At 70.9% G+C, this 57,671-nt stretch carries 47 protein-coding genes and 1 tRNA gene (1 of these 48 running past the window's edge); 14 read left to right on the top strand and 34 right to left on the bottom strand.

Features of this window, described 5'->3' with window-relative positions; genetic code table 11:
* From MYF83_RS34390 to MYF83_RS34380, 3 genes are all read left to right on the top strand, one after another.
* Positions 1-221 carry the end of an acyltransferase gene (locus tag MYF83_RS34390; protein WP_308201552.1) on the top strand. It extends 460 nt beyond the left edge of the window, so 221 of the gene's 681 nt are visible here — the last part of the coding sequence; its start codon lies off the left edge, out of view; the stop codon is at positions 219-221.
* A gap of 45 nt (positions 222-266) precedes the next feature.
* Positions 267-1,403 carry a nitronate monooxygenase gene (locus MYF83_RS34385; RefSeq protein ID WP_248964927.1) on the top strand — a complete coding sequence of 379 codons (1,137 nt, stop codon included), beginning with the start codon at positions 267-269 and terminating at the stop codon, positions 1,401-1,403.
* Positions 1,404-1,562: 159 nt separating this feature from the next.
* Positions 1,563-2,174, top strand: coding sequence for a DUF4126 domain-containing protein (locus tag MYF83_RS34380; RefSeq protein WP_248964926.1), 612 nt, complete (start codon positions 1,563-1,565; stop codon positions 2,172-2,174).
* A 30-nt stretch (positions 2,175-2,204) separates the two neighbouring features.
* Here MYF83_RS34380 and uvrB read toward each other — a convergent pair whose 3' ends face one another.
* Positions 2,205-4,313, bottom strand: a complete 2,109-nt coding sequence (gene uvrB, locus MYF83_RS34375) for an excinuclease ABC subunit UvrB (protein ID WP_308201551.1) — start codon at positions 4,311-4,313, stop codon at positions 2,205-2,207.
* A gap of 160 nt (positions 4,314-4,473) precedes the next feature.
* Here uvrB and MYF83_RS34370 point away from each other — a divergent pair, with 160 nt between their 5' ends.
* Genes MYF83_RS34370 through MYF83_RS34360 form a run of 3 tightly spaced genes read left to right on the top strand, consistent with a single transcriptional unit; the run spans position 4,474 to position 6,968 of the window.
* The gene (locus MYF83_RS34370; protein WP_248964925.1) at positions 4,474-5,502 is read left to right on the top strand and encodes a hypothetical protein; all 1,029 of its coding nucleotides are present in this window, start codon (positions 4,474-4,476) and stop codon (positions 5,500-5,502) included.
* Complete coding sequence (locus tag MYF83_RS34365) at positions 5,499-6,149, top strand: hypothetical protein (protein WP_248964924.1); 651 nt, start codon at positions 5,499-5,501, stop codon at positions 6,147-6,149. The genes MYF83_RS34370 and MYF83_RS34365 overlap by 4 nt, the downstream gene beginning before the upstream one ends.
* Positions 6,150-6,158: 9 nt before the next feature.
* Positions 6,159-6,968 carry an inositol monophosphatase family protein gene (locus MYF83_RS34360; protein ID WP_248964923.1) on the top strand — a complete coding sequence of 270 codons (810 nt, stop codon included), beginning with the start codon at positions 6,159-6,161 and terminating at the stop codon, positions 6,966-6,968.
* On the opposite strand, the gene MYF83_RS34355 is transcribed toward MYF83_RS34360, so the two are convergent.
* A complete protein-coding gene (locus MYF83_RS34355) occupies positions 6,958-8,148 on the bottom strand; it encodes an ArsB/NhaD family transporter (protein ID WP_248964922.1) in 1,191 nt (396 codons plus the stop codon). The two genes, MYF83_RS34360 and MYF83_RS34355, sit on opposite strands and share 11 nt — an antisense overlap.
* Positions 8,149-8,329: 181 nt before the next feature.
* On the opposite strand from MYF83_RS34355, the gene MYF83_RS43305 reads away from it, so the two are divergent.
* Positions 8,330-14,146, top strand: a complete 5,817-nt coding sequence (locus MYF83_RS43305; protein ID WP_279340462.1) for a WD40 domain-containing protein — start codon at positions 8,330-8,332, stop codon at positions 14,144-14,146.
* Positions 14,147-14,403: 257 nt separating this feature from the next.
* On the opposite strand, the gene coaE is transcribed toward MYF83_RS43305, so the two are convergent.
* The 4 genes from coaE to MYF83_RS34320 all read right to left on the bottom strand — a co-directional run bounded on the left by coaE (position 14,404) and on the right by MYF83_RS34320 (position 18,510).
* On the bottom strand, positions 14,404-15,012 hold the full coding sequence (coaE, locus tag MYF83_RS34335; RefSeq protein ID WP_248964921.1) for a dephospho-CoA kinase: 609 nt from the start codon (positions 15,010-15,012) through the stop codon (positions 14,404-14,406).
* A 20-nt stretch (positions 15,013-15,032) separates the two neighbouring features.
* Positions 15,033-15,491 (bottom strand): GNAT family N-acetyltransferase, encoded by a 459-nt coding sequence (locus MYF83_RS34330; protein ID WP_248964920.1) that lies wholly within the window; start codon positions 15,489-15,491, stop codon positions 15,033-15,035.
* 241 nt (positions 15,492-15,732) lie between these two features.
* Positions 15,733-17,205 carry a 30S ribosomal protein S1 gene (gene rpsA, locus MYF83_RS34325; protein WP_248964919.1) on the bottom strand — a complete coding sequence of 491 codons (1,473 nt, stop codon included), beginning with the start codon at positions 17,203-17,205 and terminating at the stop codon, positions 15,733-15,735.
* A gap of 222 nt (positions 17,206-17,427) precedes the next feature.
* Positions 17,428-18,510: a polysaccharide deacetylase family protein gene (locus MYF83_RS34320; protein ID WP_248964918.1), complete on the bottom strand. Its 1,083-nt coding sequence runs from the start codon at positions 18,508-18,510 to the stop codon at positions 17,428-17,430.
* 104 nt (positions 18,511-18,614) lie between these two features.
* Between MYF83_RS34320 and MYF83_RS34315 the strand changes: the two genes are divergently transcribed.
* Positions 18,615-19,415 (top strand): DUF2127 domain-containing protein, encoded by an 801-nt coding sequence (locus MYF83_RS34315; protein WP_248964917.1) that lies wholly within the window; start codon positions 18,615-18,617, stop codon positions 19,413-19,415.
* Positions 19,416-19,601: 186 nt separating this feature from the next.
* Here MYF83_RS34315 and polA read toward each other — a convergent pair whose 3' ends face one another.
* Positions 19,602-22,304 carry a DNA polymerase I gene (gene polA / locus MYF83_RS34310; RefSeq protein WP_248964916.1) on the bottom strand — a complete coding sequence of 901 codons (2,703 nt, stop codon included), beginning with the start codon at positions 22,302-22,304 and terminating at the stop codon, positions 19,602-19,604.
* A 68-nt stretch (positions 22,305-22,372) separates the two neighbouring features.
* Here polA and MYF83_RS34305 point away from each other — a divergent pair, with 68 nt between their 5' ends.
* Positions 22,373-22,792 (top strand): PaaI family thioesterase, encoded by a 420-nt coding sequence (locus MYF83_RS34305; RefSeq protein ID WP_248964938.1) that lies wholly within the window; start codon positions 22,373-22,375, stop codon positions 22,790-22,792.
* Between the two features lie 219 nt (positions 22,793-23,011).
* Here the strand turns inward: MYF83_RS34305 and MYF83_RS34300 are convergent, their stop codons facing one another.
* Genes MYF83_RS34300 through MYF83_RS34290 form a run of 3 tightly spaced genes read right to left on the bottom strand, consistent with a single transcriptional unit; the run spans position 23,012 to position 25,512 of the window.
* Positions 23,012-23,815: an amino acid ABC transporter ATP-binding protein gene (locus MYF83_RS34300; protein ID WP_248964915.1), complete on the bottom strand. Its 804-nt coding sequence runs from the start codon at positions 23,813-23,815 to the stop codon at positions 23,012-23,014.
* A gap of 5 nt (positions 23,816-23,820) precedes the next feature.
* Positions 23,821-24,672 carry an amino acid ABC transporter permease gene (locus MYF83_RS34295; RefSeq protein ID WP_248964914.1) on the bottom strand — a complete coding sequence of 284 codons (852 nt, stop codon included), beginning with the start codon at positions 24,670-24,672 and terminating at the stop codon, positions 23,821-23,823.
* A 3-nt stretch (positions 24,673-24,675) separates the two neighbouring features.
* Positions 24,676-25,512, bottom strand: a complete 837-nt coding sequence (locus tag MYF83_RS34290; RefSeq protein ID WP_248964913.1) for an ABC transporter substrate-binding protein — start codon at positions 25,510-25,512, stop codon at positions 24,676-24,678.
* A 188-nt stretch (positions 25,513-25,700) separates the two neighbouring features.
* Between MYF83_RS34290 and MYF83_RS34285 the strand changes: the two genes are divergently transcribed.
* A complete protein-coding gene (locus MYF83_RS34285) occupies positions 25,701-26,249 on the top strand; it encodes a DUF4352 domain-containing protein (protein ID WP_248964912.1) in 549 nt (182 codons plus the stop codon).
* Between the two features lie 76 nt (positions 26,250-26,325).
* On the opposite strand, the gene MYF83_RS34280 is transcribed toward MYF83_RS34285, so the two are convergent.
* From MYF83_RS34280 to MYF83_RS34255, 6 genes are all read right to left on the bottom strand, one after another.
* Positions 26,326-27,042, bottom strand: a complete 717-nt coding sequence (locus MYF83_RS34280; RefSeq protein ID WP_248964911.1) for an ABC transporter ATP-binding protein — start codon at positions 27,040-27,042, stop codon at positions 26,326-26,328.
* On the bottom strand, positions 27,032-27,814 hold the full coding sequence (locus MYF83_RS34275; RefSeq protein ID WP_248964910.1) for an ABC transporter ATP-binding protein: 783 nt from the start codon (positions 27,812-27,814) through the stop codon (positions 27,032-27,034). The genes MYF83_RS34280 and MYF83_RS34275 overlap by 11 nt, the downstream gene beginning before the upstream one ends.
* A complete protein-coding gene (locus MYF83_RS34270; RefSeq protein WP_248964909.1) occupies positions 27,811-28,962 on the bottom strand; it encodes a branched-chain amino acid ABC transporter permease in 1,152 nt (383 codons plus the stop codon). Before MYF83_RS34270 ends, MYF83_RS34275 begins: the two co-directional genes overlap by 4 nt.
* Complete coding sequence (locus MYF83_RS34265) at positions 28,959-29,927, bottom strand: branched-chain amino acid ABC transporter permease (protein WP_248964908.1); 969 nt, start codon at positions 29,925-29,927, stop codon at positions 28,959-28,961. The genes MYF83_RS34270 and MYF83_RS34265 overlap by 4 nt, the downstream gene beginning before the upstream one ends.
* 107 nt (positions 29,928-30,034) lie before the next feature.
* Positions 30,035-31,225, bottom strand: a complete 1,191-nt coding sequence (locus tag MYF83_RS34260; protein WP_248964907.1) for a branched-chain amino acid ABC transporter substrate-binding protein — start codon at positions 31,223-31,225, stop codon at positions 30,035-30,037.
* Positions 31,226-31,553: 328 nt separating this feature from the next.
* Positions 31,554-32,126, bottom strand: a complete 573-nt coding sequence (locus MYF83_RS34255; RefSeq protein WP_248964906.1) for an ANTAR domain-containing response regulator — start codon at positions 32,124-32,126, stop codon at positions 31,554-31,556.
* 68 nt (positions 32,127-32,194) lie between these two features.
* Here MYF83_RS34255 and MYF83_RS34250 point away from each other — a divergent pair.
* Positions 32,195-32,267 (top strand) — tRNA-Leu (locus MYF83_RS34250).
* Between the two features lie 364 nt (positions 32,268-32,631).
* Positions 32,632-34,242, top strand: coding sequence for a hypothetical protein (locus MYF83_RS34240; protein WP_248964905.1), 1,611 nt, complete (start codon positions 32,632-32,634; stop codon positions 34,240-34,242).
* 14 nt (positions 34,243-34,256) lie between these two features.
* On the opposite strand, the gene pyk is transcribed toward MYF83_RS34240, so the two are convergent.
* The 18 genes from pyk to MYF83_RS34150 all read right to left on the bottom strand — a co-directional run bounded on the left by pyk (position 34,257) and on the right by MYF83_RS34150 (position 55,213).
* Complete coding sequence (gene pyk, locus MYF83_RS34235; RefSeq protein WP_248964904.1) at positions 34,257-35,687, bottom strand: pyruvate kinase; 1,431 nt, start codon at positions 35,685-35,687, stop codon at positions 34,257-34,259.
* Between the two features lie 291 nt (positions 35,688-35,978).
* On the bottom strand, positions 35,979-37,733 hold the full coding sequence (locus MYF83_RS34230) for a S8 family peptidase (protein ID WP_248964903.1): 1,755 nt from the start codon (positions 37,731-37,733) through the stop codon (positions 35,979-35,981).
* A gap of 192 nt (positions 37,734-37,925) precedes the next feature.
* Positions 37,926-39,410, bottom strand: a complete 1,485-nt coding sequence (locus MYF83_RS34225; RefSeq protein ID WP_248964902.1) for a glutamate synthase subunit beta — start codon at positions 39,408-39,410, stop codon at positions 37,926-37,928.
* Between the two features lie 14 nt (positions 39,411-39,424).
* Positions 39,425-43,939, bottom strand: coding sequence for a glutamate synthase large subunit (gene gltB / locus MYF83_RS34220; protein ID WP_248964901.1), 4,515 nt, complete (start codon positions 43,937-43,939; stop codon positions 39,425-39,427).
* Between the two features lie 280 nt (positions 43,940-44,219).
* Complete coding sequence (locus MYF83_RS34215; RefSeq protein ID WP_248964900.1) at positions 44,220-44,867, bottom strand: hypothetical protein; 648 nt, start codon at positions 44,865-44,867, stop codon at positions 44,220-44,222.
* Between the two features lie 11 nt (positions 44,868-44,878).
* Positions 44,879-45,694 carry a hypothetical protein gene (locus MYF83_RS34210; RefSeq protein WP_248964899.1) on the bottom strand — a complete coding sequence of 272 codons (816 nt, stop codon included), beginning with the start codon at positions 45,692-45,694 and terminating at the stop codon, positions 44,879-44,881.
* 85 nt (positions 45,695-45,779) lie between these two features.
* Positions 45,780-46,991 (bottom strand): prolipoprotein diacylglyceryl transferase, encoded by a 1,212-nt coding sequence (lgt, locus tag MYF83_RS34205; RefSeq protein ID WP_248964898.1) that lies wholly within the window; start codon positions 46,989-46,991, stop codon positions 45,780-45,782.
* Positions 46,992-47,017: 26 nt separating this feature from the next.
* Positions 47,018-47,770, bottom strand: a complete 753-nt coding sequence (locus tag MYF83_RS34200; protein WP_248964897.1) for a DsbA family protein — start codon at positions 47,768-47,770, stop codon at positions 47,018-47,020.
* Between the two features lie 24 nt (positions 47,771-47,794).
* On the bottom strand, positions 47,795-48,343 hold the full coding sequence (locus MYF83_RS34195) for a MauE/DoxX family redox-associated membrane protein (RefSeq protein WP_248964896.1): 549 nt from the start codon (positions 48,341-48,343) through the stop codon (positions 47,795-47,797).
* A 273-nt stretch (positions 48,344-48,616) separates the two neighbouring features.
* Entirely contained in the window at positions 48,617-49,411 is a 795-nt protein-coding gene (gene trpA, locus MYF83_RS34190) for a tryptophan synthase subunit alpha (protein WP_248964895.1), read from the bottom strand.
* A 31-nt stretch (positions 49,412-49,442) separates the two neighbouring features.
* Complete coding sequence (gene trpB, locus MYF83_RS34185) at positions 49,443-50,645, bottom strand: tryptophan synthase subunit beta (RefSeq protein WP_248964937.1); 1,203 nt, start codon at positions 50,643-50,645, stop codon at positions 49,443-49,445.
* Between the two features lie 38 nt (positions 50,646-50,683).
* A complete protein-coding gene (gene trpC / locus MYF83_RS34180; protein ID WP_248964894.1) occupies positions 50,684-51,508 on the bottom strand; it encodes an indole-3-glycerol phosphate synthase TrpC in 825 nt (274 codons plus the stop codon).
* 202 nt (positions 51,509-51,710) lie between these two features.
* Positions 51,711-52,148 carry a DUF2752 domain-containing protein gene (locus tag MYF83_RS34175; RefSeq protein WP_248964893.1) on the bottom strand — a complete coding sequence of 146 codons (438 nt, stop codon included), beginning with the start codon at positions 52,146-52,148 and terminating at the stop codon, positions 51,711-51,713.
* A 2-nt stretch (positions 52,149-52,150) separates the two neighbouring features.
* The gene (locus MYF83_RS34170) at positions 52,151-52,639 is read right to left on the bottom strand and encodes a CD225/dispanin family protein (protein ID WP_248964892.1); all 489 of its coding nucleotides are present in this window, start codon (positions 52,637-52,639) and stop codon (positions 52,151-52,153) included.
* 124 nt (positions 52,640-52,763) lie between these two features.
* Entirely contained in the window at positions 52,764-53,426 is a 663-nt protein-coding gene (locus tag MYF83_RS34165) for a TIGR02234 family membrane protein (RefSeq protein WP_248964891.1), read from the bottom strand.
* Positions 53,426-53,767 (bottom strand): phosphoribosyl-AMP cyclohydrolase, encoded by a 342-nt coding sequence (hisI, locus tag MYF83_RS34160; RefSeq protein ID WP_248964890.1) that lies wholly within the window; start codon positions 53,765-53,767, stop codon positions 53,426-53,428. Before hisI ends, MYF83_RS34165 begins: the two co-directional genes overlap by 1 nt.
* Positions 53,757-54,482: a cache domain-containing protein gene (locus MYF83_RS34155; protein ID WP_248964889.1), complete on the bottom strand. Its 726-nt coding sequence runs from the start codon at positions 54,480-54,482 to the stop codon at positions 53,757-53,759. The genes hisI and MYF83_RS34155 overlap by 11 nt, the downstream gene beginning before the upstream one ends.
* A gap of 8 nt (positions 54,483-54,490) precedes the next feature.
* Entirely contained in the window at positions 54,491-55,213 is a 723-nt protein-coding gene (locus tag MYF83_RS34150) for a FadR/GntR family transcriptional regulator (RefSeq protein ID WP_248964888.1), read from the bottom strand.
* A 90-nt stretch (positions 55,214-55,303) separates the two neighbouring features.
* Between MYF83_RS34150 and MYF83_RS34145 the strand changes: the two genes are divergently transcribed.
* Both MYF83_RS34145 and MYF83_RS34140 read left to right on the top strand, forming a co-directional pair.
* The gene (locus tag MYF83_RS34145) at positions 55,304-56,341 is read left to right on the top strand and encodes an ABC transporter ATP-binding protein (RefSeq protein ID WP_248964887.1); all 1,038 of its coding nucleotides are present in this window, start codon (positions 55,304-55,306) and stop codon (positions 56,339-56,341) included.
* 75 nt (positions 56,342-56,416) lie between these two features.
* The gene (locus tag MYF83_RS34140; RefSeq protein ID WP_248964886.1) at positions 56,417-57,637 is read left to right on the top strand and encodes an ABC transporter substrate-binding protein; all 1,221 of its coding nucleotides are present in this window, start codon (positions 56,417-56,419) and stop codon (positions 57,635-57,637) included.
* Positions 57,638-57,671: the final 34 nt, after the last annotated feature.

The following is a 57,671-nucleotide window of genomic DNA, read 5'->3' as shown; positions in this document are numbered from 1 at the left end:
GCTGGCTGGGCGCCGGCGCCATCATCCTGCCCGGCACGCGCATCGGCAGGCAGTCGGTCGTCGCCGGCGGCGCCGTGGTGCGCGGAGAGTTCCCCGACCACTGCGTGATCGCCGGCGTACCAGCCAAGATCGTCCGCCGGTACTCCCCGGAGACCGGCTGGCAGCCCCCCTCGGCGCCCGCCGAGCCCGGCACGCTCAGAGCGCTGCTCCCCGGCGCCTGAACGCCGCCCTGGACCAGGCCAGGGGGCACGGGTTACCGTCACGGCATGCGGACGGAGATCTGTGACAGGTTCGGCGTCGAGTTCCCTCTGTTCGCGTTCAGCCACTGCCGTGACGTGGTCGCGGCCGTCACCAACGCCGGCGGGTTCGGCGTCCTGGGCGCGGTCGCCTACTCCCCCGAGCAGCTCGACCGCGAGCTCTCCTGGATCGACAGGCAGGTGAGCGGCCGGCCGTACGGGGTGGACGTGCTGGTGCCCGGGAAGATCGACAGGTCGGCCGACGACCCCGGCGCCCGGCTCCTGGACTTCATCCCCGAGGTCCACCGCGACTTCGTGACGCACCTGTTCACCAAGTACGGCGTGGGCAACGGCAAGCCGTTCACGCCCGGCTCGATCGGGCGGGCCGACGAGATCGGCCGCCGGGTCACGCACTCGGGCGCCACCGGGCTCATCGACGTCGCCCTCCGGCATCCCATCGGCCTGATCGCCAGCGCTCTCGGCACGCCCCCGCCGGAGATGGTCGAGAAGGCGCGGACCGCCGGCGTGCCCGTCGCCGCGCTGGTCGGCACGGTGGAGCACGCCCGCCGCCAGGTCGCCGCCGGCGCCGACCTGATCGTCGCGCAGGGCACCGAGGCCGGCGGCCACACCGGCGAGGTCTCCACGATGGTGCTCGTCCCGCAGGTCGTCGACGCCGTGGCGCCCATCCCCGTGCTAGCGGCCGGCGGCATCGCGAGCGGGCGGCAGATGGCCGCGGCCCTGGCCCTCGGCGCCGAAGGCGTGTGGTGCGGCTCGGTCTGGCTCACCACCGAGGAGGCCGAGACGCCCATGGTCGTCAAGCGCAAGATGCTCGCCGCCACCTCCCTGGACACCGTCCGGTCCCGCTCCCGCACGGGCAAGCCGGCGCGGCAGCTGGTGTCCGCCTGGACCAAGGAGTGGGACGAGGCTCCCGAGAGCCCAGGCCCGCTGCCGATGCCCCTGCAGATCCTGCTCGCCGAGGGCGCGCTGGCCCGCATCTCGCACGCCGCCGAGAACGGCGAGGAGGGTGCGCGGGAGCTGGCGAACTACTTCGTCGGGCAGGTGGTCGGCCAGCTCGACCAGGTCAAGCCGGCCCGCCAGGTCGTCTACGAGATCATCGAGGAGCTCACCTCGGCCATCGAGCGGCTCGACGACATCACCCGCCCCTGAGGACGACGGCGAGGCGTCCACGAAGACCTCGGCGCCATCTGACCCGTGCCCGGGAGTCGAACAGGCACACGAGATCAGCCGGTCCGCGCCTGACATCGGGAACGCTGGGCAGCTCCTCATTCGTCTTCTCCATCGGGAGAACGGGAAGGGTGGGTTGCGATGCTCGCGGCGCTGACCGGCCTCGGGCTGTCCACGGCGGCGGGACTCAACGCCTACATTCCGCTGCTCGTGGTCGGGCTGCTGGCCAACTTCACCGACGCCGTACGGCTGCCGCCTGACTACGCGTGGCTGACCAACGGCTGGGTGCTGGCGATCGTCGGCGTGCTGCTGCTCGCCGAGATGGTGCTCGACAAGGTGCCCGTCGTCGACCACGTCAACGACATGATCCAGACGGCGGTGCGGCCCGCCGCCGGCGGGGTCGTCTTCAGCGCCACCCAGGCGGCCTCGCAGCTCGACCACTCCACCTGGGTGAGCCAGAACCCGTGGGTGAGCTGGGTGCTCGGCATCGGCGTCGCCCTCGCGGTGCACGTCATGAAGGCCTCGGCCCGGCCGGTCGTCAACGTCTCGACGGCCGGGGTCGGCGCCCCGGTCGTGAGCACTGTGGAGGACGCCGGATCGCTCGGCATGAGCCTGATCGCCGTCTTCTTCCCCGTGCTGGTCATCGTGGCACTGGTCGTGCTGGCGGTCCCGGCCTGGTGGGTCTTCCGCCGCCTGCGGAGGCGCCGCGCCCGCAAAGCCGACCGCCTCCGCCAGGCCTCCCAACCCTCCTGACCGCGGCCCCGCTGGGTGGCGGTGGGTCAGTCAGTGGACGCCGGCCTCGCGCATGTCGCGGACTTCGCGTTTGAGCTCCTTGATCTCGTCTCGGAGGCGGGCGGCCACCTCGAACTGCAGGTCGGCCGCGGCCGTGTGCATCTGCTCGGTGAGCGACTGGACCAGCGACTCGATCTGGGCCCGGGGCATCTCCCCCGCGATGGCCTTCGCGTGCTGCCCCGTCTGGCGGCTGCTCAGGCCGGGGACCGGCGCCTTGCCGCGGCTCTGCTGCCGGCCGCCGCCGAGGAGCTTCTCGGTGTCGGCGTCCTCCCTGACCATGGAGTCGAGGATGTCGGCGATCTTCTTGCGGAGCGGCTGCGGGTCGACGCCGTTCGCCTGGTTGTAGGCGACCTGCTTGGCCCGGCGCCGGTTGGTCTCCTCGATCGCGCGCTCCATCGAGGGCGTCACGCGGTCGGCGTACATGTGGACCTGGCCGGAGACGTTACGCGCGGCACGGCCGATCGTCTGGATCAGCGAGGTCTCGCTGCGCAGGAACCCCTCCTTGTCGGCGTCCAGGATGGCCACCAGGGACACCTCGGGCAGGTCGAGGCCCTCGCGGAGCAGGTTGATGCCGACGAGCACGTCGAACTCGCCCATGCGCAGCTCGCGGAGCAGCTCGATGCGGCGCAGCGTGTCGACCTCGCTGTGGAGGTAGCGCACGCGGATGCCGAGCTCCAGCAGGTAGTCGGTGAGATCCTCCGACATCTTCTTGGTCAGCGTGGTGACCAGGACCCGCTCGTCCTTGTCGGTGCGCTCGCGGATCTCGTGGACCAGGTCGTCGATCTGCCCCTTGGTGGGCTTGACGAGCACCTCGGGGTCGACCAGGCCGGTCGGGCGGATGACCTGCTCGACCACCTCGCCCTTGCTGCGGCCGAGCTCGTACGGCCCCGGGGTCGCCGACAGGTAGACGGTCTGCCCGATGCGCTCGAGGAACTCCTCCCACTTCAGCGGCCGGTTGTCCATCGCGGACGGCAGGCGGAAGCCGTGGTCGACCAGGGTGCGCTTGCGCGAGGCGTCGCCTTCGTACATGGCGCCGATCTGCGGCACGGTCTGGTGGGACTCGTCCAGGACCAGCAGGAAGTCCTCGGGGAAGTAGTCGATGAGCGTGTTGGGCGCCGAGCCGGACTCGCGGCCGTCGATGTGGCGGGAGTAGTTCTCGATGCCGGAGCAGGTGCCGACCTGGCGCATCATCTCGATGTCGTAGGTCGTGCGCATGCGCAGCCGCTGGGCCTCCAGCAGCTTGCCCTGCTTCTCCATGGTCGCCAGCGTCGCCGCCAGCTCGGTCTCGATGTCGCGGATCGCCCGCTCCATGCGCTCGGGACCGGCGACGTAGTGGGAGGCGGGGAAGATGTAGAGCTCCTCGTCCTCGGTGATCACCTCACCGGTGAGCGGGTGGAGCGTCGCGAGCTTCTCGATCTCGTCGCCGAACATCTCGATGCGCACGGCGAGCTCTTCGTACTGCGGGATGACCTCGATGGTGTCGCCGCGCACCCGGAAGGTGCCCCGCGTGAACGAGAGGTCGTTGCGGGCGTACTGCATGTCGACGAGGCGGCGCAGGAGCTGGTCGCGCTCGATCTCCTGGCCGACCTTGAGCCGCACCATGCGGTCGACGTACTCCTGCGGGGTGCCGAGGCCGTAGATGCACGACACCGAGGCCACCACGACGGTGTCGCGGCGGGTGAGCAGCGAGTTGGTCGCCGAGTGACGCAGGCGGTCGACCTCGTCGTTGATCGAGGAGTCCTTCTCGATGTAGGTGTCTGTCTGCGGGACGTACGCCTCGGGCTGGTAGTAGTCGTAGTAGGAGACGAAGTATTCGACGGCGTTGCCGGGAAGCATCTCGCGAAGCTCGTTGGCGAACTGCGCGGCGAGCGTCTTGTTGGGCTGCATCACCAGGGTCGGGCGCTGCAACCGCTCGATGAGCCATGCCACGCTCGCGGTCTTGCCGGTGCCCGTGGCGCCCAGCAGGACGTTGTCCTTCTCACCGGCCTTGATGCGCCGCTCCAGCTCGGCGATCGCCGTCGGCTGGTCGCCGGAAGGGGTCATGTCGGTGACGACCTGGAAGGGGGCCACCCTGCGCTGCAAATCTGTTACCGGCCTCACGTCTCCATAACCTACGCGGAGCCACCGACATTTCCGGTGCCGGAGGCCGGCCGGTCGCGATCCGGGCTCCGTGAGCCGCCACTGGCCGGTACTTGACCCTGTCGTTACCATGACCACGGGGCTTACTGATCGTCGAGGCGGGGCGGGCGCCATGGAGCGCATGGGCAAGTTCGTTGCTTGGGTCGGCAAGAACGCCGACGGCGTCATCGCCCTCGTGCTGGCCGTCTTCATCGCCTTCCTCGGCCTGACCGCGAGCGACCAGATCATGGGCCAGCCGAAGAGCGAGCTGATCAGCGGGGTGACCCTCCTGGTGCTCGGCCTCCTGACCGCGGCGATCCTGCGCGACCGGTGGCGGCAGGAGCCCATGGAGGAGACGATCAAGGAGAACTTCCGCACCACCTCCGGAGCGCTGGCCGACCTCCCCCTGCGCCTCGACCGCCTCACCCGTCTGGAGTCGGTCGTCGAGAGCGCCCGGCGCGTGCTCGACGACCTGCAGGTCGTCCAGGTGCTGAACGGGGCGGACGAGATCGCGGAGGCCCTCACCGAGGCGCGGCGGTCCACCGACCGCTGGTACTTCAAGGGCGGCACGGGCACCTACGTGCGCGCGGTGACGCTGCCGGAGCTGGTCGTCGCCGCCCGCCGGGAGCGCAAGGCAATGCTCATGCGGCTGGAGATCATCGACCCGACCCACATCGGCGTCTGCGAGGCGTACGTGCGCTTCCGCCGCTCGGTGTCCGACGCCCCCGACGGCACCGGGGAGTACTGGACGGTCGACCGCACCCGCAAGGAGTCCTACGCCACGATCCTCGCGGCCTGCTGGTACCGCCAGCGGTTCAGCCTGCTCGACATCCACCTCGGGCTGTCGTCGACGATGACGACGTTCCGCTGGGACCTGTCGGCCCAGCACGTGATCATCACGGTCGAGGACCCCAACCGCGCCCTGATGACCCGGCGCGGCAGCTTCTACTACGACCACTGCGCCACCGAGCTGATCTCCAGCCTGGACCAGGCGCGGCGGGTGCCCATCGAGGCGTCCAAGGCGACACAGGTCGGCGACGAGCCCACGGTCGACGAGGTCCGCAAGCTGTTCGAGACGCTCGGGCTCGGCCTGCCGAAGTCCTACGGCGACCGCGACGTGGTCGAGATCATCCGCAAGGCCATCCGCGCCAAGAACCCTTACTCGGCATGAAGTACCAGGAGCTGTACGACGAGCTGACATCGGGCCCGGTCTCGCGCGCGCTCCCCCGCCGGGCGCTGCGGCTGCTCCGGGACATCGCCGCGGGCGCATTCGCGATCACGGCGGTCCGCCACCCGCTCGGCTTCGTCTGCCTGCCGGTGGAACGCAGCGGCGAGCACGGCGTCTGCGTGCACCTGTGGTCGGCCGACCTGCCGAGCGTCGCCACCACCACCTCCGAGATCCACTGCCACAGCTGGGACCTGATCAGCTACGTCCTCTACGGCCAGGTGCGCAACGAGCTCGCCGCCGTGGCCGACAGCGGCGCTCGAGCGACGCACCAGGTGTTCGAGGTGGTCAGCGAGGGCGATGTGGACAGCATCAGGCCCACGGGCCGCATCGTCACCTACACCCCGGGCGCGTCGGCGGTCTACGGCGCCGGCCAGGTGTACACGCTGCGCGCCGGGGTGTTCCACCGCAGCGTGATCCCCGAAGGCACCGACACGGCCACCATCGCGCTGGGCAGCGGGCGGAAGGGCACGGCCGATCTCTCCCTGGGCCCGGTCGGCACGCGCTCCCACCGCGTGGTCCGCAGGCACTGCGACGATGAGGAGACCGCGCGGGCCGCCCGGCTGGCCGCGGAGCACCTGGCGCGAATCTAGGAGGATCCCATGGATCTCGATCACGCCCGCCGGGTGGCCGTGGAGGCCGCGGAGGCGGCGGGGACGCTGCTCAGGGAGCGCGCCTCGGGCGTGTTCGGGATCCGGGCCAAGGAGGGCGGCGACCTGGTCACCGACCTCGATCTCGCGGCCGAGAAGCTCCTGCTGGACCGCATCCAGGCGGCCTTCCCCCGCCATCGCGTGGTGGCCGAGGAGTCCGGCGTGTCCGGCGGCTCCGATGGCGAGTGGACGTGGTTCGTCGACCCGCTGGATGGGACCAACAACCTCGCCATCGGCCTGCCGCTGTACGTGGTCGGGCTCGCGCTGTGCCACGACGGGCTGCCGCAGCTCGGAGTCGTCCACGACCCCGTCGGCGGGCAGACCTGGTCGGCTGTGCGGGGCCGGGGCGCGCTCGGGCCCCGCGGGCCGGTGCCGTGCCCGCCGCGCCGGTTCAGCACGCACGGGCCGGTGCTCGCCTGGACGCAGGGGCACGCGGTCGCCCGGGACGACCGGGCCGTACGGGCGCTGAAGGCCGCACTCGACGTCCGGGCGCGAAGGGTGCTGCAGCTCTGGGCGCCCCTGCTGGGCTGGGTGATGCTCGCGCGGGGCGACATCGACGCCGTGGTGGGCTACCGGGCCGAGGCCGTCGACCTTCCCGGCGGGCTGCTGATCGCCCAGGAGACCGGCCTGTGCGTGCGGGGGTTCGACGGGAGGCCCTACGACGGGCACACCGGCCTGCCGGCGCACCGCCGGAGCTTCGTCGCCGCGCGCCCGGAGGTGGTCGAGGACCTGCTCGGCCTGGTGGCCGCCGCTACCTGGTGAGCAGCAGCGCGGTGACCGTGGCGGCGATGCCGACGACGCACAGGCAGACCCCGGTGAGCACGAACTTCACCATCGGCACCTTCACGGCGCGGCGGCGGCACCACTCGAACCACAGCAGGGTGGCCAGCGAGCCCCACGGCGTGATCACCGGGCCGACGTTCGTGCCGATGAGCAGCGAGAGCAGCTGGTCGTGGCCGGCCGGGGGGATCACCCGCTCCCCGGCGTAGTAGGCGGGCAGGTTGTTGACGATGTTGGACAGCCCGGCCCCGGCCGCGGCGGCACGGTAGTCGCCGGCGGTGTCGCCCGCGACGCCGACGAGCGCGCGCATCAGGTCGTCGAGCCCGTACCGGCTGAGGGTCGGCACCACGAGGAACAGCCCGGTGACGAAGACCAGGAGCTGCCAGGGGAACAGCCCCCAGGTGAGCTTCGACCGGTCGCGCCAGGCGAAGGCCGCGATCACCAGGACGGCGGCGACGGCGGCCGCGACGCCGATCTGGGCGCCCGCGAGGATGGCGGCGATGAACAGCAGGCAGGCGCTCCCCGCGACGGTGAACAGCACGCGGTCGCCCACGGGCACCGGCGGTGGCGGCTGGTATCTGTCCTCTCCCCGCTCTCCACGCCGCCAGTAGAAGATCCACAGGAACAGCATGGTCACGGCGATCGAGGCGACCTGGGGGGCCCACATGCGGGCGGCGAAGTCGTGCGTGGACAGCCCGACCCGGTCCATGGCCAGCAGGTTGGTCAGGTTGGAGACCGGCAGCAGGAGGCTCGCGGTGTTGGCGAGCCAGATCGTGGTCATCGCGAGGGGCAGGGACGCGATGCGCGCGCGGGGCGCCAGGGCCAGCATGACCGGCGTCAGCAGCACCGCGGTGGTATCCAGGTTCAGAAATATCGTGACAAATGACGCGAAAGCCGTACAGAGCACGAAAAGTGCGGCGTAGTTGCCGCGCCCGATGATCGCCAACCGGCCGGCGAGGACGTCGAAGACGTCCGCCTCCTTGGTCAGCTCGGCCAGCACGATCACCGCCGCGAGGAAGAGCAGCAGCGGCCCGATGCGGCGGACGTTGGCGACGGCCTCCGCGGCCGGGAGCAACCCGGTCGCCACACACGCCAGCCCCACGGCGAGCACCCCGAGCCGGACCCAGTCCAGCACCGCCAGCCGCCGTATCACGTACGTCATGATCGCACACCCGCGCGAGATCGAAATCCCTCGAAAGCCCCGGCGCCACGGGTGATAATGGCCCTCCGGCCGGGCGGCACGGCGCGGCGTCGCGCTCGCGGAGGAGCACGGGCAGAGGGCGAAGGAGGGGCCGGGCAGGACGGTCACGCCGGGTTGGGGCAGGCGAGGGATGGGAGTCCGCATGGACGGTGGCAACGGCGCGCGCGTGGACATCTTCGTCAGCTACTCCCCCGCGGACGAGCGCTGGGCCGGCTGGATCGCCTGGCAGCTCGAGGCCGCCGGATACCGCACCATGCTCCAGGCCTGGGACTTCGTGCCGGGCACCAACTTCATCGACTTCATGGACCGAGGGGTCAGCGAGGCCAAGCTGATCGTCGCGATCCTGTCCAGGAACTACCTCGGGTCCCGCTTCGGGCGGCAGGAGTGGCTGACCGCTTTCCGCGCCGACCCCGACAATCCCGGCAACCGGCTGGTGACGATCCGCATCGAGGAGTGCCCGCTCGAAGGGCTGCTCTCGACGATCACGTGGGTGGACCTGGTCGGCGTGAGCGACCCGAAGGAGGCCAGGTCCCTGCTGCTCGGCCGCATCCAGCACACGCTGTCGGGCCGGGCCAAGCCCGCCGAGCAGCCGGGCTTCCCGACCGCCCCCGCCAAGACCATCCCCGGCACCCTGGTCCGGGAGGCGGGCGGCACGCGTCCGGGCCACCCCGGCGGCCCGCACGAGATCACCTCGTTCCCGGGGCAGGGCACTCCGGAGCGCTTCTCTTACCCGGACGCGGACGCGCGAGTCCCGTCTCTGGGCGCCGAGTCGCCGCGCGTCGCGCCCCGGCGCAGGACGCCCGTGGCGCCGCCCGCGTTCCCCGCGACCGGCTCCCTGCAGGGGGAACGCTCCTCGGTCACCGTGCTGCACGTCTCCGGGCCCCGCTTCGGGCGCGGGCTCGCCGAGGCGGACGAGCCGCTCGGCGCCGGCGAGCTCCAGTCGAGCGTGTGGGCCGACCTGACCCGCCTGGCCGACGCCGGGGCGCCCCGCCCCGACCTGCTGCTGGTCACCGGCGACATCACCGAGTCCGGCAGCATCCGCGAGTACGGCGAGGCGCTCGCGTTCCTGACCGGGCTCCGCGTGCTCCTCGGCCTCGAGCAGCGCAGGCTCGTGATCGTGCCCGGCCCCCGCGACGTCACCAAGGCCGCCAGCCGCGCCTACTTCGCCACCTGCGAGGCCGACGACGTGGCCCCGGAGCCGCCCTACTGGCCGAAATGGCGGCACTTCTCGGGCCTGTTCAAGGACGTCTACCAGGGGCTGAGCGACCCGGAGTTCGACAGCGCGCAGCCCTGGAGCCTGTTCGCCGAGCCCGAGCTGAAGGTCGTCATGGCCGGGCTCAACTCGACCATGGCCATCAGCCACCGCGAGGAGGACGCCTACGGCCAGATCGGGCAGGCCCAGGCCGCCTGGTTCGCCGAGCGCCTGCGGCCCTTCGAGGAGACGGGGTGGCTGCGCGTCGGGGCCGTCGGCCATCCCCCCTCGGCCCTGCGCGACCGGGGCGCGCTCGAAAGGCTGCTCGGCACGCGGCTCAACCTGCTGCTGCACGGCGGCGGCCCCGACGAGATCGGCTGGATCGGCGACCTGCCCTGCGTGCCGTCCCTCGCGCCCGGGCGCCACCAGATCATCGAGATCACCCCCGCCGGCATCCGCCGCTGGGCGCGCGACCGCGAGGAGATCCTCCCGCCCGAGGAGATCCCGTACGACCGGCGCTCCGTGCACGGCACGTTCCCCCCGGCGAGCGCCGTCGAGCAGGCCGAGCGCAACCCCCTGGAGGCCCCGCCGGACACCGGCGGCGAGCCCGAACGGCAGGCGAGCCCGTCGAGCCTGCTGCTCGACCGCGTCGCCGAGGTGTGCGAGACCCGCAGCGACCGGGCCAAGATCCGCAAGGTGCCGGGCGATCCGCCGCACCTGCTGGTGACCCTCGCCGAAGACGGGTTCGTCCGCCAGCAGCTCATCGGCGCGCACTCGGGCCCGCTCACCACCGACGACGTGTCGGCCTTCCTGCGGCAGGTCCACGCGGCCGGTCTGGAACACGGCTCGGAGCTGGTGTACCAGGGGCCCACCCCGTCACGGCTCGTCCGCGACGACGCCCTGCGGCGCGGCGTGCGGCTGCGCAGCTTCACCGAGTTCCAGGGGCTGCTCGACCTGTCCGACCACGTCGCCGACCAGACGGCGCGGCTCCTGAGCGACCGGCGCTACCCGCCCGACCTGTACGTCCCGCAGCGCTACCGCGAGGTGGACCGCGCCGGCCAGGGCGTGCGCGACGACCTCACCGGCGAGCTGATGCGGCTGCTGGCCGCGGACCACGGCCGGTTCGTGCTGCTGCTCGGCGACTTCGGCCGCGGCAAGACGTTCGCCCTGCGGGAGATCGCGCGCAGGATCCCGGCCGAGCTACCCCATCTGACCCCGATCCTCATCGAGCTGCGGGCCCTGGACAAGGCGCATTCGGTCGACGGGCTGGTGGCGGCGCATCTGGCCAACCACGGTGAGGAGCTGATCGACCTCAAGGCCTTCCACTACATGCTCCGGCAGGGCCGCATCGTCCTGCTGTTCGACGGGTTCGACGAGCTGGTCACCCGGGTCACCTACGAGCGCGCGGCCGACCACCTCGACACGCTCCTGCAGGCCGCCGAGGACAAGGCCAAGGTCGTGGTGGCCAGCCGCACCCAGCACTTCAAGTCGCACGCCCAGGTGCTGACCGCGCTCGGCGAGCGGGTCGGCACGCTGCCGCACCGGCGGGTGCTGAGCGTGGAGGAGTTCACCCCCGCCCAGGTGCGCGCGTACCTCGCGAACCGCTACGGCGGGGACGCGCGGGCCGCCGACGACCGGATGAGCCTGCTCACCGGCATCTCCGACCTGCTCGGCCTCGCGCAGAACCCCCGCATGCTGAGCTTCATCGCCGACCTGCCCGACGAGCGGCTGCGCGCGGTGGCGCGCGCGGGTGACGCCATCAGCGCGGCCGGCCTGTACTCCGAGATCCTCGACAACTGGCTGCTGTTCGAGGAGCGGCGCACGCACGTGCCCGGAGCGCCCGGAGAGCTGACCGCCGAGGAGCTGCGGCGGGCGGCGACGACGCTGGCGCTGCGCCTGTGGGAGAACGGCGAATCCTACCTCCAGCCGGCCGAGCTGACCGAGGCGGCCGAGACGCTCGCCGAGCTGGCCGACAGCCGCCTGTCGGTCGGCCAGACCGCTCACGCGATGGGCACCGGCAGCCTGCTCGTCCGCACCGACGAGGGGCTCTTCGGCTTCATCCATTCCTCGGTGATGGAGTGGCTGGTCGCCTGCCACATCGCGCGGACCCTCGGCGAGCAGCTCGCGCAGCGCCCGCTGTCGGCGCTGATCGTCGACTTCCTGTGCGACCTGGCCGACACCGGCCGGCTCCAGGCGTGGGCGGGCCGGACGCTCGCCGACCCCGCGGCCGACGACACCGCCCGCGCTAACGCCATAAAGATCACAACGAGGCTGCGCACACCCGCCAGGACCGACCTGCGCGGCGCCCGGCTGCACGGCGAGGACCTCTCGTACCGCGACTTCGCGGGCGTCGACCTCACCGGCGCCGACCTGACCGACGCCCAGCTCGTCGGCACGAACCTGACCCGCGCGATCCTGCGTGACGCCCGCCTCAACGGCGCCCGGCTGGACCAGGCCGTCCTCGCGGGGGCCGACCTGCGCGGCGCCGACCTGACCCGCGCCCGGCTCCCCCGAGCCGATCTGCGCGACATCGCCACCGAGGAGAGCCGCTGGGACCGCGCGGCGCTGATCGACGTCACCGCCTCCGCGTCGCTGGCGGCCGATCCCGCCCTGCGCGGCGCCGCCATCGCGCCGGGCCATCCCGTGACGCCCGAGCTGGCTCCCCCGCTCGTCGGCGTGCCGTACGGCTACCACTTCCAGAGCAGCCGCCTGCCGGAACCGGTCGCCTACAGTCCCGACGGCGGCCTGCTCGCCCTGGGCAGCGAGGACGGCGGGGTGCTGGTGTGCGACAGCGTCAGCGGATCACCGCTGCGCACCCTGCACGGCCACCGCGGGCGGGTGTACAAGGTGGCCTACGGGCCGGGGGTGCTCGTCACCGGCGCCGCGGACGGCACCGTGCGCATCTGGGACCCCTCCACGGGCGCCGCGCGCCACGTCCTCACCGGGCACGCCGACGGGGTCTGGCCGGTCGTACTGAGCCCGTCCGGCGACCTGGTGGCCGCGGGCGGCGCCGACGGCGTGATGCACGTCTGGTCGGCCGCCACCGGCGAGCCGGTGGCCTCGCTGCCCGGTCACACCTCCCCGATCTACACCGCCGTCTTCCTGCCCGGCAGGCTGGTGACCGGCGACGCGGGGGGCGCCATCCGCGTGTGGGACCTCGCCACCGGCCGGCTCAGCCACTCGCTGACCGGTCACCAGGGCACGGTCTACCGCCTGGCGCTCAGCCCGGACGGCCGCATGCTCGCCGCCGGCGACCACACCGGGGCCGTCAAGATCTGGGACCCCGCCACCGGCGCGCGGCTCCACGACCTGCGAGGCCACACCGGCCGGGTCTACGCCCTGGACTTCCATCCGTCCGGAGGGCTCCTGGCCTCCGGTGACACCTCCGGTGCCGTCCGGCTGTGGGACCCGCGCACCGGAGGGCCGCTGGGCGCGCTCCAGGGCCACTCCGGCGCGGTGTACCAGGTGCTCTTCAGTCCCGGCGGCGACACGCTCGCCACCGGAGACAGCGACGGCGTGGTGCGCATGTGGGAGCCGGACACCGGCCGCCAGCGCGCCGAGCTGGCCGGCCACCGCGGGTCAGTGTGGCCCTTCGCCTTCCGCCCGGACGGCCGGCAGCTCGCGACCGCCAGCAACGACGGCACCGCCCGGCTGTGGGACCCCGAGAGCGGCCAGTGCCGCCAGACGCTGCGCGGCCACGGGCGCCGCATCACCGCCGTGCGGTTCAGCGCGGACGGCACCATGCTGGCCACCTGCGGCAACGACGGATACGTCCGGCTGTGGGACCCGCGCACGGGGCGGCGGCTGCGCGAGCTGACCGGCGCCGCCGACCGGCTCATCTCCGCGATCTTCAGCCCTGCCGGGCCCGTGCTCGCCACCGCGAGCAACGACGGCGGCGTCTACCTGTGGAACATCGCGGCGGGCACCTTCGAGCGCGAGCTCAACGTCGAGACCGACCACGTCTGGGCCGAGGCGTTCAGCCCGGACGGCGAGATCCTCGCGACGGCCAACGACGACGACAGCGTCCGCCTGTGGTACCGCACCTCGGGCAGGGAGGTCGGCAACCTCGCCGAGCACCGCGGGCGCGTGCGCTCGATCGCGTTCAGCCCGGACGGCGCCACCGTCGCCACCGGATGCGACGACCGCGTGGTGAGACTATGGGACGTGCACTCCGGCAGGCGGCTGGCCGCTCTCGAAGGCCATTCCGACCGGGTCTACGCCGTACGGTTCGATCCCACCGGAAAGCTGCTGGCCAGCGCGGGCAACGACGGCACCGCCCGCGTCTGGCGGCTCGACGCCGGCGGCGCGCCCTGGTCGGCCGGCCCGCTGCACACGCTGAGACGGCACACCGGGCGGCTCTGGACGGTGGACTTCAGCCCGGACGGCACCCGGCTCGCCACAGGCGGGGACGACCTGGTCGTGCGGCTGTGGGACACCGCGTCGGGGCGCCACCTGCACACGCTCGTCGGTCACACCCGCCGCGTCTGGTCGGTGGCGTTCTCTCCCTCGGGCGACCTGCTCGCCAGCGCGGGGGACGACGGCGTGGTGATCCTCTGGGACCTCACCGGAGACGTTCCGCTCCAGCGGGCCACGCTGCTCGGGCTGGCCGAGGGCTGGGCGGCGCTCAGCCCGGACGGCCGGTACAAGACGGAGGGGGACGTCACGGGGCAGTTCTGGTACGTCATCGGGATGTGCCGGTTCGACCCGGGCGAGTTGGACCCGTACCTGCCCGGGGTGCGGCAGATCGCACTGGACGCACCGTTCTGACCCGGCCATCCCGGCCAGGCGGGCCTGGCCGTCCCCGGCTCACGCGCGGCGGCCGGCCGTCACCGCGGCCGGCCGGTCGGCACGGGGTCGGCCGGTCGGCACGGGGTCGGCCGGTCGGCACGGGGTCGGCCGGTCGGCACGGGGTCGGCCGGTCGGCACGGGGTCGGCCGGTCGGCACGGGGTCGGCCGGTCGGCACGGGGTCGGCACGGGGTCGGCCGGTCGGCACGGGGTCGGCACGGGGTCGGCCGACCCAGGGTCAGGCGACCGCGGTGTCGCGTCGCTTCTGGATCTCCGCCCAGACCTCGGGGACCCGCGCGTCGAGATCGTCGAGGGCGCCCTCGTTCTCGATGACGATGTCGGCGATCTTCAGCCGGTCCTCCCTGGTCGCCTGGGCCTTGATGCGGGCGACGGCGTCCTCCTCGGCCATGCCGCGCAGCCGGGTGAGGCGGTCAAGGCGCGTCCCGTCGGAGGCGTCGACCACGATGACCAGGTCGTACATCGAGGCCAGCCCGTTCTCGGCGAGCAGCGGCACGTCGTACACGACGATGGCGTCGTCGGGGGCCGCGCGCTGCAGCTCACCGACGCGCTCCCCGACCCGGGGGTGCACGATCGCGTTGAGGCGCGCGAGCTTCTCCTGATCGGCGAACACGATCTGCCCGAGCTTCTCGCGGTTCAGCGTGCCGTCCTCGCGCAGCACTCCCGGGCCGAACGCCTCCACGATGAGCGCGAGGCCGCTCGTGCCCGGCTCCACTACCTCACGGGCGATCTTGTCGGCGTCGATGACCACCGCGCCCCGGTCGGAGAGCCGCCGCGACACCTCGCTCTTGCCCGATCCGATGCCACCCGTCAGCCCGACCTTCACCATGCACGGAAGCGTAACCGGCGCTACACGGGCTTGCGCATATGGACCATGGTCAGGTGCTCGTGGACGCGCTCACGCCCGGTCTCGCGATAGCCGAGCCGCCGGTACAGCCGCAGGTTCCCCTCGGACAGGTGCCCGGTGAACAGGCCGAACGCGTCGACCTCCGGGCCGAGTTCGGCCTCGAGGGCCTTCATCAGCGCGGTGCCGAGCCCCCGGCCCCGCTGGTCGGGCGCCACCACGAGCCGTCCGACCAGGCACGTGCGGTCGGCGCGCCGGCCGCGCACCGACCCGACGATGCGCCCGCCGGCGACGGTCTTGAGCACCGTCGCGGACTCGATCACCGCGCGGATCTGCTCCAGCGACTCCACCAGGGGCGCGATGAAGGGGTCGCCGTACAGCTGGGCCTCGGTCACGTAGGCCGCGCGCTGGAGGGTCAGGATCTCCCCCGCGTCCTTCGTCTGGGCCCGCTCGATGCGCGTCACCCGCCCACTGTAGGGCGCGCCCTCCTGGGCCCGTGTGCGGACCGGACAGATGGGATGGGGGGAATTGCCAGGTATGCCGTTCCGGGACCTCCCTGGGCCCGTACAGCGCCGCCAGGGGGCACGGTGGGCCGTCAAGGGACGCGGCGGGAAGCCGCCGACCGCCCATCGGGGCGGTGATCCGGCGAGATACGAAAAGGACCCCACCGCGGTGGGGTCCTTTCGTGAACGGAAACTCAGAGCGTCAGCTCTGGCCACCCGCCAGCTTCTCGCGAAGAGCGGCCAGGGCCTCGTCGGAGGCCAGGGCGCCCGCGGCCGGAGCCGGGCTGGTGGACGAGGGAGGCGTCTCACCGGAGTAGGTGGACGGCCCAGCGGCCTCCGCCTCCTCGGCGCGAGCCTTCTCGACCTGCGACTTGTGAGCCTCGAAGCGGGTCTGGGCCTCGGCGTACTGCCGCTCCCACTCCTCGCGCTGCTTCTCGAAGCCCTCGAGCCACTCGCCGGTCTCGGGGTCGAACCCGTCGGGGTAGATGTAGTTGCCCTGCTCGTCGTAGGTCGCCGCCATGCCGTACAGCGTGGGGTCGAACTCGACGTCGGCACCGATCGCGCCCTCGTTCGCCTGCTTCAGCGACAGCGAGATGCGACGGCGGTCGAGGTCGATGTCGATGATCTTCACGAAGATCTCGTCGCCGACCTGGACGACCTGCTCGGGAATCTCCACGTGGCGCTCGGCCAGCTCGGAGATGTGGACCAGGCCCTCGATGCCCTCCTCGACCCGGACGAACGCACCGAACGGCACCAGCTTGGTGACGCGCCCGGGGACGACCTGGCCGATCTGGTGGGTGCGGGCGAACTGCTGCCAGGGGTCTTCCTGCGTCGCCTTGAGCGACAGGGACACCCGCTCGCGCTCCATGTCCACGTCGAGAACCTCGACGGTGACCTCCTGGCCCACTTCGACGACCTCGGAGGGGTGGTCGATGTGCTTCCAGGACAGCTCGGAGACGTGCACCAGGCCGTCGACGCCGCCGAGATCCACGAACGCACCGAAGTTGACGATCGAGGACACGACGCCCTTGCGGACCTGGCCCTTCTGAAGGGTGTTGAGGAAGGTCTGGCGAACCTCCGACTGGGTCTGCTCGAGCCAGGCGCGGCGGGAGAGAACCACGTTGTTGCGGTTCTTGTCCAGCTCTATGATCTTCGCCTCGAGCTCGCGGCCGACGTACGGCTGCAGGTCGCGGACACGGCGCATCTCGACCAGCGACGCGGGAAGGAAGCCGCGCAGGCCGATGTCGAGGATCAGACCGCCCTTGACGACCTCGATCACCGTGCCGGTGACGATGCCGTCCTCGTCCTTGATCTTCTCGATCGTGCCCCAGGCGCGCTCGTACTGCGCGCGCTTCTTGGACAGGATCAGTCGGCCTTCCTTGTCCTCCTTCTGGAGAACCAGGGCCTCGACGTGCTCGCCGACCTCGACGACCTCGGCCGGGTCGACATCGTGCTTGATCGAGAGCTCGCGCGAGGGGATGACCCCCTCGGTCTTGTAGCCGATGTCGAGCAAGACCTCGTCTCGATCGACCTTGACGACGGTGCCTTCGACGATGTCGCCGTCGTTGAAGTACTTGATGGTCTCGTCGATCGCGGCGAGGAAGGCCTCCTCGGAACCGATGTCGTTGACCGCTACCTGCGGGGTGCTCGAGGTGGCCTCAGTGCTGCTCGTCATGTGTGGAATTGCTCCGAACGCGGACAGATGTCGATGTGGCGGACGCGCGGCAGGCCCTCTTTATCGCTCAAGCCGAAGATGGTCGAGATGACCCGTGGTCGACATGACCGAGCGCGAGCCCGCTCCGTCCGAGGCGCACGCGAGCCCACAGCGCAGCGATCAGCATATGAGAGTACGCGGGCGTGGTCAATCCGGCGTCCCCACGCACAACCCCGCAAGCCCCTAGTAGGCGATCTTCAGCCCATCGAACTTGGCCTGGATCTTACCCTGAAATCGACGCGGCATGGAGACGTGTACAGGATCTCCGTCCGACGTGTATCGCTTATCAGGGTGCTTGTCGAGCCATCCCAGCCAGTACTGGGAGCACCATCTGCGGCACTCCCCCCTTTTACCGTTGGACTGGATTCTCGGGATGTCGTAGGGGTCGAAGTCCTTCGCGTAGGGCGAAACCGCCGGCTCGGCTCCCGCGAGGAAGACGGCCTGGAAGTGGTAGGAGGTGCCGTCCCACTTTCCCTCGTGCGCCAGCGAGCGTTTCTTCGGCTTGCTGCCGTACGGCAGGGCGAACGTGGTCGACGGCGGGGCGCCGAGTTTCTTCAGCAGCCGCTCCTCCCGCACGATCGCCTCGCTCACCTTCTTCTTGCTCAGGCGGTGCAGATCGGGATGGCCGAGGGTGTGGTTGGCCACCTCGAACCCGCGGTCGACCAGCCACCGCACGGCCGCCGACTGGCGGTCGCGGTCGACCAGGCCGAAGGGGTTCTTGTTCACCCAGAAGGTCGCCACCGGCCGGAAGCCCGGGTGCCTGGAGGCGACGTCGTAGATGACGCCGACCGCGGTGTCCTTCTTCGGCTGGCCGTCGGCGTCCAGGGCGAAGTGCGAGGGGTGGCCGTCGTCGAAGGTGAGCACGACCGGGTGCGCGCCGGCCGGGATGTCGATGGCGCGGGCCGTGAACTCCGCCGCGGTGATCGGCACGTAGCCGCGGTCGGCCAGCCACTCCAGCTCCTTGCGCAGCTGCGCGGGCGTGCGGTCGATGGAGGCGAGCCGCTTCTTCAGGATGCGGTGGTACATCAGCACCGGCACCGCTCCGAGCTCGTTGGCCCGGGCCTCCTTCGCTGACCGCTCGGTCGCCGCCGACGGAGCCGTCGGGCTCGCCGCGGGGACCGGGCTCTTGTGAGCGGGCACGGCCGCCGGCCGGGTGGTGGCCTTGTCGTCGCCGAACGGCAGGATGATCAGCGCCACGACGGCGACGATCATGACACCGACGTTCACGATGCCGATGACGGACGTCAGGCCGGGCGTGCTCCGCACAAGTGCTCTCCTGGATCGGCTGCGGGTCGGTTTTCACCCTAGGACAACCCATTCGGCGCCGTGGCGATCCAACGTACACGCCTGGCATGTGCTGAAATTTGCTCGTGAACTGGAGTCTGCGTGCCTGCGGCCGTCACGGCCATGTCACCTACGCCCCTACCGAGGAGGCGCTCCGCCGGCGCCTGCGTGCCGACACGGCCCTGGGCGAGGCCTGGCGCTGCCTGCGGTGCGGTGACTACACCCTCGGCGCGCCGCACGGCTCCGGCCCGGCCGAGGAGGCGCCCATCGTGCTTCGGGGCAAGGCGCTGCGCGACGCCACGATCCTGCGTCTGCTGGCGGTGTTCCGCTGGGGCAAGGGCCTGCTGGTGCTCGGGGCGGCGTTCGGCATCTGGCGGTTCCGCGCCCACCAGGACGCCATCAGCATGGCCTTCAACGAGGACCTGCCGCTGCTCCAGCCGCTGGCCGACAAGCTCGGCTGGAACCTCGAGGAGTCGGGCGTGGTGCACACGCTGCGCACGGTGCTCAGCGCGGAGAGCAGGACGCTGACATGGATCGTCCTCGGCCTGCTCGTCTTCGGGGCGCTGCTCATGACCGAGGGCGTCGGCCTGTGGCTGCTGCGGCGCTGGGGTGAGTACTTCGCCGTCGTCGCGACGTCGCTCTTCGTCCCGATCGAGATCTACGAGATCGTCGAGAAGGTCACCTGGCTCAGGATCGTCATCCTGCTGATCAACCTCGCGGCCGTGCTGTACATCCTGCTGTCCAAACGGCTGTTCGGCCTGCGGGGCGGGCGCGCGGCCCACGAGGCCGAGCGCCACGAGACGAGCCTGCTGGAGGTGGAGGCGGCCGCCGTCGAGGAGTCCCTCTCAGGCCACCGCCACCATCCCGCCACCGCCACGACCGACTGACCCGCAAGCGGCACCCGCCCGGCCGGGCCAGAGCCCTCCTGAGCTCCCCCGGCCGCTCAGAGGCGGCCCCACCGTCCGCGGGTGGTCCCGTCATCCGGGTGCTCCGGCCTGCCGGGGTGGCCCGGCCCGCCAGGGTGGCCGGGCCTGCCGGAGGCGGCCCCGCGGGTGGCGGGGCGCGGCGATCTGTCAGTGGCCGGCGTCCTGCCAGGTGCGGCCGATGCCGACGGAGACCTCCAGGGGCACCCGCAGCGAGTAGGCGGCGCACATCTGGGCGACCACCAGCTCGCGCAGCCGGTCGAGCTCGCCCGGGGCGACCTCGAACACGAGCTCGTCGTGGACCTGCAGCAGCATGCGAGAGCGCAGATCGTGCTCGCGCAGGGCCTCGCCCACGTTGAGCATCGCGACCTTGATGATGTCGGCGGCCGAACCCTGGATGGGGGCGTTGAGCGCCATGCGCTCGGCCATCTCGCGCCGCTGCCGGTTGTCGCTGGTCAGGTCGGGCAGGTAGCGGCGACGGCCGAGGATGGTCTCGGTGTAGCCGTCGTGGCGGGCCTGCGCGACGATCGCCCCGAGGTAGTCGCGGACGCCGCCGAACTCCTCGAAGTACTCGTCCTTGAGCGCGCGCGCCTCGGCGACGGGGATGCTGAGCTGGCCGGAGAGACCGAAATCGGACAGGCCGTAGGCCAGGCCGTAGTTCATCGCCTTGATGCGGGCGCGCAGCTCGCCGTCGACCTGCTCCGGCGGGATGTCGAACACCCGGGCGGCGGTCGCCTTGTGGAAGTCGTGCCCGGACTCGAAGGACGCGATCAGCGCGGCGTCCTGCGAGAGATGGGCCATGATGCGCAGCTCGATCTGGCTGTAGTCGGCCGTCAGCAGGCTTTCGTACCCCTCGCCGACGACGAAGCCCTGCCGGATGCGGCGGCCCTCGGCGGTGCGGATCGGGATGTTCTGCAGGTTGGGCTTCTCCGACGACAGCCGCCCGGTGGCCGCCCTGATCTGGTTGTAGGTGGTGTGGATGCGCCCGTCGTCGCCGACCTCCTTGATCAGGCCCTCGACGGTGGTGCGCAGCTTGGTCTGGTCACGGTGGCGCAGCAGGATCGTCGGCAGCTCGTTGTCGGTCTGGGTGGCGAGCGTCGCCAGCGCGTCGGCGTCCGTGGTGTACCCGGTCTTGATCTTCTTGGTCTTCGGCAGCCCGAGCTTGACGAACAGGATCTCCTGGAGCTGCTTGGGCGAGCCGAGGTTGAACTGCTCGCCGACGACCCGGTGGGCCTCCTCGACCGCCTGCTTGACGGCGGCGCCGAACTCGGCCTCCAGCCCGGTGAAGTAGTCGCGGTCGGCGGCGATGCCGTCACGCTCGAGCTCGGCCAGCACCCGCACCAGCGGCAGCTCGACCTCTCGCATCAGGCGGATGCCGCCCCTGGGCTCCAGATGGGCCTCCAGCGCGTCGGCCAGGTCGCGCACGGCCTGCGCCCGGACGGCGAGCTCCTCGCCGGCGTTCTCCTCGGGGTCGTCGAACAGCGCAGCCTGGCCGCCGGTGTCGGCCTCGGCGCGCAGCTCGCGGTGGAGGTAGCGCAGCACGAGGTCGTCGAGCGGGAAGGACGACTGGCCCGGCATCGCGAGGTAGGCGGCAAGGGCCGTGTCGCACGTCAGCCCGCGCAGGTCGAGCCCATGGGCCCACAGGGCCAGCAGGGGGCCCTTGGCGTCGTGCAGGGCCTTCGGACGGGACTCGTCGGCCAGCCAGCCCCTCAGCGCGATCTCGTCGGCCTGGGTGAGGCCTGTGAGGTCGAGGTAGGCCGCGCGCTGCCGCCCCTCGCCGTCGGTGGGGACGGCGATGGCCAGGCCGTCGATCGTGCCCGTTCCGCTGCCGTAGGCGCCCTTGATCGCGAGCCCCGCGCGGCCCTCGGGCATCGCGGCGAGCCACGCCTCGACCTCGTCGGGGCCGAGCGTGTCGACCTCGACCTCGAAGCCGGCCTCGGCCTCGGGCTCGGCCGTGCCGATGCTCTGGTAGAGCCGGTCGCGCAGCACGCGGAACTGGAGCGTGTCGAAGAGCTTGTGGATCTCGTCGCGGTCCCACTGGCCCATCTTGAGGTCGGCGACGTCGACGTCCAGCGGCACGTCACGGCGCAGCTCGGTGAGCTGGCGGTTGTGGATGACCTGGCCGAGGTGCTCGCGGAGCTTCTCGCCGACCTTGCCCTTGACCTCGTCGACCCGGTCGACCAGCTCGCTCAGCGAGCCGAACTCCTTGATCCACTTGGCGGCGGTCTTCTCGCCCACGCCCGGGATGTTGGGCAGGTTGTCGCTCGGGTCGCCGCGCAGCGCCGCGAAGTCGGGATACTGCGTCGGGGTCAGGCCGTACTTCTCGACGACGGCTGCGGGGTCGAACCGCGTCATGTCGCTGATGCCGCGCCGGGTCATCAGCAGCGTGATGCGGTCGTTCACCAGCTGGAGGGCGTCACGGTCGCCGGTGACGATCAGGACGTCCATGTCGCGCTCGGCGGCCCGGTGGGCGAGCGTCGCGATCAGGTCGTCGGCCTCGTAGCCGGCGAGCGACAGGTAGGGCAGCCGCAGCGCGTCCAGCACCTCGAAGATCAGGCTGACCTGGCCGCGGAAGTCCTCGGGGGTCTCCTGGCGGTTGGCCTTGTAGTGCTCGTACGCCTCGTGCCGGAAGGTGGGTTCCGACCGGTCGAAGCAGACGACCACATGGCTCGGCTGCTCGTCGCGCAGGACGTTGATGAGCATCGAGGTGAAGCCGTACACCGCCTCGGTGTGCTGGCCCTCGGTCGTCATGAGGTTCGCGTCCTTCAGCGCGTAGAACGCGCGGTACGCGAGCGAGTGCCCGTCCAGCAGGAGCAGGCAGGGGCGGGAGGGGGTCGGTTCCTTCTTCGGCACACCCGCAGCCTAGTCTCCATGTACGACAGAACACCCCTGGCTGTGCAACTGGAGGCCTCCCTTTGACCATGCTGGATCCCGGCGATCTCGCCCGTCTCGAAGCGGTGTACGGCGACTTCAAGGGCACTCTGGTCGCGACCATGGGCATCGAGTTCCTGGAGGCCAGGGCCGAGCGCGTGGTCGCGCGCATGCCAGTCGAGGGCAACACCCAGCCCTATGGGCTGCTCCACGGGGGCGCCTCCTGCGTCCTGGCGGAGACCCTCGGCTCCACCGGCGCCGCCCTGCACGCCGGGCCGGGCCGCCAGGCCGTCGGCGTGGAGATCAACGCGACGCACCACCGGGCGGCGACCTCCGGTCACGTCACCGGCGTCGCGACCCGCATCCACGGCGGCCGAACCATCGCGACGTACGACATCGAGATCACCGACGAGCGGGGCCGCCGCGTGTGCACTTCGCGACTCACCTGCATGCTTCGTGACGCCCAGTGATATTTGGTCCGTATCGGGCTACGATTTACCACTCTCTTTGCACAGGAGCCCCATGGCTCGCTAGCGTTGTGACGCCAGAGCCCGTGGGTGATTGAGTAGACAACGTGTGCGGCCGGGGAAGCCCTACATGGCCCCAAAGATCACCCGCGGGCTCCTTGCGGCCGGCCCCCGCCGGGCGCGGGGGCCGGCGAACGCTCCGGCGAGGGTCGTGACAGGTCTTCAGCGCGCCGGCGGTGAGTCCGCCGCGGCGCCATCCTGCCCCGCGGACACGTCATCTTCCGCGTGCGTCGGGTCGAGCACCCTCTTGAGGAAGGTGCGGGTGCGGGCGTGCTGAGGGGCGCCGATCACCTGGTCCGGCGGGCCCTCCTCGACGATCACGCCGCCGTCCATGAACACCACGCGGTCGGCGACCTCCCGCGCGAAGCTCATCTCGTGCGTGACCACCAGCATCGTCATGCCGTCGCGCGCGAGGTCGCGCATGACCGACAGCACGTCGCCCACCAGCTCGGGGTCGAGCGCGGAGGTCGGCTCGTCGAAGAGCATGAGCTCGGGGTCCATCGCGAGGGCCCGCGCGATCGCCACGCGCTGCTGCTGGCCTCCGGAGAGCTGGGGCGGGAAGGCGTCGCACTTGGCGCCGACGCCGACCTTGTCCAGGTTGTCGCGGGCGATGCGCTCGGCCTCGTTCTTGCCCCGCTTGAGCACCCGCCGCTGAGCGATCATGACGTTCTGCAGGACCGTCAGGTGCGGGAAGAGGTTGAACGACTGGAACACCATGCCGAGCCTGCGCCGGGCCGCGTCGATGTCGACGTCCGGATCGGTCAGCTCGACGCCGCCGACGGTCACCTTGCCCTTGGTGGGCTGTTCGAGCAGGTTGACGCACCGCAGCAGCGTCGACTTGCCCGAGCCGGACGGGCCGATCACGCAGACGACCTGGCCCTCGTCGACGGTGAAGTCGACGCCCTTCAGCACCTCCAGGTCGCCGAAGGACTTGTGCAGGTCCCTGATCTCGACCGCGTGCGCCATCGGGGTCACCGTCCCTTCGCCTGACGCGTTTCGAGGCGGCCCGCCAGGTAGCCCAGCGGGATGGTGACGAGCAGGTACGTCAGGCCGACCACCAGGATGGGCGTGGCGTTGCTCGTCGTCGACGCGAGGTCGTTGCCGAACTTGGTCAGCTCGACGTACTCACCGCTCACGCCGAGGAACAGCACCAGCGAGGAGTCCTTCAGCAGTGAGACGAACTGGTTGGTCGTCGGCGGGATCACGATGCGGATCGCCTGCGGGATGACCACCGAGATCATGGCCCGCGAGTGGGACATGCCGAGCGAGCGCGCCGCCTCGGTCTGCCCCTTCGGGACGGCCTGCAGGCCCGCTCGCAGGGTTTCGGCCATGTAGGCCGAGCTCACGATCGTCAGGCCGAGGACGCCCTGGCCGTAGGTCCCTCCGGGGACCTCGAAGCCCGGCAGTGCCAGCGGCAGGAACAGGATGAGCAGGAAGATCAGCAGTGCGGGAAGGCCACGGAAGATCTCGATGTAGACGATGGCGATCCAGCGGTACGGCCGCACGGAGGACAGCCGCATGAGGGCGAGCAGCAGCCCGCCGAGGGAACCGAAGACGAAGCCGCCGACGGTGTAGATGATGGTGTTCCGGAGCGCGACCGTGAACACGTCGGGGAACGCCTGCCTCGCCACGTCCATCTTGGCGAAGTTCTGGGCGAGCCCCTGCCAGTTGGTCAGGAAGGCGACCGCGACGACCGCGGCGATCAGGATGACGTACTGGACGCCGCGGCTGATCCGCTGCTTCTTACGAGGGCTGAGCCTGGACCCGCCGGGCGCTCGCCCGGCGGGCCCGGCCGGCTCGGCCGTCATGGACTGGTCGGCCATGGATCAGGAGATCCCAAGCTCGCCAGGCTTCTTGCCGAACCACTTGACGTAGATCTGCTCGTAGGTGCCGTCGGACTTGGCCTTGGCGATCTCCTCGTTGATCACCTTGACCAGCGCGTCGTTGCCCAGCTTCAGGCCGATGCCGTACTGCTCGCCGGTGTCGAGGCTCGCGATCACCTCGAACTTGTCGGCGATCTCGGGCTTCTTCAGCCAGGTGAGGACCACGGGGAGGTCCTGGACGATCACGTCCGCCTGGCCGGACTGCAGGCCCAGCAGCTCCTTGGGGGAGTCGGCGAACTCGGTCGGGTTGAAGCCCTTGCCCTTGACGTAGTCCAGGCCGGTCGTCGAGGCCTGGGCGCCGAGCTTGAGGCCCTTGGCCTTGACGTCGTCGAGCGACTTGGCGCCGGTGCCCTTCTTGGCGAGCAGCGCCTGCGTCGCGTCGAAGTAGGGGTCGGAGAACAGCAGGTTCTTCTGGCGTTCCGGAGTGATCGTCATGCCGGCGGCGGCGACGTCGCACTTGCCGGCGTTCAGCGCCGCACCACTCTTGATCACCGCGAAGTCGATGTCCACGATGTCCTGCGGCACACCGAGCTTCTTGGCCGCGAGGTCCACGATGTCGACGTCGAAGCCGACGACCTTGCTGCCTTCCTTGAACTGGAACGGCTCATAAGGCAGGTTCGTGCAGGTGGTGAGTTTGCCGGGATTGATCAACTTGATCCCGGAGGCGGCCGCGGCACTGCCGGCGGGCGCGCTCGAGCTCGTGGCGCTGGTGTCGGATCCGCCACCACAGGCGGAGAGAAGGCACGCGGCGCCCACGGCGAGCGCCCCGATGGAAGTCAAACGGCGACGCCTGGACCAAAAGACCACAACGTCCTCCTGTTCAGCTGTATGTCGGAGTTAAGTTAAGTTACCGTAACCCTGGCCATGGTCCCGCACCTGGTCACCAGGGGTATTACCGGAAAGAAACGATCGCACAACACCTGTAACACCCTGGCACTCCCGGCTGGGCCGAAGGTTAAGGTGCGATCGTGCGGGCGCCTCTCCTCCTCCTGAGCTTCGCTGCCATCGCGTCCTTATTCTTGACCGGCTGCTCCGGTGGCCCGGCCAAGCCGGCCGCGACCCCGTCCCCCACCTACGAGATCCCCGCCGAGACGGCGCGTCCCGACGAGTCGGTGATCAAGGCGGCGCCGGTGGTCGACGGGCAGATGCGCTTCCGCGTCCTCGCCTTCCGGGACGGCATGCCGAGCATGTTCGGCAGCCACGCCGAGTGGAACGCCAAGGGCCAGTACGTCCGGGTGCGGGTTTTGATCGAGAGCACCGACCGGACCAACCAGAAGTTCGACGCCAAGCAGCAGCTGCTGGTGGCGGCCGACGGGCGCACGTTCCACATCGACAGCTTCGGCCAGGCCATCAAGCGGCAACCCGACGAACTGCCCGTCGGCAGCTTCGTGCGCATGGAGTTCGACCTGTGGTACGACGTCCCCAAGGACGCGAAGATCACCAAGATCAGGTTCTTCGGCGACCCGCCGCTGGGCGCCATCGGCCCCTCCAAGGGCATCGACGTGGCGCTGCGCTAGCCGCGCGCCTCCACGCCGGGCGGCGGTGACCCGGCCGGAACGCCCGTCCCGGCCAGGCTCGTCACACCGCGGCGCCTCAGTGGGCGCCGAGCTCGCCTCCGAGGTACGCCTCGCGCACCTGCGGGTCGTTGAGCAGATCGGCGGCGGGGGCCGACTTCACCACCCGGCCGGTCTCCAGGACGTACGCCCGGTGGGCGAGCTGGAGCGCCTGCTGGGCGTTCTGCTCGACCAGCAGGACGGTGGTCCCCCGGTTGTTGATCTCCTTGATGATCGCGAAGATCTGGGCCACCAGCATCGGGGCCAGGCCCATCGACGGCTCGTCCAGCAGCAGGACCTTCGGCTTGCTCATCAGCGCGCGGCCGATGGCCACCATCTGCTGCTCGCCGCCCGACATGGTGCCGCCCGCCTGGTTCTTGCGCTCGGCGAGCCTCGGGAACAGCTCGAACACCTCGTCGAGGTCCTTGGACAGGTCACCGGTGCGGGTGTAGGCGCCCATCAGCAGGTTCTCGGTCACGGTCATGCCCGGGAACACGCCCCGGCCCTCCGGGGACTGGCCGATGCCGGCCTGCACCCGCTTGTGACCGGGCAGCTTGCTGATGTCCTTGCCGTCGAAGGTGACGGCGCCCGACGTCAGCGACCGAAGGCCCGAGATGGTCTTCAGGGTGGTCGTCTTGCCCGCGCCGTTCGCGCCGATGAGGGTGACGATCTCCCCCTCGGCCACCTCGAGGGAGATGCCCTTGATCGCCTCGATCTTGCCGTAGTGGACGTGGATGTCCTTGACTTCAAGAAGCATCTGCGGGAGCCCCCAAGTACGCCTCGATGACCCGCGGGTCGTTCTGCACCTCGGCGGGGAGACCATCGGCGATCTTCTGCCCGAAGTCCAGCACCGCGATGCGGTCGCTGATGCCCATGACCAGCGCCATGTCGTGCTCGATCAGCAGGACGGTGCGCCCGGCGTCGCGGATCCTGCGGATCAGGCCCTGCAGGGACTCCTTCTCGGCCGGGTTCATGCCCGCCGCCGGCTCGTCCAGGAGCAGGAGCTTGGGCTTGGTGGCCAGCGCACGCGCGATCTCCAGCCGCCGCTGGTCGCCGTAGGGGAGGTTCTTGGCCGTCTCCTCGGCGCGGTGGCCGATGCCCACGAACTCCAGCAGCTCGCGGGCCAGCGCCTTGCCGTCACGCTCCTCGTGGCGGTGCCACGGCAGGCCGAGCGCGACGCTGAACATGCCCGCCCGGTGGTGCGCGTCGGCGCCCACCATGACGTTCTCCAGCGCCGACATGTTGTGGAACAGCCGGATGTTCTGGAACGTGCGGGCGACGCCGCGCTTGGTGACCTTGAACCGCTTCATGCCGTCGATGCGGTCGCCGTCGAACACCACCTGGCCCGACGTCGGGCGGTAGACGCCGGTGACGACGTTGAACACCGTCGTCTTGCCGGCGCCGTTCGGCCCGATGAGCGCGAAGATCTCGCCCTCGTTGATCGTCAGCTCCACATCGCGCAGCGCGGTGACGCCGCCGAACTGCATCTTGACCTTCTGCAGCTGCAGAAGCGGACGCGGATCGCTCATTTCGCTGCCCCTTCGGCTGCTGCGGCGTGGGTCTCCGGATCGGGGACCTCCGCGCCCATGGCGCCCATGCCACCCGTTCCCTCCGCCAGCTCCGCCTTGCGGCGGCGCGAGGGCAACAGGCCCTCGGGACGGAAGATCATCAGGGCGACCAGCGCGGCGCCGAACACCATGATGCGGTATTCCGACAGGCCACGGAACCGCTCCGGCAGCCAGGCTACGAGGAACGCGCCCAGGATGACGCCGGGGATGTTGCCGGAGCCGCCCATCACGACCGCCGCCAGGATGGTCGCGGACAGCATGAACAGGAAGTCGTTCGGGTTGATCGAGATCGTCTTGGAGGCCCAGACGACACCCATGGCTCCACCGATCGAGGCGCCGATGGCGAAGGCCAGCAGCTTGAACTTGAACGTCGGCACGCCCATGACCTCGGCGGCGTCCTCGTCCTCGCGGATGGCGGCCCAGGCGCGGCCGACCCGGCTCTTCTCCCACCGCTTCACGAAGATGATGATCGCGGTGGCCACCACCACCAGGAGGTAGTAGTACGGCCGGGGGTCGAGCACGCCGTAGTGAAAGATGTCGACGCCGAAGACCGTCACACCGTCGATGCTCGGCGGGTGCGGGATGCCGGCGATGCCGCGCGGGCCGCCGATGGCGTCGGTGTTCTCCGCCGTCTGGCGGACGATCTCACCGAAGCCGAGGGTGACGATGGCGAGGTAGTCACCCCGCAGGCGGAGCGTCGGCCCGCCCAGCACGATCCCGGAGATCGCCGACAGGATCACGCCGGCGACGAGGATCTCCCAGAAGTTCAGCCCCATCCTGGTGCCGAGCAGCGCCATCGAGTAGCCGCCGATGGCGAAGAACGCGACGTACCCGAGGTCGAGCAGGCCCGCCTGGCCGACGACCACGTTGAGGCCGATCGCGAGCACCACGTAGGTGCCGATGGGGAAGAACAGGACGCTGGCCCAGTCGCTGTACGGCGACATGATCGGGCCGAGGGACTCGGAAGGCAGCAGCAGCGCCGCGATGAACAGCAGGACGTAGACCGTCCAGCGCTGCCAGCCGGGAGCGGACGCCCACCTGTCGCGGACGCCGTCGATGAACGCCGAGAAGGCGTTCTTACCGTTGGTGATCGTGGTGTTGGTGCTCATGCGCGCGCCTGCTGGAGTGATTCACCGAGGATGCCGGTGGGCCGGAACATCAGGACCAGGACGAGAACCGTGAACGCGATGACATCCTTCCATCCCGAGCCGAAGACGGCGGCACCGTAGTTCTCGATCAGACCGAGGAACAGGCCGCCGAGCAACGCTCCACGTAGGTTGCCGATGCCCCCGAGCACCGCGGCCGTGAAGGCCTTGATGCCGAGGAGGAAGCCGATGGAGAACTTGGTGACCTCGAACTGGAGCACGAACAGCGCGCCGGCGACGCCGGCCATCAGGCCACCGATCAGGAACGTCATCCGCACGATCTTGTCGATGTCCACGCCCATCAGCACCGCGGTCTCGGGATCCTGGGAGGTGGCGCGGATGCCGCGGCCGATCTTGGTGCGGTTCACCAGCAGGTCCAGCAGGACCATCATGCCGATCGCCGCCACGAAGATCAGGACCTGGTCGACCCGGATCTGCGCGCCGCCGAACGTGAAGAGGGTGTCCTTCTCCATGATGCGGGCCACACCCATCTGGTTGCGGCCCTGCTGCGGACGGTTGAACACGTGCGGGATGAGCACCAGGGCGAAGAGCTCCTGGAGGAAGAGCGAGGCGCCGATGGCCGAGATGAGCGCGGCCAGGCGTGAGGCTCCGCGTTTGCGGAGCGGGCGATAGGCGATGCGCTCCAGCAGCATGGCCGAGCCCGCGGAGGCGAAGCCTCCAACGAGCACCATCAACAGCAGCCCACCGACCAGGGCGAACCCGGTGAGCGGTGTGGTGATGCCGAGCGTCATCACGACGAACGCCGACGCCATGGTGCCGATCATGAAGATCTCGGAGTGCGCGAAGTTGATGAGACGCAGCACGCCGTAGACCATCGTGTAGCCGAGGGCGACGAGGCCGTAGATCGCGCCCAGGATGAGGCCGTCGATCGTGTACGGCCAGAAGGAGCCGAGGAGGTTATCGAACACGGGGTTTCGCTTTCGAGGAAGCCTTCACGCGAGGACGGGCACGGACAGGGGCGGGAGCGCAGCTGCGTTTCCCGCCCCTCACTGGCTTGGCCGGTGACTACCTTCCGTCAGCCGAGCTTGGCCGTCGTCGTGTCGCCGAGCAGGCCGATCTGGCCGTCCTTGACCTGGTACATGTAGATCGACTTCGCCGAAGGCTCACCGGTCGGGTCGAACTTGATGTGCTTGGAGATGCCATCGAAGTCCGACTTGCCGACCGCCTCGTTGATCGCGTCCGCCGTGGTGGCGCCGCCGGCGATGGCCTTGGTGAACGCGGTCATGGCGTCGTAGCCCTCGGTCGCGTAGATCAGCGGGTCGGCGCCGAACTTCGCCTTGTAGTCGGTGGCGAACTTCTTGACCTTCTCGTCGGTCTCGGCCGAGGTCGGGATGCGGCAGGGGCAGCCGATGAGCACGCCCTCGGCCTGTGCGGCGCCGGCGCTCTCGATGATGCCCTTGTCCAGGGAGCCGTCGGCGGAGAAGAACTTCGCGTCCACGCCCTTGTCCCGGAGCTGCTTGATCAGCTTGCCGGCCGCGGCGTAGTAACCGCCGAAGAAGATCGCGTCCGGCTTGGCCGCCGCGACCTTGTTGACCGTCGAGGAGTAGTCCGTGGCGGCCGGGTCCAGAGCGTCGTCGGTGACCGTGGCGCCCTTGGTCTTCAGCTGGGCGCGCACCGCGTCGCCGAGGCCCTTGCCGTACTCGGACTTGTCGTCGACCACGAAGACGTTCTTGGCGGCGGCGGCGCCGGCGATGAAGTCGGCGATGGCCGGCCCCTGCACGCCGTCGTTCGGCACGACGCGGTGCCAGTACTTCCAGCCGTTCTTGGCGAGGTCCACGTTGGTGGCCGAGGCGGAGATGTTCGGGATCTTCGCCTCCTCCAGCACCGGGACGGCCTGCTTGGACTCACCGGAGAAGGCGGGACCGACCATCGCGACGACCTTGTCGCTCTTGATGGCCTGCTGGGCCAGGTTGACGGCCGTCGTCGGGTCCGCGCGGCTGTCGTACTTGATCATTTCCAACTTGACCTTGGGGTTGGTCGCGTTGTACTCGTCCACGGCAAGCTGAGCGCCGTTGCTCGGCGGGATGACGATGCCGGAGTTCTCACCCGACAGGTCGCCCATAAAGCCGATCTTCAGCGTGGTCGGCGCGGCGGAGTCGCCCCCACCGGTCGAGCCCGAGTCACCGCCACCACAGGCGGCGAGACCAACGGTAAGTGCCACACCGACGGCGAGCACGCCCCCGAGGCGAGCAATCTTGGGCCGCAAGGTTGCCTTCCTTTCGCCTGATCCCGCACGTCGGGATCGGGTCCACAGAACCACCCTGGCAGTCTGGCCAGGGGTCGATGACGGCATTACACCCAGCTCAAGTCACAGGTCGGTACAGAGTCACATCACGTTACCGCTTCGTTATCACACCGGTCCTCTTCGGCGATCAGCGTGAAAAGTAAAGGTCACATAGCAGGTGGCGAGATGTGAAAGATCGACCGGGCGGGTTTCGGAAGCGGGCACGGCCCCGTGACGGGCAGGACCCGGCCGCGCGGCGGGGCCACACGTTGACAGCGTGACAGGCCCCGTATTGACAGGGTCGTCACGATCATGACTCCTCGGGCTCCTGCGCCTCGCTCACCACGGCCTGGGCTACCTGGCGCATGCTCATCCGGCGGTCCATCGAGGCCTTCTGGATCCAGCGGAACGCCTGCGGCTCGCTCCAGCCGTGCTGGGCCATCAGCAGGCCCTTGGCCCGTTCGACGAGCTTGCGGGTCTCCAGCCGCTCCCCGAGGGTGGTGACCTCCCGCTCCAGCGCCGTGATCTCCTCGTGCCGGCTGACGGCCATCTCGATCGCCGGAACGAGGTCGGACTTGGTGAACGGCTTGACCAGGTAGGCCATGGCCCCCGCGTCCCTCGCCCGCTCCACGAGGTCGCGCTGGGAGAACGCCGTCAGGATCAGGCAGGGTGCCACCCGCTCCGACACGATGCGCTCGGCGGCCGAGATGCCGTCGAGGATGGGCATCTTGACGTCGAGGATCACCAGATCGGGGCGCTGCTCCAGAGCCAGCTTGATCGCCGTCTCGCCGTCCCCGGCCTCGCCGACGACGGCATAGCCCTCTTCTTCCAGCATCTCCTTCAGGTCGAGGCGGATCAGGGCCTCGTCTTCCGCGATCACCACTCGTCGCTGCGTACTCACGACCAAGAGAGTACCGATGTCCGCTAGATTAGGGACACGAGCACCACGGCGCCCCGATAGACCAACGGCAGAGTCGATGGCCTCAAAATCCATACAGTGTGGGTTCGAATCCCACTCGGGGCACTGCACCGGCGAAACCGCGTGGCCGAGGCCGCGCGGTTCTCATCTCCTCCCCCGCGCCCGCCGCGGGCAGCCACAGGTACCACACGCGTCCCTCGGGCGTGAGCAGGCGCCGGGGCACCCGGCCCGCGGCCCGCGTCTCCTGCTCGTGGGTGACGTAGGCCGCCACCGCCCCGCCGAGCCTGGCCGGGGAGGTCGCGCGCACGGTGCGGTACGCGCATCCCGCCTCGTAGGCGATGGGCAGCGTCCCCGCCGGGCCGCCGACGACGCACGGGGGGCGTAGCCCCGCCTTCCGCAGCGTCTCGGCCACCACCCGCTCCCCCGCCCGGTAGGCCACCGACCGCTCCACGCGGCGCCCGAGCACCAGATGCTGGGTGACGAGCTGGCCGGTCACCGCCAGGACGACGAGCGCGGCGGCCACCCGCCCGGACGACGCGAGCCGCACCAGGAGCAGGGCGACGGGCAGGGCCAGCAGGGCGTAGGCGGGCAGCAGGAAGCGCGGCGCCCCGTATCCCACCAGGAACAGGTACTGCGCCGCCAGGGCCGCACCGGCGGCGCAGGCCACCCCATACGGCCGGGCCACGCCGAGCCGGCGTGCCGCGAGCAGCCCACCGGCGACCGCGAAAGGCAGAGCGAGCCACCATATCCCCAGGTGCGGGTACCTGATGGGGGTCGTGCACGGCCGGCACAGCAGCGGCCCGTTGAGCGCGGCGAACTCATGGACCACGCCCCAGGTGGGCCGCAGCCGTCCCTGGATCCTGGCGGCCTCCTGCAGGCGGTGCAGCGGCCCGCCGTGCCACAGGAACGCCTCGACGACCCACGGCGCGAGCCCGGCGCCGAGCCCACCGGCCATGGCCAGGCCGGTGGCGGCGAAGGCACGCCGCCGCCCGCTCAGGGCCTGCGGGTCCGGGCCCGCCACGGCGCCGCGCCGTCCCTCGCGGAGCACGAGCACGGCCACGACGAACCCGAGCACCAGCCACGCGGCGTCGCCGGGCCGCAGCACCGCGACCGCCGCGACGCTGAACGCGAGCCCGGCGAGCACGCCGCGCCTCGGCGGATCGGCGAGGGCCGCGCCCGCCAGGGCGGCACCCGGCAGGGCCCGGTCGCGGAGAGCAAGAAGCAGGAAGGCGGTGGCCGCGACCGACCCGTAGGCGACGTACAGGTTCGGCATGACCGCGCCGCCGTAGTACTGCGCGACCCACAGCCCGGCGAGCAGCAGTGCGGCCAGCGCCACCGTCCACGACCGGCCGCGGTGGCGAAGCACCCGCAGCCATGGCAGGTACGCCAGGAACAGCCCGGCGGACGACAGCAGTGTCATCCAAGGGCGTACGACCTGCGGCGAGGGCGAGAAGGCCGCGGCGGGGGCGGCCAGCCAGGTGATGCCACGGGCGCGCGGCGCGGTGAACGCGGCGTCGGGCAGACTCGGGCTCACCTGGCTGAGGTAGACCAGCTCGTCCCAGCCCCAGCGCAGGCCCGGGCCGACGAACCACAGCTGCGTTACCCCGTACAGCGCCGCCACGGCCGCCAGTGGGCCCGCCGGGCGGCGCAGCGCCCGAGACACCGGCTGGAGCACCGCCCGGGACGCCGTGCGGAGCAGCCGGGACGCGGCAGGGCGGCCGGCCCGGGACCGTCCGGCCTCGTCAGCTTGTTCCCCGGCTACCGTCATGCGGCCGATCCAACCGGCGGGCCTTACCGGCGGGCCGCCTCACATGCGCCCCTTGGCGATCTCACCACCGAAAGTTGCCCCGGACCCGCGAACATCCGCCGGGTCACCCGCGGCACAGGGGCGCCGACCCCGCCGCACCACTCCCCGCCGCCCCGGCGCCGAATGGACGAACGACTCGACGAGCGGGAAGAGCCACCCGGCGGCCCCGAGGGCCACCGGCCGAGCGGCCGGTCAGCCGCTGCTCGTCATGGCGGAGCCGATGGTGTGGACGCGCACGGTATCGGTGGAGCCGTGGTCGGCCGCCGCCCGTGACGGCCGAGCCGTGGTCAGCCGCCGCTGGTGACGGCGGAGCCGATGGTGTGGACGCGCAGGGCGTTGGTGGAGCCGTGGTTGCCGGGGGGCGAGCCGGCGACGATGACGACCTTGTCGCCCTTCTCGTAGCGGCCGGTCGACAGCAGGGCCGACTCGACCTGGCGCACCATGTCGTCGGTGTGGTGGACGAACGGCACCTCGAAGGTCTCGACGCCCCAGGTGAGGGCGAGCTGGCCGCGCACCTCCGGTGCGGAGGTGAAGGCCAGCAGCGGGATCGGGGACCGGTAGCGGGCGAGCCGCCGCGCGGTCTCCCCCGACATCGTGAACGCGCACAGCGCCTTGGCGCCGACGATCGCGCCGACCTCGGCCGCCGCGCGGGCGATGGCGCCGCCGGTGGTCTCGGGGAGCCGCTCGAAGGTGTGGGTCGACTCCAGCGAGTCGGCCTCGGCCGCGGAGGCGATGCGCGCCATCGTCGCGACCGACTCGATGGGGTAACTGCCGACCGAGGTCTCGCCGGAGAGCATGACGGCGTCGGCGCCGTCCATGACGGCGTAGGCGACGTCGGAGACCTCGGCCCGGGTGGGCCGGGGAGCGCTCATCATGGAGTCGAGCATCTGGGTGGCCACGATGACCGGGTGGGCCTTCTCCCTGGCCAGCGCGATGGCCCGCCGCTGCACGATCGGCACCTGCTCCAGCGGGAGCTCCACGCCGAGGTCGCCGCGCGCGACCATGATGCCGTCGAAGGCGTCGACGATCTCCTCGAGGCGCTCGACCGCCTGCGGCTTTTCGATCTTGGCGAGGAGCGGCAGGTGGACGCCCTCCTCGTCCATGATGGTGCGGACGATCGCCGCGTCGTCGGGGCTGCGCACGAAGGACAGCGCGATCATGTCGAAGCCGGTGCGGAGGGCCCAGCGCAGGTCCTCCTCGTCCTTCTCGGTGAGGGCGGGGGCGGAGACCGCGACGCCCGGCAGGTTGAGGCCCTTGTTGTCGGAGATCATGCCGCCGACGACGACCTTGGTGACGACTCGCGGCCCTTCGACGGCGGTGGCCTCCAGGCAGAGGCGGCCGTCGTCGACGAGGATCGTGTCGCCGGGCTTGACGTCGGTGGGCAGGCCCTCGTAGGTCGTGGAGACCATGGCGCGGTCACCGGGGACGTCCTCGGTGGTGATCGTGAAGACGTCACCGAAGCCGAGACGTACCGGGCCCTCGGCGAACCGGCCCACACGGATCTTGGGGCCCTGCAGGTCGGCGAGGACGCCGACGGCCTTGCCGAGCTCGGCGGCCGCCTCCCTCACCCTGGCGTGTACCTCTTTGTGCAGCTCGTGGCTCCCGTGGCTGAGGTTGAACCGCGCCACGTTCATCCCGGCGGCGATCAGCTCGCGCAGGCGCTCCGGAGAGGAGGTGGCGGGCCCCAGTGTGCAGACAATCTTCGCTCGACGACTCACAAGTCCTACCCTAATTGGTACAGACCACTTGATGATGACGAAGTTCACAGCACCCGGCGAAATCCAGGTGACATGAGCCTGCCATCTACGGCTCCCCGGCACGTCGCCGCAGGTAGGAGGTGCGGCCCCGGAGGGGGACCGCAAGGGGTGCGACAGGGCGCGCGAGGTCCGTATTGGTCTTCGTGTACTCCTCAGAATAGTTGTCGCATGGTGTGCGAGGGGCCCACATGGACGGCGACGGCCCCGGTCGGGCAGATTCGAACCGCCGGACCGGGGCCGGAAACCCCTGGCTCAGCCCTTGGTCGTGGCCGCGCGGTAGGCGTCGACCAGGCCGTGCCCGTAGAAGCCGTTCTTCGCCTTGGAACCGGCGCAGGTGTGGGTCTCCTCGCTCACCGTGTAGGTGGTGGAGCCGGAGGACGGGCAGGCCACCGGGGTCGCCGTCGCGTACAGCAGCTTCTCCACCTGGGCCGGGGACATGGTCAGCCCGCCCTTGCCGGGCTTGCCGAAGCGGCTGATCAGGATCGCGGCCACGCCGGTGGCGTGCGGCGAGGCCATCGAGGTGCCGGAGAGGTACTGGTAGTAGAAGCAGTTGCCGTGGTGGCACTCGCGCACCACCGAGGAGCTGGTCGGCTTGCCCTTGGCGTCGATCAGCTTCTGCTTGCGCAACGCCCCCGCCGGAGCGGCGGCGAGGATCTCCCTCGCCGTGCCCTTGATCGAGGTGCCGGTGTCGGAGGGGTCGCCGCCGGGGGCGGACAGGTCGGTCTGCTCGATGCCGTAGTCGGAGTACCAGGCCTTGCGCTCGCTCGGGCCGACGGCGGAGACGGAGATGACGCCGCGCGACTCGGCCGGCACGTTGATGCACGAGTTGTCGATCGTGCGCTCGCGCTCCTTGCCGAGCGGATAGCCCGGGCTCTCGGCGTCGCTCGTCGGGGCGCCGAGGTCGGTCGCGCCGTTGCCGAGCGCGGTGATCAGCGTGACGCCGCGGTTGCGGGCGTAGTCGAGCGCGCGCTGGACGCCGGTGATGATGCCGGCCTGCTGCAGCTGGTCGGCCTTGGAGTCGGCCGGGTTGTTCGTGCAGTTGAACGTCCAGGGGTCGACGAAGAAGCTCATGTTGACCACGTCGATGCCCGCGTCGCCGGCGTAGGTGAGCGCGTCGAGGACCGGCTTGAGGAAGAAGAAGCCCGAGTCGGTGCCGGCGCGCAGGTTGACCAGCGACACGTTCGGCGCGACGCCCGCGACGCCGATGCCGTTGAGCGGCGAGCCGATGGTGCTGGCGACGTGGGTGCCGTGGCCGTCGTCGTCCTCGTCGACCGGGTCCTTGCAGCTCTTGTGCTCGCAGGGCCCGTCCAGCGTCTTGCCGTTCGGGTCCTTCGGGCGGTCGGTCACGAAGTTGCGGCTGAGCTTGCGGTCGAAGTTGGGGGCGATGTCGGGGTGCCTGCCGTCCACGCCGGTGTCGATGATGCCGACCAGGACCTTCTTGCTGCCGCGCTCCTTGGCGTACGAGCCGCTCGGCGTGGCGCCGATCATCTTCATGTCCCACTGGCGGCCCGACAGCGGGTCTCCGCCGCGCGAGGACGCCGCGCCGGCCGCGACCCCGGAGGCCGAGGCGGCGGCGGGGACCGCGGGCGCCGAGGCGCTCGCGGGCACGGAGGCCGGTGCGGAGGAGGTCGCGGGGACCAGGGCCGGCACGGAGGCCGGACCTTGGGCGTGCAGGGCGGTGGTCGCGCCGATCCGGCGGTTGTCGGTAACGCCGACGACCGCCGGGCTGGCGCCGAGCCGCTCGGCGAAGGCCGTGCCGGGGCCGTGGGCGAGGACGTAGCCGAGCTTGCCGTCCACGGCGTCGGCCGTGCCGCCACCCGCCTTGATCGCGCTCAGCGCCTGGGCCTGGGCGCCCTGGGCGTAGAAGACGAGGTACTCGCCCGTCTTCGCCTCTATGGGCGCGGCCGCCACCGGGCCCGCGCCCGTCACGAGCGAGCCCGCGGCGAGCGCGGCCGCCACTGCCAGCGAGACGGCGGCGCCCCCGAGTCTTCTGTACCCCCGCACCATCGACCTTCCCCTCTGCCTGTCACACAACGAGGCAGCATCTTTCAGGGGATCGAGCGCCAAAGCAAGTTGTCTCCGAAAATCTTGGCAATCGATCCGTTATAGACATATATAGCTATAAAGAATGTAAGAGACTACCGAAACTAATACAAAAAGGACGGCGTCCCAACGACGGGACGCCGTCCTTCCAGAGTGTCAGACCAGGGGCCGGGCCGTCGGCGGGATCGCCACCGGCAGGGCCGTGTGACCGGTCAGGTAGCGGTCGGCGGCGGCCGCGGCCGAGCGGCCCTCCGCGATCGCCCACACGATGAGCGACTGCCCGCGACCCATGTCACCGGCCACGAACACGCCCTCCACACCCGACATGTACGACTTGTCCCGAACGACGTTCCCCCGGGCGTCGAAGAACGACTCCGGGTCGGCGGCCAGCGCGGCGAGGTCGCCGAGCAGGGCGCCCTTCTCCGGCCCGAGGAAGCCCATCGCCAGCGTGACCAGCTCCGCCGGGATCTCCCGCTCGCTGCCCGGGATCGGCTTGAACCCCGTCGCCGGGCCCTCCACGTCGACCAGCCGCAGGGCCCTCACCCGTCCCTGCTCGTCGGCGACGAACTCCGTCGTCGACACGGCGTACACCCGCGCGCCGCCCTCGGCCTCGAGCTCCTCGTGGGCGCTCTCCATCTTGAACAGCATCGGGTAGGTCGGCCACGGCTGGGAGTGCGGCCGCGCGTCCGGCGGCATCGGCATGATCTCCAGCTGGGTGACCGAGGCCGCGCCCTGGCGGACCGCCGTGCCGACGCAGTCGGCGCCGGTGTCACCGCCGCCGATCACCACGACGTGCTTGCCCTCGGCCGACACCGGAGAGACCTTGAGGTCGCCCTCCTGCACCTTGTTGGAGAGCGGGAGGTACTCCATGGCCTGGTAGATGCCCGCGTGCTCGCGCCCGGCCACCGGCAGGTCGCGCCAGGCGGTCGCGCCACCGGCGAGGACGATCGCGTCGAACTCCTCGCGCAGCCGCTCGGCCGTGACGTCGACGCCCACGTTGACGCCCGTGCGGAACTCGGTGCCCTCCGCGCGCATCTGCGCCAGGCGCCGGTCGACGTGCCGCTTCTCCATCTTGAACTCGGGGATGCCGTACCGCAGCAGGCCCCCAATGCGGTCGGCGCGCTCGAAGACCACCACGTCGTGCCCGGCCCGGGTGAGCTGCTGGGCGGCGGCGAGGCCGGCCGGCCCCGAGCCGACGACCGCGACCCGCCGGCCGGTCTTGACCGCGGGCGGCTGCGGAGGAACCCAGCCCTCGGCGAACGCCCGGTCGATGATCTCCACCTCGACCCGCTTGATCGCCACGGGGTCGGAGTTGATGCCGAGGACGCACGCCGCCTCACACGGAGCCGGGCACAGGCGGCCGGTGAACTCCGGGAAGTTGTTCGTGGCGTGCAGCCGCTCGATCGCCTCGTGCCAGTCGTCGCGGAAGACGAGGTCGTTCCACTCGGGGATGAGGTTCCCGAGCGGGCAGCCGTTGTGGCAGAACGGGATGCCGCAGTCCATGCAGCGCGCGGCCTGCTTGGTGAGCGCGGGCTTCGGGAAGTCCTCGTAGACCTCCCGCCAGTCGCGGATGCGGACGTCGACCGGGCGGCGCGCCGGCAGCTCACGTGCGTGCGTCAGAAACCCCTTGGGGTCGGCCATCGGTGAAACCTCCCTTAACCGTGTACGGCGGCCATGACCGCCTCGTCGATGTCCCGGCCCTCGGCACGCGCGGCCTCCAGAGCCTTGAGCACCCGCTTGTAGTCGATCGGCATGACCTTGCCGAAGCGGGTGAGCGTGTCCTCCCAGTCGTCGAGCAGCGTCTTGGCGACCGTGGAGCCGGTCTCCGCCAGGTGGCGCTCGACGATGTCCCTCAGGAACTCCGAGTCCTCCTCGGTGAGCTCCTCGATGGCGACCATCTCGCGGTTGACCCGCACCGGGTTGAGGTCGAGCACGTAGGCGATGCCGCCCGACATGCCCGCCGCGAAGTTGCGCCCGGTCGGGCCGAGCACGATCGCCCGGCCGCCGGTCATGTACTCGCAGCCGTGGTCGCCCACGCCCTCCACGACGGCGGTGGCGCCGGAGTTGCGGACGCAGAACCGCTCGCCCACGACTCCCCTGATGAAGACCTCTCCCGAGGTCGCCCCGTACAGGCCGACGTTGCCGGCGATGACCTGCTCCTCGGCGCTGAACGGCGCGTCGGGGTGCGGCCGGACCGTCACCCGGCCGCCCGACAGGCCCTTGGCGAGGTAGTCGTTGGCGTCGCCGGTGAGCCGCAGGGTGAGGCCCCTCGGCACGAACGCGCCGAAGGAGTTGCCCGCCGAGCCCGTGAAGCTCACGTCGATCGTGTTGTCGGGCAGGCCCGCCCCGCCGTGCCGCTTGGTCACCTGGTGGCCGAGCATCGTGCCGACCGTGCGGTTGACGTTGCGGATGGGCAGCTCCAGCGTCACCCGGTCGCCGTACTCCAGCGCGCCCTCGGTGAGCTGGATGAGCGTGTTGTCCAGCGCCTTGTCCAGGCCGTGGTCCTGGGCGACCGTGCGGTGCAGCGGCGTTCCCTCCGGCAGGGAGGGCACGTGCAGGATCGGGGACAGGTCGAGACCCGCCGCCTTCCAGTGGTCCTCCGCGGCCGTGGTGTCCAGGAACTCGGCGTGGCCCACGGCCTCGTCGATCGAGCGGAACCCGAGCGCGGCGAGGTACTCGCGGACCTCCTCGGCGATGAACTCGAAGAAGTTCACGACGAACTCCGGCTTGCCGGTGAACCGCTTGCGCAGCTCGGGGTTCTGCGTGGCGACCCCGACCGGGCAGGTGTCCAGGTGGCAGACGCGCATCATGACGCAGCCGGAGACCACCAGCGGCGCGGTGGCGAAGCCGAACTCCTCGGCGCCGAGCAGCGCGGCGACCACGACGTCCCGGCCCGTCTTGAGCTGGCCGTCGGCCTGCACGACGATGCGGTCGCGAAGGCCGTTGAGCAGCAGCGTCTGCTGGGTCTCGGCCAGGCCGAGCTCCCAGGGGGCGCCCGCGTGCTTGATGGAGGTCAGCGGCGAGGCGCCGGTGCCGCCGTCGTGGCCGGAGATGAGCACCACGTCGGCGTGCGCCTTGCTGACCCCGGCCGCCACGGTGCCGACCCCGACCTCCGCGACGAGCTTCACGTGGACGCGCGCCTCGGGGTTGCTGTTCTTCAGGTCGTGGATCAGCTGGGCCAGGTCCTCGATCGAGTAGATGTCGTGGTGCGGCGGCGGCGAGATGAGGCCGACGCCGGGCGTGGAGTGCCGGGTCTTGGCGATCCACGGGTACACCTTGTGGCCGGGCAGCTGCCCGCCCTCGCCGGGCTTGGCGCCCTGCGCCATCTTGATCTGCAGGTCGGCCGCGTTGACCAGGTACTCGCTGGTGACGCCGAACCGGCCGGAGGCCACCTGCTTGATGGCGCTGCGGCGTGCCGGGTCGTAGAGCCGGTCGGGGTCCTCGCCGCCCTCACCGGTGTTGGACTTGGCGCCCAGCCGGTTCATGGCGATCGCGATGGTCTCGTGCGCCTCCTTGGAGATCGACCCGTAGGACATCGCGCCGGTGGAGAAGCGCTTGACGATGCTCTCGACCGGCTCGACCTCCTCGATCGGCACGGGCGGGCGCACGCCCTCGCGGAGCTTGAACAGCCCGCGCAGGGTCATGAGCTTCTCGGCCTGGGTGTCGACCAGCTCGGTGTACTGCTTGAAGACCTCGTAGCGGCGGGTGCGGGTGGCGTGCTGCAGCCTGAAGACCGTCTCGGGGTTGAACAGGTGCGGCTCGCCCTCGCGGCGCCACTGGTACTCCCCGCCGACGTCCAGGCGCCGGTGGGCGTTCTCGGCGCGCGGGTAGGCCCGCAGGTGCCGTAGGCCGACCTCCTTGGCGAGGACGTCGAAACCGACGCCGCCCAGGCGGGAGGTGGTGCCGGCGAAGCAGGCGTCGATGACCTCCTCGCCCAGCCCCAGCGCCTCGAAGATCTGCGCGCCGGTGTAGGAGGCGACCGTGGACACGCCCATCTTGGACATGATCTTCAGCACGCCCTTGCCGTACGCCTTGATCAGGTTGCGCACGGCCGCGCGCGGGTCGAGGTCCAGCGCCCCGGAGGCCACCATGTCCTCGGCGGTCTCGATCGCCAGGTAGGGGTTGACGGCCGAGGCGCCGTAGCCGATCAGCAGCGCCATGTGGTGGGCCTCGCGGGCCTCGCCGGTCTCGACGACCAGGCCGACGCGCGTACGCGACTTCTCGTGGATCAGGTGGTGGTGCACCGCGCCGGTGAGCATCAGCGACGGGATCGGGGCCAGGCTGCGGTCGGAACCGCGGTCGGACAGCACGATGATGCGCGCGCCGTCCGCGATGGCCTGCGACACCTCGGCGCAGATCTCCTCCAGGCGGTGCAGCAGCCCCTCGCCGCCGCCTGCGACCTCGAAGAGTCCGGAGACGACGTGCGGCTGGAAGCCGGGCAGCGCGCCCTCGTCGTTGATGTGGATGATCTTGGCGAGCTCGTCGTTGTCGATCACCGGGTACGGCAGGACCAGCCGGCGGCAGGACGCCGGGTCCGGCGAGAGCAGGTTGCCCTCCGGCCCGATGGTGGTCTGCAGCGAGGTGACCAGCTCTTCGCGGATCGCGTCCAGCGGCGGGTTGGTGACCTGGGCGAACAGCTGGCTGAAGTAGTCGAACAGCAGCCGGGGCTTCTCGCTCAGCACCGCCACCGGGGAGTCGGTGCCCATGGAGCCGATCGGCTCGGCGCCCGCCTTGGCCATCGGGGCCAGGATGACGCGCAGCTCCTCCTCGGTGTAACCGAAGGTCTGCTGGCGCTTGACCAGGGCCTCGTGGGTGACGATCGGGCGCTGCCGCTCGGGCAGCTCCTCGAAGCGGACGAGTCCGGCGTGCAGCCACTCGCCGTACGGGTGGGCGGCCGCCAGCTCGGCCTTGACCTCGTCATCCTCGATGATCTTGCCGCGCTCGGTGTCGACCAGGAACATCTTGCCCGGCTGGAGGCGGCCCTTGCGGACGACCTTGGACGGCTCGATGTCCAGCACGCCGGCCTCGGAGGCCAGGACGACCAGGCCGTCCTCGGTCACCCAGAACCGGCCGGGACGCAGGCCGTTGCGGTCCAGGACCGCGCCGACCAGGGTGCCGTCGCTGAAGGTGATCGACGCGGGGCCGTCCCACGCCTCCATGGAGGTGGAGTGGTACTCATAGAAGGCCCGCCGCGCGGGATCCATCTCGGTGTGGTTCTCCCACGCCTCGGGGATCATCATCAGCACGGCGTGCGGGAGGCTCCTGCCGCCCAGGTGGAGAAGTTCGAGGCACTCGTCGAAGGACGCCGTGTCGGAGGCGTCGGGGTCGCAGATCGGGAAGAGCCGCGAAAGGTCGCCGGGGATCAGTTCGGTCGCCAGCATCGCCTCGCGGGCCCGCATCCAGTTGCGGTTGCCCTTGACGGTGTTGATCTCGCCGTTGTGCGCGATGTACCGGTACGGGTGCGCCAGGGGCCACGACGGGAAGGTGTTGGTCGAGAACCGCGAGTGGACCAGCGCGATCGCGCTCACGAACCGCTCGTCGGAGAGGTCGGGGAAGAAGGGCTCCAGCTGCGGGGTGGTCAGCATGCCCTTGTAGACGATGGTCCGCGAGGACAGCGAGGGGAAGTAGACGTCCACCTCGTGCTCGGCCCGCTTGCGCAGGCAGAAGGCCAGGCGGTCGAGCTCCAGCCCGGACTCGCCGTTGGGCGAGGCGACGAAGAGCTGCCAGAACGATGGCATCACGGCGCGGGCGCTCGGCCCGGCGTGGGCGGTGTCGACGGGGACCTCGCGCCAGCCGAGAACGGTCAGGCCCTCCTCGGCGGCGATCTCCTCGATCATCCCCATGCCGATGGCGCGGGCCTGCTCGTCGAGCGGCAGGAACGCGATGCCTGCGGCGTAGGAGCCGGCCGAGGGAAGGGGGAAGTCCACTGATCCGCGGAGGAGCGCGTCGGGCATCTGCGTCAGGATGCCGGCGCCATCGCCGGTATCCGGTTCGCTACCCTTTGCCCCTCGGTGGTCCAGGTTGCACAGCGCCGTCAGGGCCTTCGCGACGATGTCGTGGCTTCGGCGCCCGGCGACATCGGCGACCATCGCTACACCACAGGCGTCGTGCTCCTGCGAAGGGTGGTAAAGGCCCTGGGGCTCGGGGAACCCGAGGCGGGCAGCAGGCATTGAATCCCTCCCGTCGTCTTCGTCTGCTTCGTCTGGATTGGCGAGTGCAGGCAAGAGGGACGACGTTGGCCCTGCTGCTGTTAGGTGTGTAGAGACTACCTCACCCTGTCGGAATAGTGCCCGCCAGGTGGGAATCGCGAACATTCACCGTATGGGTGGACACCTCGATGTCCGTTGTCGTACGTCCCAGGCCGCAGTTCCATAACGTCGGTAAAAAAGATGTTATTCCAGGTGGCAGGCTCGGTAGGTGCTCTGTAACCGGTCAGGAGAGGGTCAAGTTTCAACCGGTCGCGCTCAGCACCCGCTGCTGGACGAACCGGCCGAGGCCCTCCAGGGCCACCTGCGGGAAGGTCAGGTCGACCGAGCCCTCGTCGCCCACCGGCCCGACCCAGTTCACGACCACGAAATGGCCGAGGGCCCGCACCTCCGCCCTGCTGTGGCCGGCGTCGAACGAGCCGGGCTGGCCGGGCGCGAGCCGCAGGAAGCCGCCGCCGTGCCCGGAGCCGAGCGCGTCGACGAGCCGGTCCGCCGAGGCGCCGTCGGGCATGTCGAAGACGGCGTACTGGCCCGACACACCGCCGTCCGCGCTGGCGAAGCTCGCCCGCACCACCTGGGCGCATCCCGCGGCGGCCGCCGTGGGACCGCTCCCCCACAGCGCCTCGGAGCAGTCGGCCGACATCGAGACCTGACGGCGCTCCATGGTCACCCCTGAGGAGGCCGGTGCGGCCGAGCCGAACACCTCGCGCTCGCTCAGCGGGCGGGGATCGTCGCGCCGGCTGGCGATGGGCGCGTACAGCGCGGAGGTGCGCTCGGCGCGGATCCTCGCCGGGGCCGGACCGGTCTGCGGGCGGGTGACCAGGAACACGATCGCCCCCACCCCGGCGAGCGCGCCCGCGACCGCGACGGCGATCCACGTACGGCTGGGCATGGCCACCGACCCTACCCGGCCGGGGGTGCCGCGGGCCCGGTGACCGCGACGATACGACGGTAGATCGGCTTCTCCGCGGCCCGGGCGCTCAGAGCGAGCGAGACGAAGTCGTCCTTCGCCGTCGCCTCCTGGCCGTCGAGCCGCCCGACCCACACGAACCCCGCGTAGTGCCCCATGGCGTGGCCACTGGCCTCGCTGTAGCCGTCGGCGGGGAACGCCGCGATCTTCGACTCCAGCACCCGCACCCACCCTCCCCCTCGGTAGAGGGTCGACATCTGCTGCACGAACCCCTCGGCCGAGGCGGCGTCCGCCATGTTGAACAGGGTGTACTGGGCGACGTACCGGCGGTCGGCGCTGAGGTACAGGCCCCGCACGGCCTGGGTGCAGCCCGTCTCCCCCAGCTTGGCCAGCACGCTGCCGCCCCACACGGCGGGCGCGCAGGCGCCGTCCAGGCGGCGGGCGGCCAGCCTGAGCGTCAGCTTGCCGCTCTTGAGGTTCTTCACGGAGAAGACCTCCTCGGCTCGCAACGGGGTCTTGTCCGCCTTGCGGTCGCCGATCGGGGCGAAGAGCTTGGGCGACGGCCACGCCTGGTAGTCGGCCGGACGGGGCAGCCCGATCGCGTCGGCGGGCGTGCCCTGATCGGCGGGCGGGCCGGAGACGCCGAGGGTGCTCACTATGGCGGTCAGCCCGAAACCGCCGAGCAGCACCGCCAGCACCGTGCCCACGCCGAACAGGACGCGCTGCTGCCGCTGGGACAGGCCCCGCTCGGACAGGGCCCCGACTTCGAACGACGACCGTCGCCGCTTGCTGCCACCGCGCGCGCTCACAGGCCGCCGGACCCCAGAAGCCCGTCGACCGGCTCATGGCGCCCGAAGCCGATCTCGGCGCGCCCCCCCGAGGAGCCGCCCTGGGTCATCGCGAATTCGCCTCCGAGTCCGCTGCCGCCGGAGCCGCCGCGTCGCTCGCGCCGGGGGCAGTGGCCTTCTCGTCCGAGACGCCGGCACTCTCGTGCGGGTCGGCCTGGCTCGCCGGGTGGGACCGGTCGGCGGTGTCGTCCGCGTCCGCCGAGGCGGTGGCCGGCTCTGCCTTCACGGCAGCCTCACCGGCATCCGGCTCTGCCTCCACAGCAGCCTCACCGGCATCCGGTCCGGTCTTCGCGGCCGGCGCGTCGTCGCCCGGTGAATCCTCCGCGGCGGCGCCCGGCTCGGGCGAATCCCCGGCGGAGGCGTTCGCGGCCGCGGCCTCGGCGAGTTCGTGCTCGTCGGCCTGGCCCGCGTCGTGCGCCGGGTCGAGGGCGTCACCGCGCGCCGGGACCACGATCTCCTCGGTGGTCTTGTTCCTGGTCAGCCAGAAGTAGGCCAGGGCGCCGAGGAGGATCACGATGGAGGTCCACTGGTTCAGCCGCAGGCCGAGGATGTGGTGGGCCGGATCGACCCGCATGCCCTCGATCCAGAAGCGGCCGATCGTGTAGCCCGCGACGTAGAGCGCGAACAGCCGGGCGTGACGCAGCCCGTAACGCCTGCCCGCCCACACCAGGACGCCGGCCAAGGCGAGGTCCCACAGCGACTCGTACAGGAACGTGGGGTGGTAGGTCGCCTCGCCCGGGATCGTGCCGGGACGGCCCGGGTCGATCTCCAGCCCCCACGGCAGGCTGGTCGGCCCGCCGAACAACTCCTGGTTGAAGTAGTTGCCCCAGCGGCCGATGGCCTGCGCCACCGCGATGCCGGGTGCCACGGTGTCGGCCACCGCCGACAGGGAGATGCCGCGCCTGCGGCAGGCGATCCACACTCCGACGCCGCCGAGCGCCACGGCTCCCCAGATGCCGAGACCGCCGTGCCAGATGAACAGGGCGTCGATCGGCCGGTTCGGGGCGTCAGGCGCGAAGTACAGCTGCCAGTCGGTGATGACGTGGTACAGCCGCCCGCCGACCAGGCCGAACGGAACGGCCCAGACGGCGAGATCGGTGATCGTGCCGGGCTCGCCGCCTCGGGCGCGCCAGCGGCGCTCGCCGATCCAGACGGCGACGACGACGCCGAGCACGATGCAGAAAGCGTAGGCCCGCAGAGGGATCGGTCCGAGGTACCAGACCCCTTCTGGCGGGCTGGGAATGGAGGCCAGGGGCATGTCAGGTGACGTTACCGGTTCCCGGCCTACTTCGCGGCATCAAGGATGGCCTGGCGCAGGGACGCGGGGTTGAACGCGACGCCATTGTCGACCTCCTGGCCGTTGAGCCGCAGCGTCGGGGTGCCCTTGGGGAACTGCCCGGAGTCTGTGGCCTTCTTGTTGAAGTCGGCCTGGGTCAGGGCGTACTTCTGGGTCCGCACGCAGGACTCGAAGCCCGGATCAGTGACGCCGGCCTCCTTGCCCCACTTCACCAGGTCATCGAGCGCGAAGCCCTGCGCCGTCTCTGCGGGCTGCTCCTTGAAGAGCCGGTCGTGGAAGGCCATCCACTGCTTGCCGTCGGTCACGCAGCGGGCCGCCGCGGAGGCGCGCACGGTGTTGCCGTGGGCGGGCTCCTCGGTGAAGATGTTGACCGGGTGGTAGACGACCTTGACCTGGCCCGCCGCGGCCATGTTCTTCACCGTCGGCGTGCTGGTCTGCTCGAACAGCTTGCACGCCGGGCACTGGAAGTCCTCGTAGATGTCGAGAACGGGCTTCTCGACGCCGGGCTTCGCCATGACCGTGGTGCCGTCGGCCTGGTGGCTGATCGGGGCGAGCTGCGCGGTGGCGGTCTCGGACTTGCCCGACTGGACATACCACCAGCCGCCCGCGATGACCGCGATCGCCACGATGACCACCGCGGCGATGGTGACGACCCGTTTGCGCTGCTGCTGCCGGCGCTCCTGCTCGCGCTGCGCCTTGATGCGCTCGCGGGCGGAACCCTCCCGCGCGGCCTTTCCCATCAGAGACTCTCCTTCATATCTGGCTCATGCCGGGCTCATGCCGGGCTCTTCACCATCGATGCCGCCATCCTCGCCGTCGTGCGCCGCCGGGGCCGCGACCAGGCCCAGAGCGGAGTCGAGCGAGAGGCGGCCGGGGGCGAACCGGACGATCCACGCGCCCAGCAGGAACAGCCCGCCGTCCCGGAGGATCTCCCAGAAATAGCTGGGACTCTGCCCGGCGGCCAGCTTGCCTCCGCCGCCGAAGCAGCCGCAGTCGATGCGCAGGCCGCGCGCCCACGCCGACGCGATGCCGACCACGAAGGCCAGCATGAGCAGCGCGGAGACGACACCCGCCGCACGCGTGAGCAACCCGACAACCAGCAACACCCCGACGACGATCTCGACGATCGGCAGGCCGTAGCCCACCGCGGTGGCGACCTGCGCCGGCAGCAGCTCGTAGGCCTGCACTGCCTGGACCGACAGCGCCGGTGTGCCGATCTTCAGCCAGCCGGCCACGATCAGCACGCCCGCGACCACCAGCCGGGCGACGGTCGTCACCCAGGGTACCGCCGGATGCGCGTAAAGCGACCTCATCGGCGCGGCCTCCTCGACCTCACCAGCATCAGCGTCTCCTTTGTCCCCGCGAAACGTGCCGCGGAAGGGTCGAGCCGCGACGCCCCTGTCACCGGGGCGGCGGACCTCACTCCGGACTTCGGCCTTCCGCCGAAGGCTACCGGCAGTACAGCCCACCATGAGGCCGATAAGCGTCCGGTAAACAATCTTCGAAAGAAGACTGCCAAAGTGTGGTGACCTCGGGAAACCGACAGGAGGACCTTTCCGGCGGGACCAACGGCCCCTTGACCGGGGTCAGGCGCGGACGCCCGCCGCCAGCTCGGAGGCGAGCTCGCGCACCGCCGACAGCCCGGAGGCCTCGTCGGGGGCGTCCAGGAGGCGGCGGATGAACGCCGAGCCGACGATGACACCGTCGGCGTACCCCGCGACCTCGGCGGCCTGCGCGCCCGTGCCGACGCCGAGCCCGACGCAGACGGGCAGGTCGGTCTGGGCGCGGCACCGCTTCACCAGGCCCTCGGCCGCCGCGCCCACGCTCGTGCGCGCGCCGGTGACGCCCATGAGCGAGGCGGCGTAGACGAAACCGGTGCAGCACTCGGCCACGGCCTGGATGCGCTCGTCCGGGGAGCTCGGCGCGACCAGGAAGACGGTGTCGATGCCCGAGGCGGCGCTGACCTCGCGCCAGGGCCCGGCCTCCTCAGGGGTGAGGTCGGGGGTGATGGTGCCGGTGCCGCCCGCGTTCGCCAGATCGCGGGCGAACCGCTCGGCGCCGTAGCGGTCGATCGGGTTCCAGTAGGTCATGACCAGCACGGCCGCGCCGCTCTTGGCCACTCCCTCGACGGTGCGCATCACGTCGGCGATGCGGGTGCCGTTCACCAGGGCGCGGTGCACGGCGTCCTGGATGGTGGGGCCGTCCATCAGCGGGTCGGAGTAGGGCAGGCCGATCTCGATGACGTCACAGCCGGCCTCCACCATGGCGGTCGCGGCGGCGATGGCGCCGTCCTTGGTGGGGAAGCCGGCCGGGAGGTATCCGACGAGCGCGGCGCGCCTGTCGGCCCGTGCCTTCTCGAACACCGTCTGCAGAGTCGTCATGTCAGGATGTCCCGCTTTAGAGGTCTGAGGCCTACAGGTTGAAGTACTTCATGGCGGTGCCCATGTCCTTGTCGCCGCGCCCGGAGAGGTTGACCAGGATGGTCGCCTCCGGGCCGAGCTCGCGGCCGAGCTTCATCGTGCCCGCCAGGGCGTGCGCCGACTCGATGGCCGGGATGATGCCCTCGGTGCGCGCCAGGATGGAGAACGCCTCCATCGCCTCGGCGTCGGTGATGCCGTGGTAGGTGGCGCGGCCGGTGTCCTTCAGCCAGGCGTGCTCGGGGCCGACGCCGGGGTAGTCCAGGCCCGCCGAGATCGAGTGGGACTCGATGGTCTGGCCCTCGTCGTCCTGCAGGACATAGGTGCGGGAGCCGTGCAGCACGCCGATCGAGCCCTCGGTGAGGGTGCAGGCGTGCTCGCCGGTCTCCACGCCGTGCCCGGCGGCCTCGTAGCCGTGGAGCGCGACGCCCTCGTCGCCGATGAAGGCGTGGAAGATGCCGATGGCGTTGGAGCCGCCGCCGACGGCCGCGGCCACGGCGTCGGGCAGGCCGCCTGTGAGCTCCAGGACCTGGCGGCGGGCCTCGACGCCGATGATGCGCGCGAAGTCGCGGACGATCTCGGGGAACGGGTGAGGCCCGGCGACCGTGCCGAACAGGTAGTGCGTGGTGTCGACGTTGGTCACCCAGTCGCGGAAGGCCTCGTTGATGGCGTCCTTGAGGGTGCGGCTGCCGTTGCCGACCGGGACGACCCTCGCGCCGAGGAGCTTCATGCGGGCGACGTTGAGCGCCTGGCGCTCGCAGTCGACCTCGCCCATGTAGATGACGCATTCGAGGCCGAGCAGCGCGCAGGCGGTCGCGGTGGCGACGCCGTGCTGGCCTGCGCCGGTCTCGGCGATGACGCGGGTCTTGCCGAGGCGCTTGGTCAGCAGCGCCTGGCCCAGCACATTGTTGATCTTGTGGGCGCCGGTGTGGGTGAGGTCCTCGCGCTTGAGCAGGACGCGGGCGCCCCCCGCCACCTCGCTGAACCGGCGGACCTCGGTGATGGTCGTCGGCCGGCCGGCGTAGGTGCGCAGCAGGTGGTCGAACTCGCTGATGAACGCCGGGTCGGTCTTGGCCTCGGCGTAGATCTTGGCGACCTCGTCGAGGGCCGGGATCAGCGCCTCGGGCACGAAACGGCCGCCGAAGACGCCGAAGCGCCCCCGGTCGTCGGGGTCGTCGCCCGCGACGCCGCCGCCCACGAGGTCGGCGGCGGTGATGAGGGAGCCTTCTGCGATCGTCACTGCTGCCTCTCGGGTCCGTTGTCGAGTCGCGATGCGGGGTGTGCTCCCGCGGTGACCAGGTCGACCACCGCGGCCCTCGGGTCCTTGCCGGTGACCAGGCTCTCGCCGACGAGCACGGCGTCGGCTCCGGCGCGGGCGTAGGCCAGCAGGTCGTGCGGGCCGCGCACGCCGGACTCGGCGATCTTGATGACGCCGTCCGGGATCTTGGGCGCGATCCGCGCGAAGACGTCGCGGTCGACCTCCAGGGTCTTGAGGTTCCGCGCGTTCACGCCGATGATCTTCGCACCCGCTTCGAGGGCCCGGTCGAGCTCCTCTTCAGTATGCACCTCGACCAGCGGCGCGAGGCCGATCGACTCGGCCCTCTCGATCAACGAGACGAGGGCGTTCTGGTCAAGGGCGGCCACGATGAGCAGCGCCAGGTCGGCGCCGTGGACCCGCGCCTCCCAGAGCTGGTAGGAGGTGACCACGAAGTCCTTGCGCAGGACCGGGATGTCGACGGCCGCGCGCACCGCGGCCAGGTCGTCGAGGCTGCCGCCGAACCGGCGCCGCTCGGTCAGCACGCTGATGACGTGCGCGCCGCCCGCCTCGTAGTCGCCGGCCAGCGCCGCCGGGTCGGCGATCGCCGCCAGGGCGCCCTTGGAAGGGCTGGACCGCTTGACCTCGGCGATGACCGAGACCTTGTCCCCGCCCAGCGCGGCGTAGGCGTCCCTGGTGGCCGGCGCCCGCTGGGCGCGGTCCTTGAGCTCCGCCAGCGACACGGCCCGCTGCCGATCGGCGAGGTCGGCTCGCACGCCGTCCAGGATCTCGTCGAGCACGCTCACTTGATCTCCTCGCTTGGCTCGCTCACCCGATCAGGGTCCCTCCGGTCGACTGCGCCAGCGGGCCGAGGACACCTCGCCATCCGACCGTGATCGGCTGACCGGCTGATCGGCTCGGAGGCCGGCTTCCTCTCCCGACCTTGCCCTGCCGATGGTATCGGGCTTACCGCCGTCGCCTCGCCACAGGGGGCCGGATGCGGGACCCTCACGGCGCCAGGAACCTGCCGAAGGGCAGGTTCCGCACGATCCAGTAGACGATCACCAGCGTGAGGAACGCCCAGATGTAGGCAGGATGGGCGAGCGTCGTGCGGACCGGCCGCCGCTGCCAGGTGCGCAGGGTCCACCGGCCCCACCAGAACAGCAGGAACGGGATCGTGGCCACGGCGAGAGGGTTGAGCCCGAGCGCCGCCACCACGTCACCGTGCGCGAGCGCGTGGATGGTCCGCAATGTCCCGCAACCGGGGCAGTAGAGCCCGGTGAGGAACAGGAACGGGCAGGTCGGATAGTGACCCGGCGCGCTCGGATCCACCGCGCCGACGTACGCGAAGACCGCCCCCGTCAGTGCCGCCGCACCGAGGGGCGCGAGCATCGGCCGCATCCGGCCCCCGCCCCGCCTCCCGGTGGGCTCCGCGTGCGTCGCCATCGTTAGTTGCTGTAGGTCACGGTGCTCGCGCTGAAGAGCACCGCCAGAAGGACGAAGTAGAGGACGATCCCCACCACGTCGACCACGATGCCCCAGATGAGCGCCCGCTTCCACCACGTCTTCGCCTCTTCGGACGCGGCGATGGCCCCCTGGTAGTCACCGACGGCCCACTTGGAGTTGACCTGCGACGACTTCACGATCGACACGATGCCGAACGGAAGGCAGCAGAACAGCGTGGTGAGGATCGCCGGGACGAGGTGATTGTCCGGCGCGGCCGGCCCGCCGCCGTAGGGCCCCTGCTGGCCGTAGCCGTGACCGCCCTGGGGCGGCGGGTACCCGCCCTGCTGACCGTACCCCCCGCCCTGCTGACCGTAGCCGCCAGGCTGCTGGCCGTAGCCGCCGCCCTGCTGACCGTACCCCCCGGAGGGCTGGCCGCCGGGCTGCTGAGGGTCGTAACCCTCAGGATTGCCCGGCTGATTCCCGTAGCTCATGGAACGACTCCTGTGAGATCAATGCGCCTCTTGCGCTGCGGCAGCATAGCGATGAGCGGTGCCGTGCAGGGGCGATGTTCCGCTTTGTGGGCAACTTGTCATAGAAAACAGCACCTGGCGAGGGTCATTCAGGGCGGTGACCGGGGCCCTCGGCGTCGGTCGGATCGTCGCCGCGGTCGAGGGCGTCCCACAGCGACCGCTCGGCACGGCCGGGGCGCTCCGCGCGCGCGGCGCCTAGCGGCGGCGCCTGCCGCTCGTACCGGTCGGACATGCCCGGCCAGCGGCCGCCGCGCACCGCGGCCAGCGCGCCGGCCGCGACGAGCACCAGACCTCCGGTGATCGCGAGCACCGGCCAGAGCCGCGCCGGCGACACCACGACGTCGATCATGCTGGTGAGCGTGACGCGCGTCTCCGCGACCGCGATCATGTGCGCCTGGAAGGCTCCCTGCCACGCGCCCACGGTGACCGCCGCCCCGAGCAGCGCGAGCAGGACGCCGACCACCCTGCGCCACAGGCCGCGGGTCGCCAGCACGGCGACCACCGCGGCCAGCGAGGCCAGGGCCAGCGGGCTCAGGACGGGGGCCAGATCGCCGCCGGACAACGCGACCGGGGCGGTGTGGACGCCGCCGCCCGGAGCCGCCGGGAAGGCGACCTGCGCCCAGGTGCGCCCGGAGGCGAACAGGACCAGCGCCGCTCCGGCCACGCCGGCGGCCACCCACACCGGCAGGGCGCGCCGCGCGCCGTCCCGGGTGGCGCCCGCACGCGGCGGCGCGCCGGCCGCCGTCATCAGGACACCTCGAGCACGTCGGCGTCGAAGCATGTGCGGTCGCCGGTGTGGCAGGCCGCCCCGACCTGGTCGACCTTCAGCAAGATCGTGTCGCCGTCGCAGTCGAGGGCGACGTGCCTGACCCACTGGACGTGGCCGGAGGTCTCGCCCTTCACCCAGTACGAGCGCCGGCTGCGCGACCAGTAGGTCGCCCGGCCGGTGGTGAGCGTGCGGTGGAGCGCCTCGTCGTCCATCCATGCCAGCATCAGCACCTCGCCGGTGTCGTGCTGCTGGACGACCGCGGGCACCAGCCCGTCAGCAGTGCGCTTCAGGCGATCCGCGATCTTCTGGTCAAGAGGCATGAGGCAATTCTGCCGCAACCAGCCGGAGGGGCAGGTCACCGCAGGGGTGTGCCGTGAAACCCGCCGCGCCCCGGTACACCGATCCGGCCAGCCACCGCGACGTCGTGGAGGCCACGACCCGGCCCGAGGCGTTGACCAGCAGCGCCGGCGCCGGGATGCGCCTCAGAGAGGGGATGACGGCGCCCTCGAAGGACCGTACGAGCACGTCGGCCGCCGCCACTCCGATGAAGGCGCCCTCCACCAGCACCGGGACCGACAGCGTGAGGCTGTACTCGTCGGTGCACAGGTAGTCGACGTAGGGGCCGCAGACCGTGCGCTCGGCCCCGGAGTGCGGCCCGGCGAACCAGTCCCAGTGCGTGTAGTCGTAGAAGGCGCTGCTCGCGGGGTTGAGATCGCGCAGGAGCTGCACCGGAGCCCCGCTGGGGCCGTCCTGCCACCATTCCAGATACCAGGGGGCGTCGGAGAGCAGGCCGGGGGCGGCGATGAAGCCGATGCCCGCGATCAGCGCGCCGAGATGCCCGAACAGCATCGGCCGCAGCGCCGCGAGGTCGGCGGTCGCCGGCTCGCGGCCGGCGCGCCGGACGAGGCGGACCTGCTCGGCGGCGGCGACCCTGAGCTCGCGCAGGGCGCGGAAGACCTGCTCGGCGGTGTCGCTCACGGCCCGGCACGCCCGGGTGACGGTCGCGCCGGCCTCGTCCTCAACCTTCGTGGCCATGGTCCCGTTCATGTTTCCAGGAGCCGGAGCTCGATGAGATGCTCGATGGCGTCGAGCACGTGACGCTCGGCCAGATCGCGCGCCTGGTCGGCCTCACCCCGCTGGAGGGCCTCGGCGATGGCACGGTGCTCTGCCACCACCTCATCGTGCCGGGTGGCGCCCGAGCGCGGAAGCCAGAGCAACGGTCCGATGTCAGCCTGTAACCGGATCTCTTCCTGGGTGAGCCGCGCCGACTGGGAGGCGGCCGCCACCTCGATGTGGAAGCGCCCCTCGACCCGCCCCCGGCGCGCGTCGGAGCTCGTGGCCATCTCCTCCAGGGACCGCCACAGGGGCTGGACGTCGCCGGGCAGGGACCGCTGGGCCGCCAGGCGTGCCGCCGCCCCGGCGATGGCGGCGTAGTGGTCGCCGAGGTCGCGCAGCTCCCCCACGGTGAAGGCGCGCAGGCGCACCTCGAACTCGGCGCCGGAGGGGTCGGGCGGGACGCGGACGAAGCTCCCTCCGCCCCGGCCGCGCCGGGTCTCGACCAGGTCGCGCTGCCGCAGCGCCATGAGCGCCTCGCGCAGGGTCACGGTCGAGACGCCGAGACTGCCGGCCAGCTCGGCCTCGCTCGGGAGCTGCTCCCCGTCGGCCAGCAGGCCGAGGGCGATCGCGTCGGCGAGGCGGCGGACGACGGCCTCCACCCGGGCCGTGCTGTCGACCGGGGAGAACACGGCGAGGCGAGTGGGGTTCATGCCGTGCCTCTCCTCTGCCGCCGCCGGGTTACCACATAGATATCGGATCGTGCACTCCCATGAAACATTTAACCCCATATGTTTGCAGTCATGCCAGAGAACAACGTGGCGGTACGGCTGCGCGGCCTCCGCAAGAGCTTCGGCCCGGTGGAGGCGGTCGCCGGCGTCGACCTCGACATCGCCGACGGCGAGTTCTTCGCGATGCTCGGCCCATCCGGGTCGGGCAAGACCACCGTGCTGCGCATGATCGCCGGCTTCGAGTCGCCCACCTCCGGCACGGTCGAGCTCGGCGGGCGCGACGTCACCCGCCTGGCCCCCTTCGAGCGGGACGTCAACACCGTCTTCCAGGACTACGCGCTCTTCCCGCACATGAGCGTCATGCAGAACGTGGAGTACGGCCTGCGGGTCAAGAAGGTCGGCAAGGCCGAGCGGCGGGACCGCGCTCTGGAAGCCCTGCGCTCGGTGCGCCTGTCGGGCTTCGAGGCGCGGCGGCCCTCCCAGCTGTCCGGCGGGCAGCGCCAGCGGGTCGCCCTGGCGCGGGCCCTGGTCAACCGGCCCCGCGTCCTGCTGCTCGACGAGCCCCTGGGCGCCCTCGACCTCAAGCTCCGCGAGGAGATGCAGCTGGAGCTCAAGGAGATCCAGCGCCAGGTCGGCATCACCTTCCTGTTCGTCACCCACGACCAGGAGGAGGCCCTGACCATGAGCGACCGCATCGCGGTGTTCGACCAGGGCAGGATCGAGCAGGTCGGCACCCCCGCCGAGGTCTACGAGCGGCCCTCGACGCCGTTCGTGGCCGGGTTCGTCGGCACCTCCAACCTGATCTCCGGCGAGGCGGCCAAGGCCGTCCTCGGCAAGGAGGGCACCTACAGCGTGCGCCCGGAGAAGCTGCGCCTGGTGCTCGACCCGGACGCCGCCGTCGGCGCCGACGAGCACAGCGCCACCGGCACGGTCGCCGAGGTGGTGTACGCCGGGGCGGCGACCCGGTTCGTCGTCGACCTCGACGCCGGCGGCCGGCTGATCGTCCTCCAGCAGAACCTCGAGGTCTCCTCCATGGACGTGACCGGCCTGCGTGGCGGCCGTGTCCGGCTCGTGTGGAACCGCCGCCACGAGTTCGCCATCGCCTCCTGACCTTCTCCGTCCATTCGGCCCCCCATCCCAGCCCTCCTCATTTCGGCACTCCGCTCCATCCCTAGGAGAGACACCATGCGGTCCACCCGACTCGCGATCGCCACCGCCGCGCTCGCGCTGGCCGCCGCCGCCTGCGGCGGTGGCTCCACCAGCGGCTCCACCAGCGGCGGAGCCGGCACCGCCGCCCCCGGCCAGACCGGGTTCACCCCTCCCAAGCTGGAGGCGCAGAAGAGCCTCGGCGCCGGCGAAGGCCAGGTCAACCTGGTCGCCTGGGCCGGGTACGCCGAGGACGGCTCCAACGACCCCAAGGTCGACTGGGTCCACCCCTTCGAGCAGGCCAGCGGATGCAAGGTCAACACCAAGACCGCCGGCACCTCCGACGAGATGGTCAACCTGATGAAGACCGGCGAGTACGACGCCGTGTCCGCCTCCGGCGACGCCTCGCTGCGCCTGATCGCCTCCGGAACGGTCGCCCCGGTCAACACCGACCTGGTCCCCAACTACAAGAACGTGTTCGAGGGGCTGAAGCTCAAGCCGTGGAACTCCGTCGGCGGCGTCGCCTACGGCGTCCCGCACGGCCGGGGCGCCAACCTGCTGATGTGGCGCACCGACAAGGTCACCCCGGCGCCGGACTCCTGGAGCGTGGTGTTCGACCCGGCCTCCCCCTACAAGGGCAAGCTGACGGCCTACGACTCCCCCATCTACATCGCCGACGCCGCGCTCTACCTGATGGCCACCAAGCCCGAGCTCGGCATCAAGGACCCCTACGCCCTCGACGACAAGCAGTTCCAGGCCTCCGTCGACCTGCTCAAGCAGCAGAAGCAGAACATCGGCGAGTACTGGTCGGACTACACCAAGGCCGTGCAGTCCTTCAAGAGCGGCGACACCGTGGCCGGCACGACCTGGCAGGTCATCGCCAACCTCGTCAAGGCCGACAAGGCCCCCGTCGAGGCCATCCTGCCCAAGGAGGGCGCCACCGGCTGGTCGGACACCTGGATGGTCGCCGCCAAGGCCAAGCACCCGAACTGCGCCTACAAGTGGCTCGACTGGATCATCTCCCCCAAGGCCAACGCCCAGGTGGCCGAGTGGTTCGGTGAGGCGCCCTCGAACTCCGAGGCCTGCGCGCAGACCTCCGACAAGACCTTCTGCGACACCTACCACGCCACCGACGAGGCCTACTTCGCGAAGGTCCACTACTGGACCACCCCGATCGTCCAGTGCCTGGACGGCCGTACCGACGTCAAGTGCAAGGACTACTCGGAGTGGACCCGGGCATGGACGGAGATCAAGGGTTGATGGGTTCGCCATCGGGGACGCCGGTCGCGCCGGC

Origin of the sequence: Sphaerisporangium perillae (assembly GCF_023276435.1) — a bacterium.
Classification (GTDB): Bacteria; Actinomycetota; Actinomycetes; order Streptosporangiales; family Streptosporangiaceae; genus Sphaerisporangium; species Sphaerisporangium perillae.
Note: the sequence above shows the minus strand (reverse complement) of the source record. Positions and strands in the feature narration are given on the sequence as shown.

Coding starts and splice junctions, on each gene's coding strand:
- MYF83_RS34385 (WP_248964927.1), top strand. CDS start 267: ATGCGGACGGAGATCTGTGACAGGTTCGGCGTCGAGTTCCCTCTGTTC.
- MYF83_RS34295 (WP_248964914.1), bottom strand. CDS start 24,672: ATGGCCGACCAGTCCATGACGGCCGAGCCGGCCGGGCCCGCCGGGCGA.
- MYF83_RS34200 (WP_248964897.1), bottom strand. CDS start 47,770: ATGGGAAAGGCCGCGCGGGAGGGTTCCGCCCGCGAGCGCATCAAGGCG.
- trpA (WP_248964895.1), bottom strand. CDS start 49,411: ATGACGACTCTGCAGACGGTGTTCGAGAAGGCACGGGCCGACAGGCGC.
- lgt (WP_248964898.1), bottom strand. CDS start 46,991: ATGCCCCTGGCCTCCATTCCCAGCCCGCCAGAAGGGGTCTGGTACCTC.
- rpsA (WP_248964919.1), bottom strand. CDS start 17,205: ATGACGAGCAGCACTGAGGCCACCTCGAGCACCCCGCAGGTAGCGGTC.
- MYF83_RS34300 (WP_248964915.1), bottom strand. CDS start 23,815: ATGGCGCACGCGGTCGAGATCAGGGACCTGCACAAGTCCTTCGGCGAC.
- MYF83_RS34230 (WP_248964903.1), bottom strand. CDS start 37,733: ATGGTGCGGGGGTACAGAAGACTCGGGGGCGCCGCCGTCTCGCTGGCA.
- MYF83_RS34270 (WP_248964909.1), bottom strand. CDS start 28,962: ATGAGCACCAACACCACGATCACCAACGGTAAGAACGCCTTCTCGGCG.
- MYF83_RS34170 (WP_248964892.1), bottom strand. CDS start 52,639: ATGAGCTACGGGAATCAGCCGGGCAATCCTGAGGGTTACGACCCTCAG.
- MYF83_RS34380 (WP_248964926.1), top strand. CDS start 1,563: ATGCTCGCGGCGCTGACCGGCCTCGGGCTGTCCACGGCGGCGGGACTC.
- MYF83_RS34370 (WP_248964925.1), top strand. CDS start 4,474: ATGGGCAAGTTCGTTGCTTGGGTCGGCAAGAACGCCGACGGCGTCATC.
- MYF83_RS34195 (WP_248964896.1), bottom strand. CDS start 48,343: ATGAGGTCGCTTTACGCGCATCCGGCGGTACCCTGGGTGACGACCGTC.
- MYF83_RS34215 (WP_248964900.1), bottom strand. CDS start 44,867: ATGCCCAGCCGTACGTGGATCGCCGTCGCGGTCGCGGGCGCGCTCGCC.
- MYF83_RS34305 (WP_248964938.1), top strand. CDS start 22,373: ATGCTGGATCCCGGCGATCTCGCCCGTCTCGAAGCGGTGTACGGCGAC.
- coaE (WP_248964921.1), bottom strand. CDS start 15,012: ATGGTGAAGGTCGGGCTGACGGGTGGCATCGGATCGGGCAAGAGCGAG.
- MYF83_RS34240 (WP_248964905.1), top strand. CDS start 32,632: ATGCTGGGTGACGAGCTGGCCGGTCACCGCCAGGACGACGAGCGCGGC.
- MYF83_RS34225 (WP_248964902.1), bottom strand. CDS start 39,410: ATGGCCGACCCCAAGGGGTTTCTGACGCACGCACGTGAGCTGCCGGCG.
- MYF83_RS34365 (WP_248964924.1), top strand. CDS start 5,499: ATGAAGTACCAGGAGCTGTACGACGAGCTGACATCGGGCCCGGTCTCG.
- MYF83_RS34175 (WP_248964893.1), bottom strand. CDS start 52,148: ATGGCGACGCACGCGGAGCCCACCGGGAGGCGGGGCGGGGGCCGGATG.
- MYF83_RS34275 (WP_248964910.1), bottom strand. CDS start 27,814: ATGAGCGATCCGCGTCCGCTTCTGCAGCTGCAGAAGGTCAAGATGCAG.
- MYF83_RS34165 (WP_248964891.1), bottom strand. CDS start 53,426: ATGACGGCGGCCGGCGCGCCGCCGCGTGCGGGCGCCACCCGGGACGGC.
- gltB (WP_248964901.1), bottom strand. CDS start 43,939: ATGCCTGCTGCCCGCCTCGGGTTCCCCGAGCCCCAGGGCCTTTACCAC.
- MYF83_RS34140 (WP_248964886.1), top strand. CDS start 56,417: ATGCGGTCCACCCGACTCGCGATCGCCACCGCCGCGCTCGCGCTGGCC.
- MYF83_RS34150 (WP_248964888.1), bottom strand. CDS start 55,213: ATGAACCCCACTCGCCTCGCCGTGTTCTCCCCGGTCGACAGCACGGCC.
- MYF83_RS34355 (WP_248964922.1), bottom strand. CDS start 8,148: ATGACGTACGTGATACGGCGGCTGGCGGTGCTGGACTGGGTCCGGCTC.
- MYF83_RS34155 (WP_248964889.1), bottom strand. CDS start 54,482: ATGGCCACGAAGGTTGAGGACGAGGCCGGCGCGACCGTCACCCGGGCG.
- MYF83_RS34360 (WP_248964923.1), top strand. CDS start 6,159: ATGGATCTCGATCACGCCCGCCGGGTGGCCGTGGAGGCCGCGGAGGCG.
- MYF83_RS34145 (WP_248964887.1), top strand. CDS start 55,304: ATGCCAGAGAACAACGTGGCGGTACGGCTGCGCGGCCTCCGCAAGAGC.
- MYF83_RS43305 (WP_279340462.1), top strand. CDS start 8,330: ATGGACGGTGGCAACGGCGCGCGCGTGGACATCTTCGTCAGCTACTCC.
- MYF83_RS34280 (WP_248964911.1), bottom strand. CDS start 27,042: ATGCTTCTTGAAGTCAAGGACATCCACGTCCACTACGGCAAGATCGAG.
- hisI (WP_248964890.1), bottom strand. CDS start 53,767: ATGCCTCTTGACCAGAAGATCGCGGATCGCCTGAAGCGCACTGCTGAC.